Genomic DNA, 57,671 nt, shown 5'->3' on the forward strand with positions numbered 1-57,671 from the left:
CATGATGCCGGTCAGCGCGCCGAGCGTCACCGGCGAAGGCACGCCGGCCAACCAGTAAGCGATGCCCAGCACCAGCCCTTCGCCGATGGCGATAACGGTCATGCCGGTCACCGTCGAGGAGATCGTCGCCGGCACCACGCGTGAGATCCGTTCCCATCTGGCCGGCAGGATGCGTTCGCCGAGGCGATCGACCTGTCCGGCGAAATGCTCGCCGTCACGATAGGCGAAGAACAGCGCGATCATCATGAACAGCAGCGTCAGCAAAAGGCCGAAGGCGCTGCCGCCCGCGGCAAGCACGCCGCGGTAGATGCTGCCGATATTGGCGCCGCTGATCAGCTGGATCAGTTCGCCGATACCGCCAGGGTGGCCAACGTTGACCGTCCATTGTTCATTGAGCCATTCGCCCACCACCGGCATGGTGGCAATCCAGTGCGGCGTCGGCGCACCGTAGCGGTTGGTCTCGATCGACCAGTTGACCCATTCGCGCACCTCATTGATGGCGTAGGTGCCGGCAAGCGCGATCGGCACCACCAGGAAGGTCAGGATGAACAAGATCGCAAGCGTCGCCGCGATGGTGCGGTTGCCGCCGACGCCGGCGAGCAGCCGTCGGTAGAGCGGCCAGCTGGCGAAGGCGATCACCAGGGCGGCAAGGACCGGAAACAGGAAGCCGTGGAAGAAGTAAACGCCAGCGGCAACGATCAGCACCAGGAGCCAGCGCGCCGCCGACAGCGGCGGAATGACAGCGGCCCTGAGCGGCGTCGACAGGCCAAACAGGCGCTGCTGCCGCTCCGGCTTCTGTATCCTGACTTCCTTCAAGCGCCCAATTCTCCCTGGCCCATAGCGTCGCTTATGCACTGATATAGTGCAGCAATCGTGACGACATTCCAAATGTTTGGGTAGAGCTGCTAATCTCCCCGCTTGAGGAGGAGATGGCCGGCAGGCCAGGGGGGTCGCCGAGCGTGAGACGCCAGCCTCCTCTGTCTGCGATACGTGAGGCGCCAGTCCCCTCCGTCTGCGATAAGGGTCGTGTCTGGACGTTCCGACCCCCTCTGTCGCCTTCGGCGACATCTCCCCCTCAAGGGGGGAGATACCGCTTCACCCGAACTTCCCCGTGCGCGGGAACCCCTTCGGCACCATGCGGCCGGCCGAGGCGCGGGCGCCAATCCATTCGGCAAGCTCGTCACGCGATTTGGTAAAGGTGCGGTCTGCCGAATCCTGCCAGGACAGGCCGCTTGCGAGCGTGAAGGTCTTGAGGTCGAGGACGCCGCCGTCCTTGTACTTCTGCAGGCGCACGCCCTTGCCGCGCCCCATCTCCGGGATCTCGGCCAGCGGGAACACCAGCATCTTGCGGTTCTCGCCGACGATGGCGAGATGGTCGCCCGCGACGCTCACGCAGCGCTGGGCTTCGTCTGGCGCCTTGACGTTCATCACCTGCTTGCCCTTGCGGGTGTTGGCGACGACTTCTTCTTCCGGCACGATGAAACCGTTGCCGTCATGCGACACCAGCAGCAGCTTGCGCTTGGGATCATGGACGAAGGCGGTGACGATATCCTGGTCGTTGTCCATGTCGACGATGATGCGGATCGGCTCACCATGGCCACGCCCGCCGGGCAGCCGGTCGGCGCCGATCGTGTAGAACTTGCCGCCGGTGGTGAAGACCAGCACCTTGTCGGTGGTCTGGGCATGGAAGGCGAGCTTGAGGCTGTCGCCTTCCTTGAAGGTCAGGGCCGAATGGTCGGTCAGATGACCTTTCATGGCCCTCAGCCAGCCCTTTTCCGAAACGACCACAGTGACCGGCTCGCGCTCGATCATGGCATGGGCGATATCGGTCAGGTCATGCTCGGGTGCGTCGGCGAACTCGGTGCGGCGTTTGCCGATGTCGGTCTCGGGCCCGTATTTCTGGCGAACATTGGCGACTTCCCACTTGATCGTCGCCCACTGCTTGGCGTCGGACGCAAGCAGTGCCTCGATCTGCTTCTTCTCGCCGGTCAGACCATTGAATTCCTCGCGGATTTCGAATTCCTCGAGCTTGCGCAGCGCCCTCAGACGCATGTTGAGGATGGCTTCAGCCTGGGTGTCGGTGAGTGACCAGCGGGCCATCATCACTTGCTTGGGCTCGTCCTCCTCGCGGATGATCCTGATCACCTCGTCGATGTTGAGGTAGGCAATCAAATAGCCGGCGAGGATCTCCAGCCGCCTCTCGATCTCGCCGAGGCGGTGCTTGGAGCGGCGGATCAAGACGTCGCGGCGGTGCTCCAGCCATTCCTTGAGCACACCTTTCAGCGACAGCACGTTCGGCACCTTGCCGCGCGACAACACGTTCATGTTGAGCGGAAAGCGGCTTTCGAGCTCGGTCAGCTTGAACAGCGATTCCATCATGATGCCGGGATCGACCGAGCGGCTCTTCGGCACCAGCACGACGCGGATGTCCTCGGCGCTCTCGTCGCGGATATCCTCGAGCAGCGGCAGCTTGCGTGCCATCAAGAGCTCGGCGATCTTTTCGATCAGCCTGGCCTTCTGGACGCCATAGGGAATTTCGGTGACGACAATGTTCCAGGTGCCCCTGCCCTGATCCTCCTGGCTCCATTTCGCCCTGACGCGAAAGCCACCGCGACCCGTTTCGTAGGCTTCGAGGATCGAGGCTCGACTGTCGACGATGATGCCGCCGGTCGGGAAATCCGGCCCCTGGACGAAGTCCATCAGCTTGGTGACGGGCGCATCCGGATGATCGATCAGGTGAAGCGCGGCGTCGCAAAGCTCGGCCGCATTGTGCGGCGGAATCGAGGTCGCCATACCGACGGCAATGCCGGACGAGCCGTTGGCAAGCAGATTCGGGAAGGCGCCGGGCAGCACCGCCGGCTCCTCGTCTTCCTCGTTGTAGGTCGGGCGGAAATCGACCGCATCCTCGGTGATGCCTTCCAAAAGCAGCGTCGACACTTCGGTCATGCGCGCTTCGGTGTAGCGCATGGCGGCGGCGTTATCGCCGTCGATATTGCCAAAATTACCCTGCCCGTCGACCAGCGGGTAGCGCATCGAAAAATCCTGCGCCAACCGCACCAACGCGTCGTAGATCGACTGGTCGCCATGCGGATGGAATTTGCCCATCACCTCGCCGACGATGCGGGCGCATTTGGCAAAACCCTGGTCGGGGTTGAGCCGCAACAAGCGCATAGCATGCATGATGCGACGATGCACCGGCTTCAATCCGTCGCGCACGTCCGGCAGCGCCCGATGCATGATGGTCGACAGCGCGTAGGCGAGATAGCGCTCTTCCAGCGCCTTCTTCAGATCGACCGGCTCGATATTGTCGCCGCCGCCACTCTCGGGCGGCAAAAGCCTTTTTCCCATGGGCTGGCACTAGCCGAGCGGGTGATTCGCGGCAAGAGGCACCAGTATGCCTCCTCCTAAAGCGCGTCGCGTTCGACCGGCCTCATGCGACGCTTTAGGTCCTTGTTTTGATGCATGTCGTCATCGCAAAACCGCTGCACACTTTGCGCGACATCCATTATGCAACGGGAATTGGGAGCGTCGCGACGCCGGCCAACATCAACCCGTTACATCCTGCTTCTATCGCAAGCCTGATGGATCGGGTTTGCCTTTAGCCGCGATTTTCGATCATTGTGCCGAGGCCCGCCTTTTTCCGGTCCAGTTCGTCGCCGAATGGTGACGACGCGACGATTTGAAAAGAATTTCAGGACACTCTCAGGGGAGCTCTCGATGACGATCAGGCACTCGACACTTATTAAAAGACTGGCTTTTTCGACCTTTTTGCTGACGCTGCCGCTGAATGCGGCATTCGCGCAGGATACCGCGGTCGCCGACCGGCTGAAGGCTGCCCTCGCCGCCCAGGGTGTCGACCTCTCCTGGACCGGAGTAACCGGCGACACCTCCAGCATGGTTCTGCAAGGCGTGGCGGTCAAACCGGCGGCCGAAAAGGAGGCGCTCAAGATCGGCGACGTCAAGCTCGAAGGGGTGACCGAAGCCAATGGTGGCTATCAAATCGCGACCGTGTCGACGTCGCCGTTCGAACATAGCGAGGATGGCGTCACGCTCAATCTCAGCCCCTTCGTCATCCACGACATGACGGTTCCGGCCGAAGGCGCAAGCGGCCCGCTGGGCTCGCTGATGATTTACAAATCGGCCGAGCTCGACAACATGACCGTCAAGGTGGCCGACAAGACCGCTTTCTCGATGGACGGGCTTGCCATCGCAATCACGCCGCCGGCCGACGGCAAGGCCTTGGCGTTTTCCGGCACCACGGAAAAATTCACTGCCGACCTGACACTGGTCGAAGATCCGAAGTCCAAGGAAGTCATCAACGCGCTCGGCTACCAGAACATATCGGGCAATCTTGAGATGGAAGGCACCTGGCAGCCTACCGACGGCAGGATGGACTTGTCGAAATACGAAATATCGGTCGACAATGCCGGCACGCTCGGCATGACCTTCGATCTCGGCGGCTACACGCTGGACGTCATCAAATCACTGCAGGAGATGCAGAAGAAGATGGCGGCGCAGCCCGAAGGCGCCGACAATTCGGCGCAAGGCATGGCCATGCTCGGGCTGCTGCAGCAGCTTTCGTTCAACAGCGCCTCGATCCGCTTCGATGATGATTCGCTGACCAAAAAGGTGCTCGATTATGCCGGCAAGCAGCAAGGCATGTCCGGCAAGGACATTGCCAACCAGGCCAAGGCGATCGTGCCCTTCGGCATGGCGCAGCTCAACAATCCGGAACTGACGGCGCAGGTTTCGGCCGCGGTCAACAAATTCCTCGACGATCCGCAAAGCATCGAGGTCTCGGCCGAGCCGCCGGCGGCGGTGCCGTTCGCGCTGATCATGGCGGGCGCCATGTCCAACCCGCTCGACCTGCCGAAAACGCTTGGCGTGACGGTTACGGCAAACGAAGACTGACCGAGATCCCAAAGCAAAAGCCCGGCAGCGATGCCGGGCTTTTTTATGAATCAACAGCACCGGTTCGGAGCGTTTCCTAAACCTCTTTCTTCGTCGCCACGACGCGCAGCGACAATTCGCGAAGCTGCTGCGGGCTGGCCTCCGACGGCGCGTTCATCAACAGGTCATAGGCCTGCTGGTTCATCGGGAACATCGTCACTTCGCGCAGGTTCCTCGCGCCGACCAGAAGCATGACGACGCGGTCGATGCCTGCCGCCATGCCGCCATGCGGCGGCGCGCCATACTGGAAGGCGCGGTAGAGGCCACCGAAGCGCTCCTCGACCGTCTCGCGGTCAAGCCCGACCGTCTCGAACGCCTTGACCATGGTTTCGGGCAGATGGTTGCGGATGCCGCCTGAGGCGATCTCGAAACCATTACAGACCATGTCGTACTGGAACGCCTTGATTCCGAGCAGATCCTCGCCGTTCAGCGCATCGATGCCACCTTGCGGCATCGAGAACGGATTGTGCGCGAAGTCGATCTTCTTCTCCTCCTCGTTCCATTCGAAGAACGGGAAGTCGACGATCCAGCACAATTCGAAGCGATCACGGTCGACAAGATTGAGCTCCTCGCCGGCGCGGCTGCGCGCCGCTCCCGCGAAGGAGACGAACTTCTTCGGATCGCCGGCGACGAAGAAGGCGGCATCGCCATCGGCAAGGCCGAGTTGTTGTCGAATCGCCTCGGTGCGCTCCTCGCCGATATTCTTGGCCAGCGGCCCGGCGCCTTCGAGCTTCTCGCCCTCCTTGCGCCAGAAGATGTAGCCGAGGCCGGGCTGGCCCTCGCCTTGCGCCCATGAGTTCATGCGGTCGCAAAAGGCGCGAGACCCGCCGGTCTTGGCCGGAATGGCCCAGACCTCGGCCTTCGGATCGTTGGCAAGGATGTTGGCAAATACCTTGAAGCCGGAATCGCGAAAATGATCCGAGACGGCCTGCATCTCGATCGGGTTGCGCAGGTCCGGCTTGTCGGTGCCGTATTTGCGCATGGCGACATCATAGGCGATGCGCGGAAACTTCTCCGTCACCGGCTTGCCGGCGGCAAAGGTCTCGAACACCCCCCGCATTACCGGCTCCATGGTGGTAAACACATCCTCCTGCTCGACGAAGCTCATCTCCACGTCGAGCTGGTAGAATTCACCCGGCAGACGGTCGGCGCGCGGGTCCTCGTCACGGAAGCACGGCGCAATCTGGAAGTAGCGGTCGAAGCCGGACACCATGATCAGCTGCTTGTACTGCTGCGGCGCCTGCGGCAGCGCATAGAAAGTGCCGGGGTGGATGCGCGACGGCACCAGGAAGTCGCGCGCGCCTTCCGGCGATGAGGCGGTCAGGATCGGCGTCGAGAATTCGGTGAAGCCGACCTCGCCCATCAGCTTGCGCATCTCGGCGATGATTTTCGTCCGCGCCACGATGTTCTTGTGCAGCGTGTCGCGGCGCAGGTCGAGGAAGCGGTATTTGAGGCGGATGTCCTCCGGATAGTCCGGCTCGCCGAAGACCGGCAGCGGCAATTCCCTGGCGGCCGACAGCACTTCGATCTCGCGCGCGAAAATCTCGATCTCGCCGGTCGGCAAATTGGGGTTCACGGTGTCGGCGAGGCGCGCCTTGACCTCGCCGTCGACGCGGACGACCCATTCGCCACGCAAGGTCTCCGCGATCTTGAAGGCAGGCGAATCCGGATCGGCGACGATCTGGGTCAGACCGTAATGGTCGCGCAAATCGATGAACAGCAGGCCGCCATGGTCGCGCACGCGATGCACCCAACCCGACAGGCGAACGGTCGAGCCGACGTCGGCCTTCCTCAATTGGGCACAGGTATGGCTGCGGTAACGATGCATTGTCATTCTTAAGGTCCGGATGTTGGGTTGCGGCCAAGGCATGATGGCCCAGCCTGAAAATTTGCGCGAAAAGCACATGAGAGGGTGCATTTGTCAAGGCAAGCGGCGGCTGGGTCGAGTTCGCGTTCTTCCCGCCCCTATCCCACCGGCATCAATTTATGCCAGAGGCGTCAATCTGAGTTCGCTGCTCTGTGCCGGCAGTTCAACTATGCACTCATCCCTTCACCCCGCCCGCCGTGAGGCCGGAGACGATCTTGCGCTGGAAGATGAGAACGAGGACGACAAGCGGCACGGTGACGATCACCGATGCGGCCATGATGTTGCCCCACGGGATCTCGAACTGCGAGCTGCCGGAGAGCAGCGCTATCGCGACCGGCACGGTTCGCTGCTCGTTGCTGGAGGTAAACGTCAGGGCGAACAGGAACTCGTTCCAAGCGCCGATGAAGGCGAGAAGCCCGGTGGTCGCCAGCGCCGGCCACATCAGCGGCAGGAAGACGCGGCCGATGATGATCCAGGGCGTGGCGCCATCGAGGATCGCCGCTTCCTCCAGTTCGATCGGCAGGTCGCGAACGAAGGCGGTGAGCACCCAGACGGTGAACGGCAAGGTGAAGATCATGTAGGACAAGATCAGCGCGAACGGCGAATTGTAGAGGCCGAAGATGCGGATTAGCTCGAAAAGCCCGGCAAGCACCGCCAATTGCGGGAACATCGAGACGGACAGGATGATGAGGAGCAGTGCCGAACGGCCTCTGAAGCGGATGCGCGCCAGCGCATAGGCAGCGGTGATGCCGAGGAACAGCGAAATGAAGACGACGGCGCTCGAGATGAACAGCGAGTTCACGAGATTGCGCAAAAAGGTCCCCTCGGTGAACACGGTCCTGTAGTTGCTAAAGGTAATCGCCGTCGGCCAATAGTCGATCTGGAAGAGCGCCGTCCCCGATTTCAGGCTGGTGATGATGGCGTAGTAGAACGGGAACACCGCGACAACAACGATAACGGCGACGAGGAGGTAGAAAGCCGTGCGCTTGACGATCCACATGGTCAGTGCTCCCACATGATCAATAGTCCTTGTCCAGTCTTATCCGGCCGAGCCAAAGAACGAGCATGGTCAGTAGGGCGAGGATAAGGAAGAGCAACGTCGAGGCGGCGGAACCGGAAGCGAATTTGTCGAACTCAAACAGGCTCTCGCGGGCAAACACCGACATCGACTTGGTGTGTATGTTGTTTGGCGTAAGCACGTAGATCAGATCGAAGATGCGCAGGGCATCGAGACCGCGAAAGATCATGGCCACCATCAACGCCGGTCGGACGAGCGGCAAGGTGATCTTCCAGAAAACTCTCCACGCGCCGACGCCGTCGAGCTTGGCGACCTCGTAGATTTCTTGTGGAAGCATCTGCAGGCCGGCGAGAATGAGAAGCGCCATGAACGGGGTCGCTTTCCAGATATCGACAACGAGGACGGCGACCATCGCCGTGTCGGCGCTGGCGGTCCAGGCGATTTTTGTACTGATCAGGCCGAGCTTGAGCAGGACGTCGTTGATGATGCCGAACTGGTCGTTGAGCATCCACTGCCACATTTTCGCCGAGACGATCGTCGGGATGGCCCAAGGGATTAGAATCGCGGCGCGCACGATGCCGCGGCCGCGAAACCTCGTGTTGAGCACCAGCGCGACGATCATGCCGAGCACCGTCTCGCAGGTCACCGAAATCACCGCGAAGCGCACGGTGTTCCAGACGGCGCGCCACCAGACCGGATCGGCGAGCAGCCCGTCGTAGATGACGCGGCCGCTCGGCATTTGCACGACGGAGAAATAGTTGGCGAAACCAACCCAGCGGCGGGCTTCGAGGTCGGCGAGCGAGGCATCGGTGAAGCCGAAATAGATCGTGCGCATCAACGGCCAGCCGGCAACGGCGGCGAGCACGATGAGCGTCGGGGCAAGCAGCAGCCATGCCGAGCGCGCACGCTGACGCGCCAGCATCGAGCCTGAGCGCGGCGAGGTCACCAGGCGGTGCCTTTGAGCCTGGTCAAGGAGAACTCCACATCGGCAAGGTTGTCGGCGGCCGTGCCCTCGCCGGAAATGGTGTTGTGGACGGCGGTCCAGAACTCGCTCGATGCCTCATTGTACCTGCTCTTGGCTTGGGCCGAGGGACGCGGCACCGCGTTGAGGACGACTTCCTTCCAGCGCGGAATCACCGGCTGGGCGCTGGCGATGTCGGCATCGTCATAGAGTGCCTGGATGGTCGGCAGATATGCCCCCTTCAAGGCGCGGTACTTCTGCATCTGCGGCGAGGCGATCCATCTGACCAGATCGATCGCTGCATCCGGGTTCTTCGAATATCTGGAAACCGCGAGATTCCAGCCGCCAAGCGTTGCTGCCGGGCGGGCGCCCTCGCCCGACCCCGGCGGCAGCGTGGTCACCTCGAACTTGCCTTTGATGGGGGAGCTTTCGCTGTTGCCAAGCGCGTAGGCATAGGGCCAGTTGCGCATGAAGACGGCGTTGCCGGTCTGCCAGACTCCGCGCGACTCTTCTTCCTGATAGGCCAGAACGCCGGGCGGCGAGATGGTTCCCACCCAGCTCCTCGCCATTTCCAGCGCCGCAACTGCTTGCGGATTGTTGATGGAGATCGTGCCGTCCGGCTCGATAATCTGGCCGCCGCCGTTCGACTTCACCCATTCGAGTGCATCGCAGGTCAGCCCCTCATAGGCGTTGCCCTGGAAAACGAAACCCCACATGTCCTTGTTGCCGGCCGCGCGCTCCTTGTCCATGACAAGCTTGGCGGTATCGGCAAGTTCAGCCCAGTTGGCCGGGACCCTGGCGCCGTATTTGTCGAGGAGATCCTTGCGGTAGTAGAGCGCCGGAGCGTCGGTGAATATCGGCAAGGCGACCAGCTTGCCGTCCACGGTCTGCGATTTGATGATCGATGGGAAATGGGTGCCAACGACATCCTTGGTCGCTTCGGTCAGGTCGATGAACTGCCTTGCAAGCTGGGGGGCCCAGATGATGTCCGTTTGATAGACGTCGACGTCGCTGCTTCCGGCGGCGAGCCAGAGCCGGTATTGGCCAAACTGGTCCGTCGCCGAGGGAGGCAGCGGAACGACGCTAACCTTATTGCCGGTCTTCTTCTCGTATTGATCGAGGATCTCGCGAAGGATTCTCTGGCCGTTGCCGGTATCGCCGGATACCATGGCGAGGTCGACAGCCCGCGCCGGCCCGGCCGCCAGAACTGCGGCCATGGCAAATGCCGCAAATGCGGGATGAAATTTCATGACGGCGGACCTCCCTTTGGAGCTTCAGGCCGGGCAGCAGAAACCACATCGATGCCCAACACCGTCTCCGCACACCGCCAGCTCACAAGACGCGTATTCGCCCCACCAGCACTGAACTACAAAGATACGCCTTGGTTCCAACACGGAGGGTCCGGCGCCACGCGGCAGCCCCCCGCTGGCCCCAACGCCGCCGGGAATTGCCGCTGGTATTGGCGAAGGCGATGGTTCAAGAAGGGATCAACGACAGGCTTTCCTTCATGTCTTCCATCCGCCCGCTGATCCCCCTCCTGATCGCCGCCGGCATCCTGCTCGGCGGCAACGGCCTGCAGAGCACGTTGATTGCGCTGCGTGGTGCGCAGGAGGGTTTTCCCGCTTCGTCGATCGGCTTGATGGGCACGTTCTATTTCGCCGGCTTTTTGCTCGGCTGCCTTGCCGTGACGCCCATCATGAAGTCCGTCGGCCATGTGCGCGCCTTTTCGGCACTGGCGGCGATCGCCTCGGCGGGGACGCTGCTTCTGGTGCTTGTCATCGATCCGGTGATGTGGTGCGCCGTGCGCTTTGCCGGCGGGTTCTGCTTCGCCGGCTTGTTCACAATAATGGAAGCCTGGCTGAATTCCGGCGTCACCAACACCGACCGGGCGCGGGTGCTTGCCGTCTACCGGATGGTCGACATCGGCTCGGTGACGGGCGCCCAGTTCCTGATCCCGATCTTCGGCGCCGGCGGCTTTGCCATCTTCGCCATCATGTCGATGATGATCACCGTTTCGCTGGTGCCGGTGTCGCTCGGCGACCGCTCCAATCCGACGCCGCCGGACGACGTCAAGCTCGATTTGGCGCGCGTCTGGCGGATCTCGCCGCTCGGCTGCTTCGGCTGTATCGCCGTCGGCGTCACAAACAGCGCCTTCCGCACCCTGTCGCCGGTCTATGCCGAGCAGATCGGCATGTCGGTCGCCGACGTCGTCACCTTCGTCAGCGTCGGCATTTTCGGCGGCGCTATAATCCAATACCCGCTCGGCTATCTCTCCGACCGCTGGGACCGGCGCTCGGTGCTGCTGATGACGACGTGCTGTGCGATGGTGGCGGCACTGGCCCTGGCATTCGTGGCAGGCGGCAGCCCGTTCCTCAACTTCCTGCTCGTCTTCATCTTCGGCTGCTTCGCCATGCCGCTCTATTCGCTGTCGGCGGCGCATTCCAACGACCGCGCCGACAAGGGCGAGTTCGTGCTGATCAACGCTGCCTTGATGCTGTTTTATTCCTTCGGCGCCATCGGCGGGCCGTTTGCAGCCTCGACGGTGATGCAATTTTTCGGGCCGAGCGCGCTGTTCGTGTTCAGCGCCACCGTCTATGCGATCTTCGTGGCCGTCATCCTTTACCGGATGCAGGCGCGCTCCGCCGTGCCGGCCACCCATCGCAGCCGTTTTACGGCGCTGTTGCGCACGTCTACGGTTTTTGCCCGGTTGGCGAAGCGGAATGCCGATCCCGATGAACCCGCAAAGCCTGGATAGAGGTGCTTGCGCTTGACGAAAGCGCGCGCGGCTGAAATTGAAAGAGACCCTATCCCTTGCCAAAAGCGATTTGATGCACGTCATCACCACTCAGAAAGAACTCGAGACCGTTATTGCCGCTTTCGAAAAGGCGGAATTCGTCACCGTCGATACCGAATTCATTCGCGAAACGACCTTCTGGCCGATCCTGTGCCTGATCCAGATGGCAGCGCCCGGGGTGACGGCGCTGATTGATCCGCTGTCGCCCGACATCGACCTGAAACCGTTCTTCAGGCTGATGGCCAACGAGGCGATCGTCAAAGTCTTCCACGCGGCGCGGCAGGACATCGAAATCATCGTGCATCTCGGCGATCTTGTGCCGCATCCGGTGTTCGACACCCAGGTCGCGGCAATGGTCTGCGGCTTCGGCGACAGCGTTTCCTACGACCAGCTGGTGCAGCGCATCACCGGCGCGCGGCTCGACAAGTCCTCGCGCTTCACCGATTGGCGCCACCGTCCGCTGTCCGAAAAGCAGCTCGACTACGCGCTCGCCGACGTCACCCACCTGATCGAGGTCTACAAGCATCTCAGCGCCGAGCTGGTGCGGGAAAACCGCGCCCACTGGCTGAACGAGGAGATGGACGTGCTAACCTCGCGCGAGACCTACGATCCGCATCCCGAGGATGCCTGGAAGCGGCTCAAGATGCGGCTGCGCAAGCCGCAGGAACTGGCGATCGTGCAGGCGGTGGCCGCCTGGCGCGAACGCGAAGCGCGCGAGCGCGACGTGCCGCGCGGCCGGGTGCTCAAGGACGATGCGATTTATGAAGTGGCGCAGCAGGCGCCGCGCGACGCTGCGGCGCTGAGCAAGCTGCGTACCACGCCGAAGGGCTGGGAGCGCTCGTCGACGGCGACGGCACTGCTAGGCGCGGTAAACGCTGCCCTTGCCCTGCCCAGGGAAGAGATGCCGAAGCTGCCGAAGAGCTTCCAGCCGCCGGAGGGGTCGAGCGCCGCTGCGGAGTTGCTGAAGGTGCTGCTGCGGATCGTCGCCGAAAAGGAGGGCGTCGCATCCAAGGTACTCGCCTCCAGTGACGACATCGACCGCATCGCTGCCGAGGGCGAGGAAGCCGACGTGCCGGCATTGCAAGGCTGGCGGCGTGCCGTCTTCGGCGAGGCCGCGCTCAAGCTGGTGCGCGGCGAACTCGCCATCAGGTTCGACAAGCGCAAGATCGCGGTGTTCGATTTGTAGCCTTGAGCTTGCTCAGACTAAGCCGAGCAGATGCAGCGCCAGCCATATCCAGCCAAGTGCGAGAACGACCGCGCCCAGGTAGAATGCCCTGCTGCGCAGGATTAGCCGATTGCTGGTCAAGTGGACCGATGCGTGAAGATAGCGGGAGACGACAAAGATCCACATCAGTGCCAAAGTCAGATAATTGACGCCATTGGTCACGTGCAGCGTCAAGCATAAGACGTAGAAAAGCACCGGCAGTTCGAACTGGTTGCTCAGATTGTTGGCGACGGTGATACTGGACCCAGGCTCCGTCGAGCGCGTCTTGAACTGGCGGGTCTTGGCTTCGCCCGATCTGACCGCGCCATGGCGGCGCCGGCCCATTACGACATAGACGATATAGACCAGCAGCACCTGCGCCAGCATCGGCCAGAAGATCGCGGTCTGGTTCAAGACGCCCCCTGTCGTTGTCACCCAGCCTTCAAGGCCGTTTCTGAGCCATCAGAATGAAAGCCGCAATGACGGTCACTGGTATCGCCAGCAGGGCGAATTTGGTGACGATCAGCGCCGAGGCGAAGGATAGCGAATCCGGATTGGCCGACAGAAAATCGGACAAAAGACGAGCCACGGCGATGTTCTGGGCATAGTCGGCAAGCGTGTACGGCAGCACCAGCACAGCTGCAAATGCCGCCTGCGTTTGCGCAGGCAGTGCATGGAAATTCTTCAGCCGCCGGCCCGTGGCCAGGATCAGGCTGACCATCGTCAGCGACAGCAGCGCCGGAAACAGCAGGTCGAAGGTCAGGTAATGCCAGACGAGGATAATCTCGCTGCCGCGCCGGCCGAGAGCCGTTAGCCAGGCCATGCCCTCATCCGGGGTGAAACCGGCATAGCGCATGTCGAGCGACGGCAGACCGCCGCTCAATCGGCGAAAATAGAGGAACTCCATCGCCGTCATGATGATGAAAACCGCCACTGTGGCGACACTGAGTGCGGCCGCGTGGCGCGACAGCCGCAGGATCATTGCCGCCAGATTGCGCCAAGACGCATGGCGATCAGGCTCCGCCAGGATAATTCGGGCTTTCGCGGGTAATCGTGACGTCATGGGCGTGGCTTTCACGAAGTCCGGCATTGGATATCCGCACAAAAGTGGCGCGCTCGCGGAAATCGGCAAGGTCGCGGCCACCGACATAACCCATAGCGGCTTTCAGGCCGCCTGCAAGCTGGTGCAGCACGCCAGACACAGGTCCTTTGTACGGCACCTGCCCTTCGATGCCTTCGGGGACCAGTTTCAGCGTGTCGCGCACCTCGGCCTGGAAATACCGATCGGCGGAGCCGCGCGCCATCGCGCCGACCGAACCCATGCCGCGATAGGCTTTGAAGGAGCGGCCCTGATGCAGATAGACCTCGCCGGGGCTCTCGTCGGTGCCGGCCAGCAGCGAGCCAATCATCGCCGCGCTGGCCCCGGCGGCCAGCGCCTTGGCGAGATCGCCCGAATATTTGATGCCGCCATCGGCAATGACCGAAACGCCCGATTTCTGCGCCGTCTCGACTGCCGACATGATTGCCGAGAGCTGCGGCACGCCGACGCCGGCGACGATGCGGGTGGTGCAGATGGAGCCTGGTCCGATGCCGACCTTGACCGCGTCGGCGCCGGCATCGATCAGCGCCAAGGTGCCTTCCGCGGTGGCGACGTTGCCGGCCAGGATGCGAACCGAGTTGGACAGCTTCTTGGCCCGCGTCACGGCATCCAGAACGCGCTGCGAATGACCGTGCGCGGTGTCGATCACCAGAAGGTCGACGCCGGCGTCGATGAGGCGCTCGGCCCGCTCGAAACCGTCATCGCCGACACTGGTGGCGGCGGCGGCGCGCAAGCGCCCCTGCGCATCCTTGGTGGCGTGCGGGTTGAGCTGCGACTTCTCGATGTCCTTGACCGTGATCAGCCCGACGCAATTGCCGTCCCGATCGACCACAACCAGCTTCTCGATGCGGTGCTGATGGAGCAGCCGCTTGGCCTCGTCCTGATCGACGTTCTCCTTGACCGTGATCAGGTTCTCGCGGGTCATCAGCTCATAGACCTTTTGCGCCGGATCGGACGCGAAGCGGACGTCGCGGTTGGTCAGGATGCCGACGAGCCGGTCGACCGTGTGGCCGCCGGTGCCGCCGTTCTCGACCACCGGAATGCCCGAAATGCTGTAGGTGCGCATCAGACCCAGCGCATCGGCAAGCGTCGCCTCGGGACCGATGGTGACAGGGTTGACCACCATGCCGGATTCGAATTTCTTCACCTGCCGCACCTGCTCGGCCTGTTCGGCCGGCGAGAAATTGCGGTGGATGACGCCTATGCCGCCGGCCTGGGCCATGGCGATGGCGAGTCGCGCCTCGGTGACCGTGTCCATGGCGGCCGACAGGATCGGCACGTTGAGGTCGATGTCGCCGGCGATGCGGGTGCGGATGTCGGTCTCGCCGGGCATGATCTCGGAATGACCCGGCTGCAGCAGCACGTCGTCAAAGGTCAGCGCCAATGCGCCGGTGGACGTCTCGATGATTTTTGCCATGGCCAGCCCTCGGAATGCAGGAAAGGCGCTCGCCCTGATGGACAGCGCCGACTCGTCTTCTTCCCTTTCAGGATTGGCGCTGGCTCGTAACACGTCCCGTGGCCGTTGAAAAGCCGATGGTTGTGTAGTGGCGAAGCTGCATTTTGCCTCAGGGGCTGCGGGACTTGCGGTCGCACAAACGTGACAGCAAATTAATGCGACATCCGGGCCAAGCCATGATAACCGCCCTACCTGTCGGTTTGGCCCCCAGGGCCAGCAAGCAATCGCGACGCACATTTCAAGGCCGGATCCATCGTGAACCGCACCATTCCGCTTATCCTGGCGGTCGCTCTATTCATGGAAAACATGGATTCGACCGTCATTGCGACATCGTTGCCGGCGATCGCCATCGACATCCACACCAGCCCGATCGCACTCAAGCTGGCGCTGACCGCCTATCTTGTATCGCTGGCGATTTTCATTCCGATCAGCGGCTGGATGGCCGACCGCTTCGGCGCCAAGAATGTCTTCCGTGCCGCGATCGCCGTGTTCATCGTCGGTTCGGTCGCGTGCGCCATTTCCAATTCGCTGCCGGCTTTCGTGGTGTCACGTTTCCTGCAAGGCATTGGCGGCGCCATGATGACGCCGGTCGGACGCCTGGTGCTGGTACGCGCGACGCCGAAAAGCGAGCTCGTCGCCGCCATGTCGTGGCTGACTGTCCCGGCTCTGGTCGGCCCGCTGGTCGGCCCGCCGGTCGGCGGCTTCATCACGACCTATTTCTCCTGGCACTGGATTTTTCTGATCAATGTGCCGATCGGGCTGATCGGCATCTGGTTGGCCACGCGTTTCCTGCCGAAGACCGACGCCGCGCAGACGCCGCCGCTCGATCTCATCGGTTTCGTGCTGAGCGGGCTGGCGGCATCGGGCATTGTGTTCGGCCTGTCGGTGGTCAGCCTGCCGGCTCTGCCGCCCGTTGCCGGCTTTATCACCGTTGCCGTCGGGCTGACATCGGCGGTGCTTTACCTGCTGCACGCGCGCCGCGCCAAGAATCCGCTGCTGGCGCTCGAGCTGTTTCGCAATCGGGTGTTCCGCTCGTCGGTGCTCGGCGGCGGACTGTTCCGCATCGGCATTGGTGCCGTACCTTTCCTGTTGCCGCTGATGTTCCAGATCGGTTTCGGGCTGACGCCGTTCCAGTCCGGCATGATCACCTTCGTCTCGGCGATCGGCGCGATAGGCATGAAATTCGTCACTGCCCTGATCTTCAGGGTCGCCGGCTTCCGCCGGGTGCTGATTTCAGGCTCGCTCATCGCAGCCGCGTCCATCGCCATCAACGGCCTGTTCACACCCGACACGCCCTATGGGCTGATCCTCGCCATGCTGCTCGCCGGGGGCTTCATCCGGTCGATGTTCTTCACCGGCATCAATGCGCTTGCCTACGCCGAGATTTCGGCCGCCGACACCAGCAAGGCCACGCCGATCACGGCGGTGTTCCAGCAGTTGGCGATCGCACTCGGCGTGGCGCTGGCCGGCGGCATCCTGGAAGTGTCGACCAATATCCATGGCGGCCCGCTGACGCTGAGCGACTTCCACACCGCCTTCTTCATCGTAGCGGCGGTGTCGGCGGCAGCCTCGCTGTCGTTCATGCGGCTGGCGCCGGACGCCGGCAATGCCGTGTCTGGACATGGCCGGTTGACGCCGCCGAAGACGCTGGAGCCGGTGAGCCCGCCGGGGAGTTGAGGAGTGGCGCCCTCCACCGCCGGCGGGACGGCACCCCCCTCTGGCCTGCCGGCCATCTCCCCCTCAAGGAGGGAGATTGGCAGCTTCGGCACTGCACTCACTCTTCACGGTCGAAGGTTTGCGAAGGCCGCGATGACATCCGATCTCCCCCCTTGAGGGGGAGATGTCCGGCAGGACAGAGGGGGGTGCGAAGGATCGCTACAGAGCGACTTTTACGCTGTGCCGTTTCCGCCCTTAAAATCCTTCGCCAGCAAATACAGCTCCACCGATTCGTCGCGTGAGGCCGGCGGCTTGACGTGATGGACCGAGCGGAAATTCCGCTTGAGTCTCGCCAGCAATTCGTTCTCGGCGCCGCCCTGAAACGTCTTGGCGAGGAAATGTCCGCCAGGCTTCAATACCGACAGCGCGAAATCGGCCGCCACCTCGCAAAGATGCATGGTGCGGATGTGGTCGGTCCGTTTGTGGCCGGTGGTCGGTGCGGCCATGTCGGAGAGCACGATGTCGGGCTGGCCGCCCAACGTCTGGGCCAGCTTCTCCGGCGCCTGCGGATCGAGGAAATCCATCAGCAGCACCGGCGCGCCCGGCACCGCGTCCATCTCCAGGTAATCGATGCCGACGACGTTCGGGTGTTCCGCGGTAGATTTGGTACGTGCGGCGGCGACCTGGCACCAGCCGCCGGGTGCCGCACCAAGGTCGATCACCTTCATGCCGGGCTTGAGCAAATGGTGCTTGTCGTCGATCTCGATCAGCTTGTAGGCGGCGCGCGAGCGATAGCCGTCGGCCTTCGAGCGCTGGACATAGGGATCGTTGATGTGGCGCTGCAACCAACGGCGCGACGATTCCTTCAAGCCGCTTTTCTTCTTGATCTTCGTCTTCAGCACGCGAATGCCGGCGGAGCTCGGTCTTTCCGGTTTTTTGGTCATTGCTTGATTACTTGTTTGAGCATGATCTTGTCCGAAAACCGGCAGCCACTTTTCGGGATCATGCTCTGCCTCGCCCGCTGTTGCGCCAGACGCCGTCATCGGCCATCAACTCGCTCAGTATGCCCTCGCGCAGGCCGCGGTCGGCGACACGCAGCCGTTCGGACGGCCAGACGGCGCGGATCGCCTCCAATATGGCGCAGCCGGCCAGAACCAGGTCGGCGCGGTCGGCGCCGATGCAAGGGTTGGCGACGCGCTGCTGGAAATCCCAGCCGACCAGCTTTTCGACCATGCGGTCGACGCTGTCGCGATCCATCCACAACCCGTCGACGCGGCGGCGGTCGTAACGTTCGAGATCGAGGTGGACGCCGGCCAGCGTCGTCACTGTGCCCGAGGTGCCGAGCAGATGGAATTTCGGGCTGGACAGGAGGTGGCTCAGCCGGTCGCGCCCGTCGAAGGCGCGCAGCCGCATTGCGACATCGTCGACCATGGCGCCAAAGATCTCGCGCGTCACCGTGCGGCCGCCAAAACGCTCGGCCAGCGAGACGACGCCGACCGGCAGCGACGTCCACGAGACGATATGGTTGGCGAGCCTTGGCGAGCGCTGGCCGGTAAGGTCGATCAGCGCGATTTCGGACGAGCCGCCGCCGATGTCGAACAGCACGACGCCTTGCGTGTCGCGCTCGACCAGCGAGCCGCAGCCCGACACCGCCAGCCGCGCCTCGGTCTGGCGGTCGATGATCTCGAGCTTCAGGCCGGCCTCGCGCTCGACGCGTTCGAGGAACTCGACGCCGTTGGCGGCGGTGCGGCAGGCCTCGGTAGCGATCAGCCTGGCCTTCCTGACCTTGCGATTGCGCAATTTGTCGCCGCAGATCTTCAGCGCTTCGACCGCGCGATCCATTGCAGCCTCGCCGAGCCGGCCATTGGCGGTGAGCCCCTCACCCAGCCTGACGATGCGCGAGAAAGCGTCGATGACGCGGAACTGGCCATGACGCGTCGGCACCGCGACCAGCAGGCGGCAATTGTTGGTGCCGAGGTCGAGCGCGGCAAACACCGGCAATTCCTGCAGCGGTGGCGGCGTGCGGGCACCTTGCCCCGGCCTTGGCAAGGCTGGAGGCAATTGCGCGATTGAAGCCGATTGCGCGATCGAGGACTGGGGCGCGATCGAAGCCGCTGGCTGGGGCTGGCGAGCGGCCGGGGCCCCGCCGGCGGCGGGCACCGAAGTGCCTGTTATCACCGGACGAGCCTCGTCGCGTGCGAAAACCTTGCGCCCGCGCCGCCGCTTGCGCCGCTTCTTGGGTTTGCCGTTCTGATGCGGGCCGTTCTGACCCTTGTGATCGTGGGACGTGTCGCCAGCCTGTCCATTGCCGGACCGGGGCTGCATCTGACGGCCGTAGCGTCCGGCGGCTGGGTTTGCCTGGCCGGATGGCGGCGGCGAACCCCTGGACACGCCCACTTCCGGCGCACCAGCGCCGGCTTCGTGGTCTTCCACTGTCGTTCCTTCCGGCGCCGCGCGAACCGGAGACCGGACGCAGCAGGCGCTTTTACATGTTCAAGTTGCGGCCAGACTATCAGCGCCGGGCCGGATCACCAAGAGTGCAAGGGCCGAATTTTGCCGACGGCGTTGTCTCGCCCTGCCCTCGGCCCGATGATGACGAGCGTTCCCGGTTGAATAGCCGGCTTCAATGAGGCATTTCTGAAATGAACCATTCGGGACCGCCGGCGGTTTTCCTGCTGCGAACCGGAAAACGGGTACGGGCTGCAACGCATGATCGTCAGGTAATGAACTGGAGCCGCTATTTCTGGCCCGTCATCGGGATCGCCGCGGTGGTGTTCTCGCTGTGGCTGTTGCTGCACGAATTGCGCGGCATCTCGCTCGACGATGTCTGGGACGGCATCGTCGCCATCCCGGCGCGCGGCTGGGTGCTCGCGGCGCTGAGCTCGGTCGTCGCCTATGCCTCGCTCGCCGGCTACGACCACATCGCGCTTCTGCACATCGGCAAAAAAGTGTCGTGGCTCTTCGTCACCTTCTGCTCGTTCACCACCTACGCGCTGTCGCACAATATCGGCGGATCGGTGTTTTCCGGCGCGGTGATCCGTTACCGCGCCTACGGCACCAAGGGCCTGACCGGCCAGGATGTCGGCGTTCTGGTGGCGATCTGCTGGATCACCTTCGTGCTGTCGACACTGTTCGTCTCAAGCATCGTCCTGCTGCTCGAGCCTGAGGTGATCGACCGGTTTTCCGGCACGCCGCATCACCGGCTGGCGCAGGCGGCCGGCCTTGCCATGCTGCTGGTGGTGGCGGCCTATGTCTTCGGCAGCTGGCTGCATCTGAGACCACTCAGGATCGGCAGCTTCCAGTTGCACTACCCGGCGCTGCCGATTGTGGCGCGGCAATTGCTGGTCGGCCCGATCGAGCTGCTGGCGGCGGCGGCGATCATCTTCTTCGCCCTGCCCGCCACCGGCAATCCCGGCTATTTCGTCGTGCTCGGCGTCTTCCTGGTGTCGTTCTCGATCGCGCAGATCTCGCATGCGCCGGGCGGGCTCGGCGTGTTCGAGGTGGTGTTCCTTGCGGGCTTGTCACATATGGACCAGGTCGGCGTACTGGCGGCGCTCCTGGTGTTCCGGCTGTTCTACCTGATCATCCCGCTGCTGATCGCGCTCGGCGTGGTGCTGTATTTCGAGCACTCGCAATACAGCCGCAGCGAGAATTGAAGGCGCGGGAAGACGACGATTGAACCCAGACACAGGGTTGACTCTTTTCCGGCGGCGGCTACAAGGGCCGCGCGGCGACATCGTCGCCCTGCCGCGCGGTTTTCAACAGCCGCGCCTGCTGGGGAATAGGTTAACGGTAGACCCACGGACTCTGACTCCGTTAGTCCTGGTTCGAATCCAGGTTCCCCAGCCAGTCTTCTTTTATTAAATAAAAATAGCTGCTTAGCAGAAGTTCGGAAATCGCAACCGGACCAGTTTTCCGGCGCATAACCGGATCATTAGCTACTCTTCCCTCGCGCGATGCTGGATGCATGGTTTTGATGCACGCCTGCATTGCACCTTAGCGCTGCTTGAACCAAATTAGCGAAGGCAGGGAGGCGACTACAATGAATGCCGGAAGACTAGATGAAATTTGGAACCAGCAGGCAATTCCAGTCATCTTGCGTAGGGATGGCTGGCACGAAAAACTGAGGGTAAGGTTGCCAAAGGCCGGTGACAACCGGAAGTCGATCAACAGCCTTGGGAAGTCTTACGCCGTGTGGATGCACGGCGGATCGTATTGGGAATTGCCAAAGTCATGGTTCAACAACTTCGTTAATCAAGCACTCGTGCGCTACAAAAGCCTCTACGCGATCCAGCCCTACCGCGAACAAGAAAAATGCGCGCCGGCCTGCATGAATGCTACCGGCCATGAGTGCGAATGCTCATGCATGGGGGTCAACCATGGCGCGGGCAACGATGGAAGTTGGTTCGAAGTGTCGGACACGTTCGCCACGCGGTGGCATGAGCGCGAGCTTGCTTGTCGGTTGATGACAGCCAAATAGACAAGGGAAGAGGGCGAGATGCGTGTTTTGATAATCTGGGTCATGGGCATCGTTTCACTATCGATCATTGGTTCGCTCATCGGATTCGCGCTCACCAAGGAGCATGCGGGCAGTAACGCTGGCGCGATTGCGGGGGCCTGCGCATTCACATGTTTGCGCTTGTGGTTTAGCCCGCCTTCTCAAAAATCCAACTGAGACACTACCGGATCGGGGTGCCTCAGTTTGAATTTCAGCCCACGACCTATTGCGGACAGAAGGCGGCACTCCTACCACGTGCGCGATAGGTCGAATTTGGCAACTCATAGGGGATGAAGGTGCGATGATCTTTGGAGGGGGCCATGCACCAAGGAGCGAGAATACCTTTTTGTCGACGGTGGTTGCCTGCGAGCAAGCGTCAGGAAGATTTGTCAGGATTTATTTGGGGATGCGATCGCCTATCAACCGTATGTCCCAGCGATGGCAAGTGGGGCATACGACAAGATCTTCTTTTACGATGCTGTTCCGGGCAAGGCGCATGGAGAAGCCCAGGGCGCGTATGAAGCTCGTGTGCAGCCAGACTACGATCGCCTTGCGAAAATTCAGGCGCTGGATCGTGTCCACCTTGCACTTGGGCAAATCGTAGGGGCTGATAAGCGACAAAAAGGCGTCGATGTTAGACTAGCAGTTGATATGATGACCCACGCTTTCCGAGGCAACATATCGAAGGCAACACTGTTTGCGGCCGATTCCGATTTTGTTCCTCTCATCAAGTCCCTGGTCAGCGAGGGATTACATGTAACTCTCTGGCATCCCCCGCAGGCGAACGCTGAATTGAAGGGCGCGGCAGATAGCACGCGCCTATTCGATTTCAAGGCTAGCCACGATTGCATGACCGTTGATGGTCAGCAGTCGGCATTCCGATTTGGGGCATCTGGCGGTGGTTCGATGGTGCCTGCGAACGATGCATTGGATAACATTGTGACCGTGGGTGAACATGCGTACGCCGGTCGTTGGCAAGGTGGCACTCTGAGAGTTTGGCGCAGCGGTCCCGGAATAGGTTGGTCCTACGTGGATTTTTTGGCACCTGGCGCCAGCTTGGCGAGAGCGCTAACCGCGTTCGATTTGATATATCCTTGGGGTATTGCGGCCACAGGTGAGGACTGGATCGAAGTCTAGCCGCCTGTCTCCTTACCTACCACAGCCAAAAGTTGCTGGTGCACCTTGCCCGCGTTCCCGGTCTGTCGCATCCCCCGGCACCGTACGGGCGAGCCAAAGTGTTTTCACGTCCGAGGTGTTCCACAAGAACTGCTCATCGAGCATTGCCGCGTCGCCGATGTCGCGGTTTTCGATGCACCCGTGGGCCGAGAGCATCGCCGAGCAAATCGGCAAAGCCGTGAGAGACCGGAAAACGAGGCACGCGGCGAAAAGAAATTAGTGCACCGCCACCGTAATTCCTAAAACCTCTCCGCCAACCCTTCTACTCCCCGACAATGGACGTCGGCGGGCGTGCCGAGGTTATCGGATCGGCATGACGAAGGACGATCCTCCACGCGCCTTCCTCGCGCCGGAATATGGTGGTGACTCGAAGCGCAATCGGCACCAGTTTGTTGCCACCACCGACCTTGGATTGGAACCGCTCGACCTCGATGATGTATCCCAAGTCGGCAGTCGCATACTCCGAGATGCGCTCAAAGCCGATGGCCTTGCCGTGCCGGTAATTGGTGGCGGCCCGTTCCATGGTCTCAGCGGCCTTTCTCCATCCCTTCGCCGGCGGGCCAAAGGGATTGGCAATAGTGACGTCGTCCTGTCGCGAGTAGAGATTTTTCAAGGGCTCAGGATCGCCCTTTACGAAGGCATCCAGAGCCAGATGATCCTGCTCGATAAATTTCGTCAGGTCGGAGGCTAACATCTTAACATCGCCACATGACTGAAAAGAGAACTCTATCACGCGCTTCATCCGCCCTTCGCCTTGCCGTAGGCGTTCGCGCTGGTATCCGGAGTATAGATCAGAATTACGGTGAGTGCACTTTTTACCATGCCGCCGCCGCCGCATGGTGCACCTTGCCGGCGTTTCCGGTCTGCCGCACCCCCAGCACCGTACCGGCGAACCAAAGTGTTTTCACGTCCGAAGACTATGTGTTCCACAAGAACTGCTCATCGAATATTGCCGCGTCGCCGATGTCGCGGTTTTCGATGCACCCGTGGGCCGAGAGCATCGCCGGGCAAATCGGCAAAGCCGTGAGAACCCGGAACGAGGCGCGCGGCGAAAAGAAAATAGCGGACTGTCACCGTAATTCCTAAAACCTCTCCGGCAACCCTTCTACTCCCCGACAATGGACGTCGGCGGGCGTGCCGAGGTTATCGGATCGGCATGACGAAGGACGATCCTCCACGCGCCTTCCTCGCGCCGGAATATGGTGGTGACTCGAAGCGCAATCGGCACCAGTTTGTTGCCACCACCGACCTTGGATTGGAACCGCTCGACCTCGATGATGTATCCTAAGTCGGCTGTCGCATACTCCGAGATGCGCTCAAATCCGATGGCCTTGCCGTGCCGGTAATTGGTGGCGGCCCGTTCCATGGTCTCAGCGGCCTTTCTCCATCCCTTCGCCGGCGGGCCAAAGGGATTGGCAATAATGACGTCGTCCTGTCGCGAGTAGAGGTTTTTCAAGGGCTCAGGATCGCCCTTTACGAAGGCATCCAGAGCCAGATGATCCTGCTCGATGAATTTCGTTAGGTCGGAGGCTAACATCTTAACATCGCCACATGACTAAAAAGAGAACTCTATCAAGCGCTTCATCCGCCTTGCCGTAGGCGTTCGGGCTGGTGTCCGGAGTATAGATCAGAATTACGGTGAGTGCACTTTTTACCATGTCGCCTCCGCCGCATGGTGCACCTTGCCCGCGTTCCCGGTCCGCCGCATCCCCCAGCACCGTCCGGGCGAGCCAAAGTGTTTTCACGTCCGAAGACTATGTGTTCCACAAGAACTGCTCATCGAGTATTGCCGCGTCGCCGATGTCGCCGTTTTCGATGCACCCGTGGGCCGAGCATCGCCGGGCAAATCGGCAAAGCCGTGAAACCGGGAAAACGAGGCAGGCAGCGGAAAGAAAATAGTGCACTGTCACCGGAATGCGGATGAAGGGGATTGCAACGGAGGGTTCAGAGCCATCCGAAAAAGGCAGTGCTTGGCTAGGCTTACTGCAATAGCACCGCTCACTAAATTTTTACTGAGACATCAACGTTATTGGAGCACATGGTTTTTCATCTGCAACATGACCTCTACCGCTGACATAAGTGTAGCTTGTACAAATATTCTCTGAACTAATTTGACCAACACACCCAAATGTCGCCCAACCACCAGGCGCATAATGATTTGTCGCCTTCGGGCACTTATACAACTGTATCTTTGACAAGCTTGTTGTAAATCCTTCTAGTGACTGAATTCGGATTTCAGTTCTAACTACTGCTTCACCGATTCTCACCGTTTCCTGCATCAGTTTTTCCGACTCACTAAATTTCAGATCGCTGACGCTTGGCAGTGTGATGAAGGGAGTTGAGCCACCAGAGGTCTGTAACGCTATTCGTACACCTTCGTCGCCCGCTTTCTCGCAAGCTATAGCGGTCCCGGCAGTTTCAACATTTATGGGGTTCGACGGAGGGTCACCAGGCTCATAAACTATTCCACCAATATTGCATTTAACTGAATTTTTTGCTCTTCCGACAACCGAAATACCGGTAATTTGCCTATTCAAAGAACCCGTATTTGCTGTCACACGTAGCGTTCCTGCAAAATCTTGTCCATCCTTAGATACAGTGTATTCAATATATAACGCATTTTCAGAAGACTGGCGCACGCATTCGAGCCAAGACTTAACAGCAATGCTCGCTACAACTGACTCATAGTCCCCAGAAAATGCCGATTTTAGATCAGATGCTGTAGACTTGCAGAACGTAGTCTCTGATATGTTCCAACGACCAGTTGACGACTGTTTTGCGTCCGAGGCATCAATTGAAAGTAGCTTGTATCCCAAGCTAAAACCACTATTTCTTGCTGTAGACTGCGCCTCTCCCACATTGCTGTATTCTCTGCTACACAAATCATCTCTTGTAGAAAACGCAAGCGTGGAATTTATGTTTGACGAAATTTTATCGTAGGCTTTTTCTGTCAAGGCCACGCTGCAATATGACGGGTTTTGCGCGTGAGCATAAGGCGTAACCATAAGGAAAACACTACTCAGAAACGTTGCGCGATTTAACATGCTGATGCTCCTTTTGAGGAACTCAAGAATACCCTGCTCATGAAGCTGCCTGCCACAGGCTTCTTTTGTGATCGATAAACGGCACCTGCCTCCCACGCCGAACCAGCAACGAACGCCCAATCCCCAAGATCTTCCGCACACTCGCGAGTGCCGCCTCGTTCACATCGATATACGCGACGATGTACCACTCGCCGTTTTCTTCCCTGGCCATGCCCAACGGCTCGGCCCGCCATTTGAGCGCGCCATGGTGTGGCATGAAGTAGGTTTCCTGGATGCCGCCGACGGCGCCGAGGCCCTCGTCGAGAGCGTATTCCATCACCGCGCAGCACAGTTGTGTGAGCGTGCCGCGCAGCCCTGCGATGCGCTTGTCGGGAACGACGAATGTGCGCGTCCATTCGGCCCAATCGGGACGCCTCGGGACGCCCGATTTTTCGCACATGTGAGAAAAAACCTCCGAGACCATATGCGGCTCGCTCGTTGGGATCAATCGAGCCGAAGTCACCACGCGACCATCTGCGATACCCAGCAGGTAAGTCGCCGCGTCGGTATCGAATTGGTCTAGCTCGCGACCGTCCGGGCTCGGAGGGCGCCAATGTTTCTGGTGCACGAAGAAATCGTGCCGGCGGCGCAGAAACTCGTCGAATTCGTTTTCATAGAGATGCTTGTTATGCGCATTGACTACGTGGGCCGTTATCATGGCGCGATCCCCCGATCGTTCTCAAAGGGATACTCGCAGTCGCGCTAATATACGTCACCTGTCCGATGGGACAGTTGACGCGCTTAGGGATGGATCAGGCGCCGGCGCACCGCTTCGACGACCGCCTGCGTGGTCGTTGCGACGCCAAAAGCCTCGCGAGCCCGTGTCGAGTGCCATTTGACCGTGCGCTCGGTCAGGCCAAGGATCTGCGAGGTTTCCGACGAGGTCTTGCCGGCCGCGGCCCACAAGAGCACTTCTTTTTCGCGGTCGGTCAGCACGCCCTCATGGTCGTCATCGTCATTGGCCAAGGCCTGGATCGACATGCCCGCGTAGACCGCCATCGTCACCAGTTGCACTTGATGGCGCGGCGACAGGGTGCAGGCCTTCGCGGAAGAGGCAAACGACAGCACGGATTGCCAATGGTGAACGCTGAGCATCGGTACGGCGAAGCCGCTACAGATGCCGAACTCCGTCGCCTCGCCGGCGACGCGTCGCGAGCCCTCCGTATCCGACCACTTTGCCGGGACTTCGGACCACAGGAACGGCTTCAAAGTCTTTGCCGAGTAGATGCAAACACCATCAACCGCCGCATGCTCGGCCTCGACATAGCGCTCGAACCAGCCGGCCGGCCAGCCATTCAGTTCAACCATCGGTGCAAGCTTCTGGCCACCGAGCGGCACACCGCTCAGGATCAGGTGCTCGAAGCCGAGATTTCGCACGGTTTCGAGCAGGTCGCCTAGCAGCGGCCCGGTAGCTGTGTGCTTCCTGCAGCGTTCGACAAAGTCGAACACGTCTGAATCGATCATGACAGAGACCCCCGTCTCCACGCCCAAACACAAAGTTTAACTCAAATTAGCGACTTCGAATACTCCCAATAAGTGTGTCCGCCACGCAGGACGCGTGGACCAAAATCAGCTAAATCAGCCGGATTGTAGTCAGCAACACAGGACCCCCAAGCATGACGCCATCACTGCCAAAACGAAACGAGCCGTTCCGGGCCGGCGAAACCGCGCTGCTGCTGGTCGACATGCAGCGCGTCTGGCTGGAACCCGGGGCCGATCCGGCGCATCCGGAGCGCGGTCCCGACCACTATTTCTACCGGCAGACGGCGTCGCAAACGATCCCCAACCAGGAGCGCCTGCTGGCGGCGGCGCGGACCAACGGCGTCGAGGTGGTCCACACCATCATCCAAAGCCTGACCGAGGACGGCCGCTTGATTCCAGCGGCAGCATTCCGGTGCAATCGGAGGACACGGACATCCCCGGCAATGTCGGCCTCGATCCGGAGGAACGAAGCCGGCGTGCCGAAATCATGTTCGCGCCGTTTCATGACCGCGTGGCCGCCCATCTCGACAACCGGGCAAAGCAGGGCAGAGCGACGCGGATCGCGACGATTCATTCCTTCACCCGGGTCTTCCTCGGTGTTGGCAGGCCCTGGCACGCCGGCGTCCTTTACGACCAGGCAATCGAGTTCGGCCAGGCAGTGCTTGCCGGCCTGAACATCGACGGTGCGCTCAATGTCGCGGCAAACGACCCCTACGTGATCAGCCGCGACGGCGACTACGCCATACCGGTCCATGGCGACGATCGCGGCATTCCCGCCGTCCTGATCGAGATCAGGCAGGACCTGCTGGCGGGCCGCTCCGGCATCGAGGAATGGGCGAAGCGGCTGGCCACAGCGTTACCGGCGCAGACAAGGCTTTGTGAACAAGCTCGGCTGCTCGAGCGCAACGCGAGAGCCGAGCCGTCGGTGAAAAGCCGGAGCGAACGATCGCTACGAGAAGATTTGCGACAGTTCTTCGACGCTGGTGCCTTCCTTGACCTGACGCAGCTCGACATAGCTGACCGCCGTGGCCACCGACAGCACCATCGACAGTACGGTCGACACCAAGGCTGCCAACACATCTGCAATGATCCCGCCAAACATGACGATGACTGCCAGCATTACCCACTGGATGACCATCGCGATGACCATCAGGATCAAGAACAGGCCAAATAGCGGCCAGCGGTTGCCCTTGGTCAGCACACGGCTGCGCGACATCGAACCGAACACGCCAAGCCGCTCCTGAATCAGAACCGGCACTGCCACGCACCATCCGAGCCACAAGATGATGCCGGGAACCAGCAAGGCTATCGACGCCAGGCCCGCACCCAGGCCGACGAGCAGGCCAATACCAAGGGTCGGCAGTAAATTGCGGATGGCTATCTGAATGCAGTCGCCAAACGTCGGCCGCTTGCCGTTCAAGTCCTCGATCGTCGCCCGCACCAGCGCCGACTGGAGCAGCAGCGCGAAAACGAACGATAGCAATCCCGTAATAACCGTAATCCATGAATTCTGAAACACCATAGAGGGATCGGCCGCGGCGCCGGGGTCGCCATGCAGAACCGCATCTATTTGCGGTTGGCTCCACAGCCGAAGAATAATCGCCGGCAAGCCTGAAAACAGGAGCGCGAGCCCAACGCACAAGCCGATGTTGCGGCCGATCACGGCGAAGCTGTTATTGAACACCCTGCCGATCTCGAATTTCTCAGGCCGTTCCAGTGTCGTTGAAGCCATGATTTCCCCCCGTGTTTCGCCGTAACAGTATCACGGCGCCCTAACAGTAATTCTGCCAAGATTGACGGTCGCCGTCCAGCCCACTTGCAATTCTTGTGCTGCATTGTCAGTGTCGGCTGGGAACCACAGGTTGCAGGGGAGCGGGTGGCGTTGGCACAGCCAGGCACAGCGGAAGCCGAACGGCTGACCAATCTGCACAAGCAGCTGATCGCCGATGAGTCGATCCAGTTCGACCTGCCGGCATATGTGCCGCCGAAGCCGCCCGAGTGGCTGAAACCGCTGCAGGATTTTTTGTCGTGGCTCGGTCCCTACATGATCTATCTGTTCTGGGGGGCGGTGATATCGAGCGTCGCAATCATCCTGCTTTTGGTCTTCCTCGAGGTGAAAGGCATCGCCTGGCGGCTGCCGTGGCAGCGCGCGCGGCCCGAAGTCGAAGACGAAGAAGCCTGGCGCCCAGACGCGGGCGCCGCGCAGATCCTGTTGTTGCAAGCGGATGCGTTGGCCGCACGCGGCGACTATGACGAGGCGGTTCACCTTTTGCTTCGGCGCAGCGTCGCCGATATTGCCGGCCGGCTGCCGGACTTCCTGCGCCCGTCGCTCACCGCGCGCGACATCGCCAATGCCCCTTCCCTGCCGGGAAGGGCACGCCATGCGTTTACCGAGATCGCCCGCATCGTCGAGGCGGCGCTGTTCGCGCGCCGGCCGGTTGGCGCGGAAGGCTGGCGGCAAGCACGCGGCGCTTATGAACGTTTCGCGTTCCGGGATGCCTGGACGTGAGCGCACCGGCGGTCGAGGCGCAGGAGCCGTTCAATCGAAAGACACTGTTTTGGGGGATTTTCGCCAGCCTGCTTGCGGCGGCCGGTTTCTTCCTGCTGTCCACCTATGCTCCCGATTTCCGGCAACCCCGCAATGGCGGCGCCACGCCGCTGTCGAAGAGCGGCGTCGGCTACGCCGGTCTGGTGGAATGGCTGCGGCTCACCGGTGAAGCGCCCTTGATGGCGCGGACCGAAGATGATCTTGCCAGAGATATACTGCTGATCGTCACCATCTCGCCCGACAGCGACCAGGAGGCGCTCGACCGCATCCTCAATCTTCGCCAGGACCAGAACACGCTCTTCGTGCTGCCCAAATGGCAGATCCTGCCGCTGCAGGGGCATGAAGGCTGGAACATGAAATTCGGGCGATTGCCCGGTTCGGTGGTGAACGAATGGCTTGGCCGCATCGCCGATGCGAAGATCGGTGCCGGCCAGAGCACGGCAAAGCAACTCGACATCGAAGGCAACATGGTTGCCGCACCCGAAGAATTGCAGTGGGTGGCCGACAAGTACCCTCTCATCGCAGCCGGCAATGACAAGGCCGTGCTTACCGAACTAGACGACAAGCCGTTCTATATCCTGACTGACCCCGACCTAATCAACAACGCCGCCCTCAAGGATCCCGAAAAGGCAGCAGCCGCGCTCGGGCTGATTGCCTTGCTCCAGCCCGACGACGGTCCGGTGATGTTCGATCTGACGCTGCACGGCGCGGGGCGGAAGTATGATCTGGCCAAGCTTCTGGTCGAGCCGCCGTTCCTGGCCCTGACACTGACGATCCTGATCGCGGCGGCCCTGGCGTTCCTGCATGGCCTTGGCCGGTTCGGCCCGGCGCGCGCCGACCAGCGTGCGATTGCCTTCGGCAAGCGTGCGCTGGTCGATACCACGGCGATGCTCATGCGGCGTGCCGGCCGGCTGGACGAGCTGGGAGGCCGCTATGCGGCCTTGATGCGGGTGCGCGCCGGCGCGCTGCTCGGGGCACCGCACGGACTGCAAGGCAAAGCGCTCGACCGCTGGCTCGACTCTCGCGATAAGGGGCAAGCTGGCGGCTTTGCGACGCGTTCGCAAGCCGCCGGCGAGGCGAAGAACCTGACGCAGATGCAACAGGCAGCAGAGCGGCTGCACGACTGGACGGCAAGGAGGCTCGGTGAACGTCGATGATGTGAAGGCCCTGGCGACACGGATCAGGGAAGAAGTTGCCAAGGCGATTACCGGGCAGCACGATACAGTCGACCTGATGCTGACCGCCTTGTTTGCGGGCGGGCATATCCTGCTCGAAGGTCCTCCCGGCACGGCCAAGACCATGACCGCACGCTGCTTCGCCCAGGCGCTTGGGATCGCCTACGGGCGGATCCAGTTCACGCCGGACCTGATGCCCGGCGATATCGTCGGGTCGAACATCTACAACTTCCAGACCGGGCAGTTCACGCTGACGCGCGGCCCGATCTTCTGCGATCTCCTGCTTGCCGACGAAATCAACCGCACGCCGCCCAAGACGCAGGCCGCACTGCTCGAGGCGATGCAGGAACATGCGGTCACCTTCGACGGCACCACGCATTCGCTCGGCCGCAACTTCATGGTCGTCGCGACCCAGAATCCAATCGAGCACCAGGGTGTCTATCCGCTGCCGGAGGCGCAGCTCGACCGCTTCCTGTTCAAGCACCGCGTCAGCTATCCCGGCCCCGAAGAAGAACGGGCCATCATCGTCCATCACGGCGGCGGCTCCGCCTCGCACGAGATCGCGCAATACGGCATCAAGGCGCAGACAGACCGCGAGACGCTGCAGGAGGCCCTTGAAGTCGTCGGCTCCGTCACCCTTGTCGACGATGTTGTCGGCTACATAGCGGCGCTGGTTCGGGCTACGCGCGAAAATGCCGATCTGGAAGTCGGAGCCAGCCCGCGCGCCGGCGCCATGCTGGCGCGGGCGGCGCGTGCCCGGGCGGCGCTGGACGGACGCGCCTATGTGATCCCCGACGACGTCAAGGCGCTGGCGGTGCCGGCACTGCGCCATCGCGTCATCCTTTCGCCTGCCGCCCAGATCGACGGCCGCCTGGTCGAGCAGATCGTCTCCGACCTGGTCGACCAGACGGAAGCACCACGTTGATCTATCCCAGCGGCCGAGCGGTGTGGGCAACTGCTGCCGGCGCGGTGCCGGCCTTCCTGGTCGCGCTGGCATTGCCGTCCTTCTGGTATCTGGGATTGCTGTGGAGTTGCCTGCTGCTTGCCTTCCTGGCGGTGGATGCCGCGGCGGGACGCGGACGGGCATCGCTGAATGCCAGCATCGATGCGCCGCAGCAGGTCGGTGTCGGTGGGGAATTCGGCGTGCAAATCACCGCTCGTCACTCGGGGCCGCGCGCCGCCGAGGCTCGCGTCGGCCACGATGCGCGTCTGGCGCCGGTGAGCGGCAGCGGCGGGGCCTTGCAGCCGACCGCCAGAGGCGGGTCGCTCAACCTCCGCTTCCAGGCGCTGCGGCGCGGCGTCGCCAGCTTCGACCGTCTCTGGGTGCGCTGGCGCGGGCCGTTTGGGCTGGTCTGGAACCAGGTCGTCCTGCCGGTGGAAAGCAAGATTGCGGTGCTGCCCGACGTCAGCAGCGCTCGCGGCGAGGCGATCACGCTGCTGCAACATGCGGCGCTTGCCGAAGGCCATGCGCAGCGCCGCGCCGGTCAAGGCCGCGAGTTCGACGCGCTCAAGGATTACCAGCCGGGCATGGGCCGGCGGATGATCGACTGGAAGCGCAGCGCCCGCCACGGCAAGCTGTTGGCGCGCGAGTTCCGCATCGAGGAGAACAACAACATCGTGCTGGCCATCGATAGCGGACGCCTGATGTGCGAGCCGGTCGACGGTATGCCTAAGGTGGACCGGGCTGTGACGGCCGCCTTGCTGTCGGCGTTCATCGCGCTGAAGGGCGGCGATATGGTCAGCCTGTTCGGCTTCGATGCAAGGCCGCGCGTTTCGAGCGGCGCGGTACGCGGCCCCGCCAACTTTGCGATGATCCAGAAACGAGCGGCGGAGATCGACTATTCCAGCGAGGAGACCAATTTCACGCTGGCGCTGACGACGCTCGCGGCGCGGCTCGACCGCCGCTCGCTCGTCATCATCTTCACCGATTTCGTCGATCCGATCAGCGCGGAATTGATGCTGCGCACCGTGGGCCGGCTCACCGAACGGCATCTCGTGCTGTTCATGCTGATGAAGGACACCGAACTGGAGGGCCTGGCCGATATGCCGCCACGCTCCGGCGAGGACGTTGCCCGCGCGGTCGTCGCCGGAGGGCTTTTGCGCGAAAGGCAGGTCGTCATCGGCCGGCTGCGCCTGCTCGGGGCGCATGTGATTGAAGCCGACCACAATCGGCTGGGTCCCGCGCTGGTCGAGCGCTATCTGCAGTTCAAGCAGGAGGACTTGCTGTGACGGCGCCAGTCGTCGACAATGCTGCACGTGGCGACGCGGTACGCCAGTCGCTGGCCAGCTTCCGCCGCGAGCGCGAGGCCGACTGGAAGGCATTCGAGGCGCTGCTGGCGCGTGTCGAGAAGCGTGCGCCGCGGACGCTTTCCGAAGAGGAGCTGCTGTCGCTGCCCCTGCTCTATCGATCGGCGTTGTCTTCCCTGTCAGTGGCGCGCGCAACCTCGCTCGACAATGCGCTGGTCGGCTATCTCGAAGCGCTGTCGCTGCGCGGTTATTTCTATCTCTACGGCGCGCGTCGCGGGCTGCGGCAGCGCCTCGCCGATTTCTTCCTGCACGACTGGCCCGAGGCCATTCGCGACCTGTGGCGCGAGACATTGGCGTCGGTCGCGCTGATGGTGATCGGCATTGGTGCAGGCGCCTGGCTGGTGGCATCCGACAAGAGCTGGTTCGACGCGATCATCCCACCCGGACTGGCAGGAGGCCGCGGCCCCGACACGTCGGCCGAACTGCTGCGCAACATGCTTTATGATGGCGACAATGGCTTTCTCTCAGGCTTTGCCGCCTATCTGTTCACGCACAACGTCCAGGTCTCAATCCTGGCCTTCGCCCTTGGCTTCGCCTTCGCGGTGCCGACAGTGCTGCTGATGCTGTTCAACGGCTGCATGATCGGGGCGTTGTTCCAAGTCTACTGGTCCAAGGGACTTGGCATGGAGCTCGGCGGTTGGCTGGCCATCCACGGCACCACCGAATTGTTCGCGATCGCTTTGGCCGGCGCGGCCGGCATGCGCATCGGCACCAGCATCGCCTTTCCCGGCGAATTGACACGCATGGCGGCAGCGGCTCGTGCCGGACGCATTGCCGCGAACGCCATGGTCGGGGTCTCGGTCATGCTGCTGTTTGCCGGGCTGCTCGAGGGAATTGGCAGGCAGACCATCACCAGCGACGTCACGCGCTACGCCATTGGCGGTGGCATGCTGGCGCTGTGGCTCGGCTATTTCTACCTGTTCCGGGCGGTGCGGCATGGCGCTCGGTAGGCGCGCCGCCTTCGCGGCCGTACGGCCGCTGATCACGCCCGAAGGCGTCGATCTCCGGATTAGGCTCGCCGACGCCGGCACGCGGGCCTCCGCCTTCCTTCTCGACGTCGTGTTCATCGCCGTGGCTGCAATCGTGATCACGATCGTCGCGCTGTTCGGAGTGGGAGGCCTTGGCAGCGAGGGGTTTCAGCCGCTCTTCGTCGTCTGGATCATCCTGATCTTCTTTCTGCGCAACGCCTACTTCATCGCCTTCGAAGCAGGCCGGCGCGCGTCTACGCCCGGCAAGCGGATCGTCGGCATCCGGGTCGCGTCGCGCAGTGGCGACGGCCTGTCGATCGACCAGGTCATTGCCCGCAACCTGATGCGCGAGATCGAGGTGTTCCTGCCGCTGTCGATCATCGCCGGACGCAGCGGGACCGACCTCGCCGACACGCTGACGACGGTGTTCGGACTGGTGTGGACGCTGCTGTTTGCCTTGTTCCCGCTGTTCAATCGAGACCGCATGCGGATTGGCGACCTGTTGGCAGGGACCTGGGTGGTCGAGGCGCCGAAGCGCGCCTTGCTTGAAGACCTGTCGGCACGACAGGATCCGGCGGCCGGCGCGTTCCGGTTCAGCCACACCCAGCTCGATGCCTACGGGATTGCCGAACTCCACAAGCTGGAGGAGGTGCTGCGCCGCGACGACTATTTCGCCCTGCGGACGGTGGCCGAAACGATCGGACGCAAGATCGGCGCGGCACCACAAGCCCATGACGCACGCGCATTCCTGACGGCGTATTATGGGGAGTTGCGGGCGCATCTCGAACGCAAGCTCCTGCTGGGCAACCGCAGGGCCGACAAGCATCAGCGTTAGACCGGAGGAGGGACGAGATGCAGGTCAAAATTAGCGCGATTGAGGAATCCAGGATAGATCGCGCAATTCAGGCGGCGGTCTCTGGGTCCTGGGAAGAATTCAGCAGCCTCACCGACACTCCCTTTCCAAACGACGAATCGATGCGAGAGCAATTCGACGATTCCTCCCCCAGACTTCAGCAAGTGGGCGGAAATTGGAAACGAGAAACGGGCGTTGAGATCCTGGATGACGGAGTGCGTTTAATAATAGTGAGAATAGAAGCGCCGCCCACGGTGGATATCGTTTTTTCACTGCATAGCACGAGCGAATTCAGTGACAGCACAATCGGTTTTCGGACATTTTTGCAGCAGCTGAATTGGGACTCCTAGCTATCGGTTTCGGCATTTCCGACCAGCGCCACCTCCTGCCCTAGCCCACCCACTTCTCGTAATCGGACACCAAGAGGTGCAGCGGTGCTGTGTCCTCGTCGATGTCCGCGAAGCGGCCGATCGGCTCGCGAAAAACGTTGTCGGTGAGATCGTCATTGACGGTCGAGACCTCGCCGATCAGCACGTCCTTGCCCTCGGCCCAGAAGGCGTGCCAGACGCCCGGCAGCAGCGTCACGCTCTGGCCTGGGTCGAGCTTCAGCAATCCACCCGCAGGCAGTCTGTAGATGGTTCCGTCGACAGGCACCGATACTTCGGCCTTCGGATCGATGCCGCCATCGCGGTCATGCATGAACAGCTCCAGCACCAGCTTGCCGCCGCCACGGTTGATGATGTCCTCGGCCTTGATATTGTGGCGGTGCATCGGCGACAGCTGATCCTTGCGCGAGATCATGATCTTTTCGGCATAGAGCATGCCCATGCCCTTCTTCATGTCCTCGTAGCGGCCGTTGCGTACGGTGAACAGGAACAGGCCGAGCTCGTCGAACTTGCCCTGGCCGTAATCGGTGATGTCCCAGCCAAGCCGCGACGAGAAGATGGCCGACGAATCCTGCCGGTGCGCCTTCATCTCTTCCGGCGACCAGTAGGCGAAGGGCGGCATGATGTAGCCGAACGAACGGATGAAGGCGTCGGCGTCGCGGATGATGTCGTTGATGGCGGAGCGTTTCATGATCATGATCCCTTCTTCAGGCGGCACCTACAGCGCATAACCGAACACCGATCCGGTGTCGACGTAAACCGCATTCTGGCCTCATGACATCGGCGACGATCAGGGCCATAAGTCCCGACAAATTCCCAAAGGTGACATTCCATGCGCAGCATAGACGACCTCGATACGCCGGCGATCCTGATCGACGCCCGCCGCGCAGAAGCCAACATCGCCCGGGCGCAGGCCCATGCCGACCGGCACGGGCTGAAGCTCCGGCCGCACATCAAGACCCACAAGCTGCCCTACTGGGCGAAAAAGCAGGTCGCGGCCGGGGCCATCGGCATCACCTGCCAGAAGATCGGCGAGGCCGAAATCATGGCCGATGCCGGACTGACCGACATCTTTCTGCCCTACAATATCCTCGGGCGGGCCAAGCTGGAACGCCTCAAGGCGCTGCACGGCCGCGTAACCCTGTCGGTGACAACGGACAGTATGGACACGCTGATGGGACTTGCCGCCACCTTTACCGATCCCGGCCACCGCCTGCCGGTGCTGGTCGAATGCGACACCGGCATGGGCCGCTGCGGTGTGCAGTCGGCCGGCGAGGCAGTCGCGCTGGCGAGCGAGATCGACAAGGTCCGGGGGCTCGTCTTCAGCGGCCTGATGACCTACCCGGGGGCGGGCCGCGCCGCCGAAACCGAGGCGTGGCTCGCCGATGCGCAGCAAGCACTTGCCGCAGCCGGCCTTGCTTGCGAGCGCATCTCCAGCGGCGGCACACCCGATATGTGGCGTTCCGGCGAGCATAGCGTCGTTACCGAATACCGGCCCGGCACCTACATCTATCTCGACCGCTACCAGGTCGCCAAAGGCGTCGGCAGCCTCGACGATTGCGCACTGACGGTGCTGTCGACGGTGGTCAGCCACCCAACGCCGACACGCGCCATCCTCGACGCCGGCAGCAAGGCGCTCTCCAGCGATACGCTGGGGCTCGCCGATTTCGGCGAGCTGCTGGGCATTTCAGGCGCAAGGGTGACCAGCCTCAGCGAAGAGCACGGCAACGTCACGCTGTCAGGCGGCGCCAAGCTTCGCATCGGCGAGCGCGTGCGCGTCGTACCCGACCATTGCTGCGTCGTCACCAACCTGTTCGACGAGGTGCATCTGATCGAAGGGGACAAGGTGATCAAGACGCTGCCGGTGGCAGCACGCGGGCGTATGGCTTGATACTATCGGTTGGTTACCGTTCAGCCTGCCTCGCGGCAACCCGGCGCATCGAAATGACCCGGCGGCGCCGGATCTCGGTGCGCATCGCCGTCAGGTGCAGCGCGAAGAAAAGCACGGTGAAGCCGAGTGCCATCACCAGCAAGGGCCACAACAGGCTTGGATCTATCGTCGGCCCACCAAGACGGAACACCGACGCCGGCTGATGCAACGTGTTCCACCAGTCGACCGAAAATTTGATGATCGGGATGTTAATGAAGCCTACCAGGGTTATGATGGCCGCTGCCCAGGCGGCGCGCCCGGCATCGTCTAGCGCGCGGGTCAGCGCGATGATGCCGAGATACATCAGGAACAGGATGAAAACCGAGGTCAGCCGCGCGTCCCACACCCACCAGGTGCCCCACATCGGCTTGCCCCAGATCGACCCGGTGATCAGCGCAAGGGCGGTGAAGACGGCGCCGATGGGTGCCGCCGATTTCAGCGCCACGTCGGCCAGCGGATGGCGCCAGACCAGCGTGCCCAGTGCCGAGACCGCCATCAGCGTGTAGCACATCATGGCAAGCCAGGCGAAAGGCACGTGGATATACATGATGCGAACGGTGATGCCCTGCTGGAAGTCCTCAGGCGCCGTGAAGCTCATATAGAGACCGACAGCGAGGACGACGGCGGCGACGCTCGCCAGCCACGGCACAACCTTGTCGGCAAGCCCGACGAACCGCGTCGGGTTGGCAATATCCATCCAGCCGGAGGGGCGTGAAGTCGTGTCGCTCATGCGGCCTTACATAGACCGCCGGCGGAGTTGCGGCAACCACAGCGGCGGTACGTCGTCTCTTCTCCCCTTGCGTGAGAAGGCGGATCGGCACGTAGCGTCGAGCCGGACGAGAGGTGCTGGACGAGTAAGGCGCCAATGATCGCCGTGCGCCGAAGTCTGGATTTTGGATGAGATTTGAGCCAAGCCGGAGCATCCCCTCATCCGACCTCGCTTCGCGAGGCCACCTTCTCCCGCAAGCAAGGGGAGAAGGCAGGCCGCGCTGCTCAGGCGGCTTCGTTCACCGGGCGGCTGAGGCGGCGAACCTCCTCGTCGTTGAGCAGGCCGCCGGCGCGCAGCAGGCTGGCGAAGCGACCGTTGCGCAGCGACAGTTCGGTGAACCCGCCCATCTCGACCACCCGGCCCTTGTCCATGAACACGACCAGATCGGCATCGCGAACGGTGGTCAGGCGGTGAGCGATGATGAAGGTGGTGCGGCCGCGCCGCAACTCGTCGATGGCGTCCTTGACGCGATCTTCCGTCTCGACGTCGAGCGCGCTGGTCGCCTCGTCGAGAACCAGGATGGGCGCGTCCTTCAGCACGGCGCGGGCGATCGCGATGCGCTGGCGCTCGCCACCGGACAGCTGTCCGCCGCGTTCGCCGACGACCGTGTCGTAGCCCTCGCTCTTCGACAGGATGAAATCCTGCGCGGCGGCGGCATTGGCCGCGGCATGGACCTCGTCATAGGTCGCCTCCGCACGGCCGACGCGGATGTTGTCCTCGATCGAGCGGTTGAGCAGGCCGGCATCCTGGAACACGGTGGCGATCGAATGGCGCAGCGACTTGCGGGTCACCGTGCGGGTGTCGATGCCGTCGATCAGGATACGGCCGCTGGACGGGGTAAAGACGCGCTGCAGAAGATTGATGAGCGTTGTCTTGCCGGCGCCCGTGGGGCCGACGATAGCGACAGTCTGGCCGGCCTGGACCTCGAACGACGCGTCGTCGACGCCCTGCCCGGAGTTGCCGAACTCGAAGCAGACATTCTCGAAACGGACGTGCCCCGTGACGTTGACGAGCTCGCGCAGCCCATCGGGTTCGGCGGCGTCGGATGCAGAGTCCTCGAGATGATAGAATTCCTCGAGCTTGGCGCGCGCCTCGGAAATCTGGTTGGCGAACGCCGACATCTGGTCGAGCCGGGCAATCAGCAGCGTGGCAAAGCCGGTAAAGGCGATGACGTCGCCGATCCGCAACTGGCCGTGCGTCACCAGATAGGCGCCAATCAAGAGCACCACCATCATCGAAATCGTCGACGACAGGCGGTGCAGCGCGTTGGCCATCGCCCACCAGTCGAGCACCGGATTCTGTGCGTCGAGCAGGTTCTTGACGTAGCGCTTCAGCGCCTCGGTCTCATGGCCGATGCGGTTGTAGCTCTGCAGGACGGCGACGTTGCTGACCGAGTCCGTCACATGCGCAAACACCTTGTGGTAGTGCCGCTCTACGGCCGCCTGGCCTTCCTTGGTGCGCCGCATCACCAGCCGTCCGATGCCGACATAGAGCGCGCCAAGCGCCAGCAGCACCATCGACATGCGGATATCCATGCTGAGCGCGGTGGGCACCAGCAGAACCAGCGCAACCGCGGTCGACAGATGCTGCCGCATGAATTCGAGCCAGAGGCTGAACAGGGTCTCGACCGCGCGCAGGAGCGTGTGCAGGGAATTGGAGGTGCCGCGCTGATGATGCCAGGCAAGCGGCATGGTGATCACGCGCTCGAACGACTGGCAAAGAACCTCGCTGCGCCGCTGGTGGGCAAAGCGGTCGGCGCCGCGCGCCACCAGCACGAAGGCGATGATATTGAACGCGCCGAGGCCGGCCCACATTGCGAGTGTCGCGAATACCGAGCCGCGGTCCGAAATGGCATCGATCACCCGGCCGAACATAATCGGCTCGAGAATGGCGATAATGGCAAGCGCGACATTCGCCCCGCAGATAAACGCAACGCGTTTCCTGTCGGCAGCGAGATAACCAAGGGCTCGCCAGTAGATTTGCAGAAGTGACACTTCAGCTACTCCGCCAATTATTTATGGTGCAGTGCGTCATTTTTTGACTCGTATCGGTTGACGCGTCGCAAAACAATGCTCGTCTACCTCTTCCGTTCCCATTCCGCGAACAAAAGATGACGACGCTTCGAAATTTGCCGTGATCGTCTAACAGTTTGAGATAAAAGGTGAAATGTCAGCGTTGCGGCAAAATCATGGCAGCTGGAAAGCACTGCCACAATTTTAATCAGCAAGACCCCAGGCACGACGTCTAAAGTCGTGTGCAGGCATTCAGTAAGGTCAAACGCAAATATAACCGGTAGAGGCACTTGGACCGCCCATGCGTGCCCTGGGGAACCCTGAGCGACGCTCCAAGTCCTTGAATCTAGGTCGGTATTCTGACGACCACCTCGGCATTGTCTCCGGCTTTTGGCTCGAAGGACGAAGATTTGGTCTTCGTGCCATTCACTTCAAGTGAGATGGCCCGGGCCTTTTTGTCGCGGACGACGCGTACCTTGATCTCGGCGCCCAGCATCTTCAGAGTTGCCGAATAGCCGTCCCAATGGCTAGGAAGCCTCGGCGTGAACTGGAGGCGCTGTCCGCGGCGCTCTATGCCGAGAATGCTCTCGACCGCGGCGCGATAAAGCCAGCCCGCCGACCCGGTATACCAGGTCCAGCCGCCGCGGCCGCCCTTGTCTTGCCCGGAATAAACATCGGCCGCGACGACATAAGGTTCCACGCGGTAGCGCTCTGCCGCGGCTTCATCGCGCGCATGGTAGACCGGATTGAGCATTGAAAGGCAGCGGTAGGCATCGTCGGTGCGGCCCATTTCGGCGAGCGCAATGACGAACCATGTTGCCGCGTGCGTGTATTGGCCGCCGTTTTCACGGACCCCCGGCGGATAGCTCTTGATGTAGCCCGGGTCCTTTTCCGTCTTCGAGAAGGGCGGGGTGAACAGTTTGACGATGTTGAGGTCGTCGTCGACGAGCGCTTTCATCGCCTGCGCCATTGCCGTGGTCGACCGCGCCGGGTCGCCCTCGCCCGAAAGCACGCTCCAGGACTGGGCGATCGAGTCGATCTTGCACTCGTCCGACTTGCGCGAGCCGAGCGGCGTGCCGTCGTCGAAGCTGCCGCGCCGATACCACTCGCCATCCCAGGCGGTGCTTTCCAGCGCCCGTTTCAGCACCTCGGCGTGCTTCGTCCAGGCCTGCACCCGCTTGGCATCGCGCTCCGCCTTGGCGACAGCGGCAAAGTCGCCCAGCGTCTTCAGCAGGAACCAGCCCAGCCACACGCTCTCGCCCTTGCCGTGCTCGCCGACGCGGTTCATGCCGTCGTTCCAGTCGCCGCCGAGGATCAGCGGCAGCCCGGCTGGGCTGCTGCGCTTGACGGCAAGATCGAGCGCCCGCGCGCAATGGTCATAGAGCGAGGCTGTCTTCTTCGAGATTTCCGGGATGAAGAAAGCATCGTGCTCGCCTTCGCTCAGCGCCTGCCCTTCGATGAACGGCAGTTGCTCCTTCAGGATCGCGGTGTCGCCGGTCACCAGCAGGTAACGGGCCGTGGCGTGGGCCAGCCAGACCACGTCGTCCGAGATCATGGTGCGGACCCCGGCCTCGGTGCGCGGCAGCCACCAATGCTGCACGTCGCCTTCGGGAAATTGCCGCCGCGCCGCGTTGAGGATCTGATCGCGCGCCAGCTTGGGGTCATGCGCCAGCAAGGCCAAGGTATCCTGCAACTGATCGCGGAAGCCGAAGGCACCGCTCGCCTGATAGAACGCCGAGCGGGCACGGATGCGGCAGGCCAGGCTCTGATAGGGCAGCCAGTGATTGACCATGGCGTCGAGGGCCTTGTCCGGCGTCTCGACCTGGATGGTGTCGAGAAAGCCGCGCCATGTGCGCTCGTTGTCGGCCAGCCGCTGATCGAAATCCCTGGAGCGATGGGTCTGCACCAGCGCGCTGGCCGCCTCGGGCGAGGCCGCGTCGCCGAGCAGCCAGAGCAGCGTGACGTCGCCGCCGGCAGCGATGTCGATGTCGCGTGCGATGGCCGCGCAGGGATCGTCGCCGGCCTCGACACGGCCGGACAGGCCGGCGCCGCTCAGCACGGCATGCGGAAACTCGCTCGTGCCTTGCCTGCCGATGAACTCGCCGCGATCGGCGGTGACCGAATGCACAGCACCGTCGGCGGCCAGAAAGGCGATTCGCTCGCCGAAATCGAGCCCATAGGGATTTTGCGCCAGCAATGCGCCGGTTGCGGCATCCCTCGACGGAACGATGCTTGCAGCGGTGCGCGAGCGATGGCCGCCAAGAACCCATTCCGCATAGGCGTAGACGCGCAGCCGCATCGGCACCGAACCCGAATTCTGGATGCGCAGCCGCGATATCTTCACCGGATCGACGGGATCGACGACATGGGTCAGGTCCATCGACAGCGGCCCGCGTTTTGAGCGGAACGTCGAAAAACCCTGCCCGTGCCAGGTTTCGTAGGTCATTGTCGGATCACGCACCACGGCAGCCATTGGCGAGAACGCCCTGCCACTGGCGTGATCGTAGATGTAGATGCCCTCGCCCGGCCGGTTGGTGACCGGATCGTTCGACCATGGCGTCAACTGATAGTCGCGGCTGTTGCGGCTCCAGGTGAAGGCAGCGCCTTCAGCCGAAATGTGGAACCCGAACGATGGGTTGGAGATGACGTTGATCCACGGCTGCGGCGTCGTGCGCCGGCCGGCAAGACGCACGACGTAGTGACGTCCGCCGCCGTCGAAGCCGCCGAACCCGTTCCATTGGTCGAGCCCGCTGCCGTCGACGCGGCCCTCGATCAGTGCCTGAGCGGCCGATGCTTGCGACGTCGGCACCGGCAAGGACGGCTCGCGAAGCGCTGCAAGGTCTGCCGGCTGGAGGGCGGCGTCCCGCGCCTGCAATGCCGCGGCCTCGGCGCGCTCGATCTGGTCGAAGATGGTGCCGTTGCGCGTATGCAGCACCACCCGAGCGACGGCGAGCAAGGTCCGGTAGGTCGTTTCCTCCATCAGATCGCGGCGCACCGCGAAGATGTGCTGGCGGGGTCCGAGTTCCTTGCCGCGCAACCGGCTGTTTTCGCACAGCGTCTCCACCGCGCGCTGCAGGTCCTGCACGTAGGATGACGCCTGCTCGTTGACGACGACAAAATCGATCATCATGCCGCGGGCGCGCATGTATTCCTGGAAGCGAAGCGCCTGGGCGACGATCTCCAGATCGGCGACATCGGCGATCCTGACCAGGAAAATCGGAAAATCGCCGGATATGCTGGTCGGCCACAGGCTGGACTGCCTGCCGAGCCCGGAGACGATGGATTCGCCCGGAAGGCGCAGGAACGGATCGGGATAGATCAGATAGCGCGCCAGCTTCTGCACATTGGCGGCGTCGGACAGGCTGAGGCCAAGGTGCCGGGTCTGTACCTGCGAGCGCGTCCAGGCGAGCATCGCCTGGCGGGCGAAGCTTTCGGGATGGTCGAGCCGTGCGATGGCGGCATCCAATTCGGCGCGATGGGTACCGACGACGGTCCAGAACGTCAGCGAAATCTTCTTGTTGGCCGGCACGCGCACCTGCCGGCGAAGCGATGCGATCGGATCCAGGGTGAAGCCGGAATGGCCGCCAAGCTTGGCGCCGGGATCAAAGGCAGCCGCTTCGGTGATGGTGCGGCCGCGGCCGATGAAGGCGCGCCTGTCGGTTTCCGCCTCGGCGTCTCGCGCCGATCCAGACGGGTCGGTGACGAAATGCACCATGGTGACGTCGGGTTCGTCCTTTTCGCGCTTGCGCCTGGTGGCGAAGATCGCGCCGTTGTTCGGCGCGATTTCGGTTTCCACGAACATCTTCGAAAAAGCCGGATGGGCATTATCCGAGGGCTCGGAGCCCAGCACCAGTTCGGCAAACGAGGTTACTTCGATATGCCGGTCGGCGGGGCCATCATTGTGGAGCGTCACCCGTCGGCCCTCACCATTGCCTTCCGAGATGACGATGCACTCGACTTCCGAACGCAGCGATCCAATCGATTTGACGAAGCTCGCCTTGTCGTCGGAGAACAGCGTCTGCGCACGCTCGCCGGCGGCGCGCTTCGGCTCGGCGGTGGCCGACCACCAGTCGTCGTTGCTGGCGTCGCGCAGGAAAATATAGGAACCAAGGCGGTCCTCGGTCGGATCCGGCTGCCAGCGCGTGACGGCAAGTTCGCCCCAGCGGCTGTACCCGGAGCCGGTGGCGGTCACCATGACCGAATAGCGGCCATTGGACATGACACTGGTCGAGCGCAGCGCCTTGAGCGGATCGAGCACGATGCGGGTGTCCGGGCTTTCCAGCTCGGTCTCGTCCTTCGAGCGCTCGTCGGCCTCGGTCCTGACGGTCGCAGTCGGGATGTCGCGCGGCGCCCTTTCCTGCAGCAGCAATTCGGCCGACTCGATCACCGGATCGCTGTGAAAGCGGTCGCGCAGGCGCCCTTCGAAGATCGCATCGGCAACTGCGGCAATCGACATGCCGGAGTGGTGGGCCATGTAGTTGAGCACGACGGCGTGGTCGGTGCCCTCGGGAACGCGTTGCGGCGTGAAATCCACCGCGTCGTAAAAACCGTGCCGGCCCAGTGCGCCCAGCCGCCTCAGCCTGGCCAGGTTCTGCACGGATTCATGCGGCGTGAACTGCGCTGCCAGCACGGTCGCGTAAGGCGCGATTACCGTATTTTGGCCAAGGCCGCGCTTCAGGCCGAGCCCGGGCACGCCGAAATTGGTGTACTGATAGGTCAGCTCGCGGTCGCGGGCGTTGTAGGCCGCTTCCGAAATCCCCCAGGGAACGTTCTTCGAACGGCCATACTGGATCTGGCGCTTGATGATGAGCTTGCTGGTCTGGTTGAGAATGCTGCCTTGCGGCTCCTTCATCACCAGTGGCGGCATCAGATATTCGAACATCGAGCCGGACCAGGACATCAGTGCGCCCTGGAAGCCGATCTCGACGATCGGGCGGCCGAGCCGGAACCAGTGCTCGGTCGGCAAATCGCCCTTGGCGATGGCGAACAGGCTGGTCAGCCGCGCCTCGGAGGCCAAAAGGTCGTAGCAGCTTTCGTCGAGCTGATGCTCCTCGACCCGGTAACCGATCGACAAGAGCTTGCGTTCGGGCCGCATCAGGAACGAGAAATCCATCTCGAAGGCGAAACGGCGCGTGCGTTCGCGCAAGGTCAGAAGCTTGGCCCGCAATGCCGCGACGGCGTTTTCGTCGCTGTGCGCGTCGTGCACATGCGCCTCGCAGGTGGCTTCGAGCCTGGCCGCCCAATCGGCGATGGTGTCGCTCTGGGTCGACGCGGCCTCGGTGTGGATGGCTGTCGCGAGCTTGCGTATCTCGCCGGCCAGGACGGCCAGGTTGATGGTACGGATCGACGCCATCTCCGGCTGCGCCTTGATCAATTCGACCGCCCGCCGCATGCCGTCGAGACGGTCGGCGAGCCGCTGGCGCAAGGGCCGCAACTGACGCCGGTCGTCGGGCAGTTCCTCAAGGCTTTCGTCGAGGATGGTGACGGTGTCGAGGATGCCTTCGAAGTCGCCCTGCACATGCACCGACGGCGCTTCGGCCCATTCGGCGCAGGCAGCGGCCACGGCCACCAGATGGCCGGCGAGATTGCCGCTGTCGACCGCCGAAATGTACAGCGGGTAGAGCGGCTTCAGGGTCGTCGTGTCATACCAGTTGAAGAGATGGCCGCGGTCGCGCGGCATGCTCTCGATGGTCGACATGGTCGCGTCGATGCGGTTGACGGCGTCGGAGAGGCTGATCCAGCCGAAATCGCGTGCCGAAATCACCGACAGCAGGTAGACGCCGATGTTGGTCGGCGAGGTGCGGGGCGCCACCACGGGGGCCGGGCTTTCCTGGAAATTATCCGGCGGCAGATGGTGATGCTCGGCCGTCACGAAGGTCTCGAAATAGTGCCATGTACGCCGCGCCACGGTGCGCAGCGCGTGGATGTCGGCGGCCGATATGCGCAGGCGGTCCTCGGTTTCGGCCGAACGGCTGATCCAGCAGGCGATGGCGGGCGAGCCGATCCAGAACAAGGCAAAGAAGAAGGCGACGAAGGCGCCGGTGGAATCGGCCAGCACCGGCACGGCGAGGCCGACGACGCCTATGATCACCGCGCCGTACATGATGCTGTAGTAGGAGCCGAGATCGTTGTCGCCGCCCTTGTGTGCCTGCGAGGCGGTGCGCCATTCGAGCAGGTTCTGGCGGCTGACGAACAGGCGGTAGAGCGTGCGGATGATCGCGTCGCCCATCATCCAGGCAAGATGCGCCATCAGCACGATCTTCAGCGCCACCAGGGCGGTGCCGAAGGCAACGTCGCGTGCCAGTGCCGAGAAATGGCCGCGCGGCGTCTGATCGCCGCTCTTCGGCAGGATGGCGTTGACGATGTCGAAAGTGGGCGCCATGAACAGCGTAAGGATCAGCAGCGCCTGCCATTGCGCGGCCTGCGTGAAGGGCAGCAACGTCCAGCCGGCGATCGCGGCCATCACCCAGAAGATCGGCGTCACCGAGCGGCGCAGATTGTCCACCATCTTCCAGCGCGACAGCGCCGGCACGTTTGAGCGTGGGCCAAGGATGAAGCCCAAAAGCTGCCAGTCGCCGCGTGCCCAGCGATGGTGGCGCGACGCATCGACCGAATAGCGGGTCGGATAGTCCTCGACCAGTTCGACGTCGGTGACCAAGGCCGAGCGCGCCAGGGCGCCTTCGAGCAGATCATGGCTGAGGATGGTGTTTTCCTCGATGCGACCCTTCAGCGCCGCCTCGAAGGCGTCGACATGGTAAAGACCCTTGCCGGTGAAGGAACCGTCGCCGAAGATGTCCTGGTAGAGGTCCGACACGGCAAAGACGTACGGGTCGAGCCCGCGATTGGCGGAAAAGACACGCTGAAAGAACGACGCCTCGTCGCCACTGGTCAGCGACGCGGTGATGCGCGGCTGCAGGATGGAATAACCTGCCGTAACCTCGCGCCGTGCGACATCGAAATGCGGACGGTTGAGCGGGTGGCAAAGCTTGCCGGCCAGCGCAGCGACGGCGTCGCGGGTGGTGCGGGTGTCGGCGTCCAGCGTCATCACGTGGACGACGCTCTCCGGCAATGGCACTTCCAACGGCAGGAAGGTGGTGTCGCTGTCTCCGCGCAGCAGAAGGTTCAATTCGTGCAGCTTGCCGCGCTTGCGCTCCCAGCCCATCCAGACGCCTTGCGACGCGTTGTAGAGCCGGCGCCGATGCAGCAGATAAAAGCGCGGCGCCCCTTCCGAGGGATAGCGGGCGTTCAGCCTGGCGATTTCGGCGCGGGCGAATTCGAGGATTTCGACATCCGCCGTATCGATCTCGGTCTTGGAGTCCGGCCAGTCGGAAAGCAGCGCGAAATAGACTTCGCCCGCCGTGTTGGCGAGGTGATGCACCTCGATGTTGCGGATGTTCTCCTCGACATCGTCGCGCGAGCCGATCAGCGACGGCACCACCACCAGCGTGCGCGCCTCGGGCGGCACACCGTGCCTGAAATCATAGCCGATGAGACGCGTCGGCTTCAAAAACAGCGAGACGACGGTGTTGAAGAACGCGAGCGCGCCTTCGCTGGCCGGCACCGCGAACAGGGCCAGCATCAGGACGATCGACGGCACCGACAGCCCGAGATTGGCAAGCGCATTTCCGGAAACGACCAGAAGCAGGACCGTCAGCGCAAACACCGGCACGACAATGCCCAGCCATCCGGTCTTGCGGAAGGTCCGGTTGAGCGTCTTGCCGATGGTCGGCCGATAGCCGATCGACCGCTCGAGCTCCTGCCGGCGCGGGCCGACCAGAAAGAAGCCGACGTCGGTGTGAGCGATCGGACCGGTTTCGGAGCCCGGCGCATCGGCAGCATGGCCGGCGAGCTCGATCGCCCTTTCGGCAACGCGAAATTCGGAGAGATCGGAACGGCGCGCCAGCTCCTCGATCGCAGTCCGGTATTGGTCGCGCGAGAAGAAATCGAGCGCGGCGAAATCGGTGCGTTCGCGCAGCAAGGTGTCGATGCGACTGACACCCTCGAACCATACCGTCCAGTCGATGTCGTTGATCAGGCGCAGGCCGCGGATGATGTTGCCGGTGGTCACGTTGCCGCTGGACAGCGTATGGTGCTCGCTGAGGATGATCTCCTCGGCGTCGGAGCCGGTCCGTTCCAGCTCGCCCTCCAGCCATTCCAGCGCCCTGCCGGCATTTTGCGAGCCGTCACGCAGCCGGTAGAGCAACTGGGTGGCGAAGGTGGTGTCCTGCGCATGGGCGCTGTAGTGGGAAAGTATCGCCTGCCGGTCGGCGCTGTCGTCCGTCGCCAGCACACGGTCGGCGACCTCGTTGGCGATCTGGCGCAGTTCCCGCGTGCGATTGACGCGGACCGCGATCCGGCGAAGGTTCTCGATCAGGACGAAGCGCAGCAGCGACGGCAGCGCCCATAATTCACCGATCTTCAGCGGCTCGACGGACTGGAAGCCTTCGACAATCGCCTTGAACATGGCCGACGAGACGGAACTGTCGGAATGCGCGACATAGGTCCACGCGACCGCCAGTGCGCGCGGCACGCTGGATCCATCCGACAGTTTCAGCGTCGGCAACTGGCGGTAGAAGCGGCGCGGCAGGTCGCGCTTGACCTGAAAAATGGTCTCCTCGACCAGGTAGTTGTTGTCGAGCAGCCACTGCGCCGCGGGCGTGATCGTTTCGCCCCTCGCCTGGGCAGCGTTGGTGGAACGGTAGACATCGAGAATTTTCCTGGCGCTGTCGCGGATGCGCGCCTGAAAATCGAAAGGCGTCAGACCGAACAAATCCTTGGCATCGCCATTGGCAAGGGCTGCGCCCAAAGCGCGCAGCCGATCTTCCGGCAGGAAATTGGAGCGTATCGGCTCGTCGGTGACAGCCGGGAAGCTGGCGCTCGTCTTTTCGATCTGTGCGAGATTGGTCTGGATATTCATCTAAGGTTCCGTGTTGGGGACGCAGTGCGGCGTCACCGCCACGGCAATGTCCCTAAAACCGGTCCAAATGCAATTGGTTGCATCGCAACACTTGGCCGAAAGTTTGTTTCCGCACCACGACAAGATGCCGTCTTTCGACAACTTCCAGGCGAGCACTATGAGCATCGTTTCGGCTTCTGATCGGCGGAAGATTCAGGCTTTTTCGTGATGCAGCGACCAGCTTACGCGATATTTGGCCGGCGTCACGATCATGTTTGGAAACAGACGTTAATCGTTGCCGGCAATGCGGTCGATGCGGATCACGAACAGCATGGCCGGCCGGACCGGATCGAGGCGCAGTTCCGGCACTTGCGCCCCGGGCAACAGCGCGTCGAGCGGGCCAAGTTGCATGGGCGCCGCGCCGACCACGCTGAGTTCGCCGTCGACGCACAGGATGAGTGTTTCATCGGCTTCGGCCTGGATCTCCGTCGGAGCCGAAATCAGCAGCCGCTCGACCGTGTGGGTCGCCCGGGCGCGGCGGGTCATGACGTTGAGGTCGATGATCGGGCCAGCGATCAGCGTGGCTTGCGTCGGCACGTCGGCCGGAAAGGCAAGCGGGCCGGAAGCCTTGGTGATTTCGACCGGCGGCCGGCCGGCGATGTCGAGGACCATGCCCTCGCCTTCCAGCAGGGCCAAGGTCCGATCGACGCCGGCGAAGCCGGAGAACGGCCCGCTGCTCTCGACGCGCGCCATCGAGACGCGCCAGTCGAAATCGTCGAGCCCGGCACCTGGCGGCGAGACGGCAATCTCCGTCGTCACCCCGCCGCCGTTCTTCCACGGCATCGACCGGTATTCGGCTGCCCGAAGGATGCGCAAGGCGCGGCTCAGCCCAAAATGCCGGGCAGGTTGAGCTGGTTCTCCCGGGCGCACTCGATCGCGATGTCATAGCCAGCATCGGCGTGACGCATGACGCCGGTCGCCGGATCGTTCCACAGAACCCGCTCCAGGCGCTTGGCCGCCTCGGGCGTGCCGTCGGCGACGATGACCATGCCGGCATGCTGCGAAAAGCCCATGCCGACGCCGCCGCCATGGTGCAGCGACACCCAGGTGGCGCCGGACGCGGTGTTGAGCAAGGCATTGAGCAACGGCCAGTCGGAGACGGCATCGGAGCCGTCCTTCATCGCCTCCGTCTCGCGGTTCGGCGAGGCGACCGAGCCGGAATCGAGGTGATCGCGGCCGATGACCACCGGCGCTTTCAGTTCGCCCCTGGCGACCATCTCGTTGAAGGCGAGGCCGAGCCGGTGGCGATCGCCAAGCCCAACCCAGCAGATGCGCGCCGGCAGGCCCTGGAAGGCGATGCGCTCACGCGCCATGTCGAGCCAGTTGTGCAGATGGGTGTTGCCGGGGGTCACCTCGCGCACCTTGGCGTCGGTCTTGTAGATATCCTCGGGATCGCCGGAAAGCGCTGCCCAGCGGAAAGGGCCGATGCCGCGGCAAAACAGCGGACGGATGTAAGCCGGCACGAAACCCGGGAAGGCAAAAGCATTCTCGAACCCCTCCTCCTTCGCCACCTGGCGGATGTTGTTGCCGTAGTCGAGCGTCGGCACGCCGGCGTTCCAGAACGCCACCATCGCCTCGACATGCTCGCGCATCGACGCGCGGGCAGCTTTTTCGACGGCCTTCGGGTCGGAGGTGCGTTTCTCGCGCCAATCGGCCAGCGACCAGCCCTTGGGCAGATAGCCATTGAGCGGGTCATGCGCCGAGGTCTGATCGGTGACGATGTCGGGGCGCACGCCGCGCCGCACCAGTTCCGGCAGGATGTCGGCGGTGTTGCCGACCAGGCCAACCGATTTCGCTTCACCGGCTTTGGTCCAGCGCTCGATCTTTTCGAGCGCCTCGTCAAGGGTGTCGGCGCGCTCATCGACATAGCGGGTGCGCAACCGGAAATCGATGCGGTCGGGATCGCATTCGACGGCCAGGCAGCAGGCGCCGGCCATGACCGCGGCGAGCGGCTGGGCACCGCCCATGCCGCCGAGGCCGCCGGTCAGGATCCATTTGCCCCTGAGATTGCCGCCATAGTGCTGGCGGCCGGCTTCGACGAAGGTCTCGTAGGTGCCCTGCACGATGCCTTGCGTGCCGATGTAAATCCACGAGCCGGCCGTCATCTGGCCGTACATCATCAGGCCCTTTCTATCGAGCTCGTTGAATTTCTCCCATGTCGCCCAGTGCGGCACCAGGTTGGAATTGGCGATCAGCACGCGCGGGGCGTCAGGATGAGTGCGGAACACGCCGACCGGCTTGCCCGATTGCACCAACAGCGTCTCGTCGTCGCCAAGCGTCTTCAGCGAGGCAACGATGCGGTCGAAATCGTTCCAGGTGCGCGCCGCCCGGCCGATGCCGCCATAGACGACCAACTCGTTGGGGTTTTCGGCGACGTCTGGGTCGAGATTGTTCATCAGCATGCGCAACGGCGCTTCCGTCAGCCAGGTGCGGGCATTGAGCTCGCTGCCGCGCGGGCTGCGCACTTCACGGATGTTGTGGCGAGGATCGGTCATGATTGTCCCTTTCGAATGAAGCGCGCCGCGCGTCAGCGCTCGGCCCAGGCGATCGCGGTTTCCAGGATCTTTCTCAGCGTGACGCGGATTGGCGCCGCGAATTCGGCATCGTAAGGCACCGGCCAATTGCCGGGCATGCCCTTGCCTTCGGGCTCGCGCAGATAGCCGCGGTTGGACAGCTCCATCTGCAGCGCGTGGACGCCGTTTTGCGGCTGGCCGAAATGGCGCGTGATCCAGCCGCCCTTGAAGCGGCCATTGACGACGAAGCTCTCGCCGGTTTCGCCCAGAATCTGCCTGACTTTCTCCTGCAGCGTCGGATCGGCGCTCTTGCCGTCGTTGGTGCCGAGATTGAAGACCGGTAATTTGCCTTCGAATAGGCGCGGCAGCACCGAACGGATCGAATGGCAGTCATAGACGACGATCTTCCCATGCAAAGCGTGCAGCCTGTCGATCTCGGCCTGCAGCGCGGCATGATAGGGCAGGAAGAATTTTTCGCGGCGTCCGTCGATCTCCGACGGTCCCGGCTCTTCACCTTTGCGGTAGAGTGGATCGCCGTCAAATGTCTCGGTCGGACAGAGCCCAGTCGTCGTCTGGCCGGGATAGAGCGAGGCGCCGGACGGATCGCGGTTGACGTCGATGACGGTGCGCGAAATCGCCGTATGCACAACGGTCACGCCGAGGTCTTCTGCGAAGTCATAAAGCTTGTCGATCCACCAGTCGGCGTCACGGCGGCCGAGCCAGGGCGAGATTAGCCGGCTGTCGAGGCCGGCGAGATCGATGCCGGTATGCGGGATCGACACCAGCAAGGGTGCCGTGCCTTGGGTGACGGTGAGCCAGGAGGGCGAGGTCATCGGAAGTCTCCCCGTGACAGAACGCAACTCTGCGACCGTCTTTGAACACCGATCTCGCTTTTTGCTGGTTGCGACGTATTTTGTTCTTGCTTTGTGCCGGCAGCTATGCTAATAATTTGGCTATGGTGCTGATTCAGCCCGACGACCCGCCCTCGAGGCGGGTTTTTTGTTTCTGGCCTTGAAAGTTTCGGTGTTGCCGGGCTGAGGTTGGCGGGACAGCGCCCCCCTCTGTCCTGCCGGACATCTCCCCCTCCAGGGGGGAGATTGGCTATCATCTCTACTTTCGCCAATCTCGTAGGATGCAGAAAGGGCGCAGTCCCCGAAGCTGCCAATCTCCCCCCTGGAGGGGGAGATGTCCGGCAGGACAGAGGGGGGCGCGACGGAACACGACCCATCGCGGCGTAACGCAGCGATAACAGTGTCATGACGTAATCCCCGGCAGCTTCACCGCGCTTGCCGCTTCCACCGCCGCGCCGCTGCGTACCATGGCGATGGCCTTCTCCATGTCCGGGTGGAAGTGCCGGTCGTTGTCGAGATGCGGCACCTCTGCCCTGACCAGCCGGCGCACCGCCTCCAGTGCCGCGCTCGAGGCCAGAGGCGCATGGAAATCGCAGCCCTGTGCGGCGGCCAGCAATTCGATGCCGATGACGGCCGTCGCATTCTCGACCATGCCGATGAGCCGGCGCGCCCCATGCGCCGCCATCGAGACATGGTCTTCCTGGTTGGCCGAGGTCGGGATCGAATCGACGCTGGCCGGATAGGCTTTTTGCTTGTTTTCAGAAACCAGTGCCGCGGCCGTGACCTGAGGGATCATGAAACCGGAATTCAAACCCGGCTTGGGCGTGAGAAAGGCCGGCATGCCCGACAGCGCCGGGTCGACCAGCATGGCGATGCGCCGCTCCGACAGCGAGCCGATTTCGCAGACGGCGAGCGCGATCATGTCGGCGGCGAAGGCCACCGGCTCGGCGTGGAAATTGCCACCCGAAAGTGCGGAGTCGTCCTCGGCAAAGATCAGCGGATTGTCGGTGACGCCGTTGGCCTCGGTGGCGAGCGTGTCCGCGGCCTTGCGGAGCACGTCAAGCGCTGCGCCCATCACCTGCGGCTGGCAGCGCAGGCAGTACGGATCCTGCACGCGCTCGTCGCCGACGCGGTGCGATTCACGGATGGCGCTGCCGGCCATCAAGTTGCGCAACGCCTCGGCCGTCTCGATCTGGCCGCGATGTTTCCGGAGCAGATGGATGCGTGGATCGAACGGAGCGTCGGAGCCTTTGGCGGCATCGGTCGACAGCGCGCCGGCGACCAGTGCCGACTGGTAGAGCACCTCCGCTTCGAACAAAGCGGCAAGCGCATACGCGGTCGAGAACTGGGTGCCGTTGAGCAGCGCCAGGCCTTCCTTGGCGCCCAGTATCACCGGCTCCAGGCCGTGAGAAACGAAGGCGACCTTGGCGGGAAAGCGGCCATGCGGGGTAAAGCACTCGCCGACACCGATCATCACCGCGGTCATGTGCGACAGCGGCGCAAGGTCGCCGGAAGCGCCAACCGAGCCTTGCGCCGGCACCACGGGGATCACGTCGTTGGCCAGCATCGCCTCGAGCAGTTCGATGGTCCGCGGCCGCACGCCGGAGGCGCCCTGTGCCAGGCTGGCCAGCTTCAGCGCCATCATCAGCCGGCAAATTGCGACGGGTATCGGCTCGCCGACGCCGGCGGCATGCGACAATACGATGTTTCGCTGCAGCGTTTCCAGGTCGGCGGCGGGGATGCGAACACTGGCCAGCTTGCCGAAGCCGGTGTTGATGCCATAGACCGGCTCGCCTTTGGCAACGATCCTGGCGACAGCCTCGGCGCTGGCCTTGATCTTCGGCCGGCAGGCATCGTCGAGCCTCAGTGCGGCGCCGCGATAGATGGCGCGCCAATCGGCCAGCGTGGCATTGCCTGGTCTTAGCTTGAGTTCGGTCATTGTCCCCTCCAGATGCGGGCATGCAGCGGGTTGAAGCCCAAGCGGTAGACGAGTTCGGCCGGGCGTTCGACGTCCCAGATCGCCAGATCGGCGGATTTTCCGGCCTCCAGCGTACCGGTCTGTCCAAGCAGCCCGAGCGCGCGGGCAGCCTCGCGCGTGACGCCGGCAAGGCATTCATCGACGGTCAGGCCGAACAACGTCGCCGCCATGTTCATGGTCAGCAGCAGCGAGGTCAGCGGCGACGTGCCGGGATTGTTATCGGTGGCAACGGCCATCCTGACGCCATGCTGGCGAAACAGGGCGATCGGCGGCTTCTTGGTCTCGCGGATGAAGTAGTAGGCGCCGGGCAGGATGCTGGCCACGGATCCTGCCTTAGCCATCGCCGCCGCACCGGCCTCGTCGGTATATTCGAGGTGGTCGGCCGACAGCGCACCATAGCGCGCCGCAAGTTCCGCGCCGTGCAGATTGGACAGCTGGTCCGCATGGAGCTTGACCGGCAGGCCCGCCGCCTTCGCGGCATCGAACACGCGGGCGATCTGCTCCGGCCAAAATGCAATGCCTTCGCAAAAGCCGTCGACGGCATCGGCCAGGCCCTCGGCAGCGATGGCCGGCAAAATCTCGTTGGCGACAAGATCGATAAAGGCATCCTTGTCACCTTTTGCTTCGGGCGGCAGCGCATGGGCGCCGAGGAAAGTGGTCCTGACCGTCACCGGCCGCTCACCGCCCAGCCGTCGCGCGGCGCGCAACGACTTCTTCTCGTTTTCGAGGTCGAGACCGTAGCCGGATTTGATCTCGACTGTGGTGACGCCTTCGGCGATCAGCGCATCGAGGCGCGGCAGCGACTGGGCGACCAGCTCGTCCTCGCTGGCGGCGCGCAGTGCCTTGACCGAGGAAACGATGCCGCCGCCGGCCTTGGCAACCTCTTCATAGGTGGCGCCGGCCAGCCGCATCTCGAATTCATTGGCACGGTTGCCGGCATGGACCAGATGAGTGTGGCAGTCGATCAGGCCGGGCGTAATCCAGCGGCCTTCGCAGTCGGTCGCCTCGGCGTCTTTGCCAAGTGCTCTGGGGCGGAGCGCTGCCGGCATGTCGGCTTCCGGCCCGGCATAGACAATCCGGCCATTGCGCACGGCGATTGCACCGTGCTCGACGATGCCAAGTCCGGCGCTGTTTTCGACCATGGTCGCGAGGCGCGCATTGCGCCACAGGCGAACCTCCCCTGCCCGGCTTTTGCTCTCTGCAGCCATCATCTTTTCCGTTTCAATCGGTGACGATTATGTATATACATATCAAAAGGCACTGCAAGCACTATCATCGCATGGCAGACCGGGATTTGGAGAAAAACGTGACGGCAATCTTCGCGGAACAGGCACTTCTGCCCGACGGCTGGCACAGCAATGTGCGGATCGTCATCTCCGACGGCAGGATCGCCACGGTCGAGGCGAATACCTCGCTCCTGCCTGGCGACGAGCGCCATGCCATCCTTTTATCCGGCATGCCGAACCTGCACAGCCACGCCTTCCAGCGCGGCATGGCCGGGCTTGCCGAATTGCGCGGGCCTTCCGCCGATAGTTTCTGGAGCTGGCGCGAGGTGATGTACCGTTTCGCGCTGTCGATGACGCCGGACCAGGTCGAGGCGGTCGCGGCCCAGCTCTATGTCGAGATGCTGGAGGCCGGGTTCTCGCGTGTCGGCGAGTTTCACTATTTACACCACGACCGCGACGGCCGGCCCTATGCCAACATCGCCGAGATGGCGGAGCGCATCATTGCCGCAGCGTCCGAGACCGGCATCGGGCTGACGCTGTTGCCGGTGTTCTACGCGCATTCCTCTTTCGGCGGCGCTGCGCCAAATGAAGGCCAGCGGCGGTTCATCAACAATGTGAACCAGTTCTCGCGGCTTGTTGAGAAATGCCGCGAATCCGTTCGCAGCTTGAATCAAGGCGTTGTCGGCGTCGCCCCGCACAGCCTGCGTGCCGTGACACCGGAGGAACTGGAAAACATCACGGTGATGGCGCCGGAGGGGCCCATCCACATCCACGTCGCCGAGCAGATGAAGGAGGTCGAGGACTGCCTTGCCTGGTCCGGGGCGCGGCCGGTCGAGTGGCTGCTTGCCAATGCCAAGGTCGACCGGCGCTGGTGTCTCATCCACGCCACCCACATGACCGACACAGAGACGGTGCAAATGGCGAAAAGCGGCGCCGTTGCCGGCCTTTGTCCGATCACCGAGACCAATCTCGGCGACGGCACCTTTGCCGCGTCCTTGTTCATGCAGCATGGCGGCCGCTTTGGCATCGGCTCGGATTCAAACGTCCTGATCGGCCTGCCGGACGAGTTGCGGCAGCTCGAATATTCGCAGCGCCTCGCCCACCGCGCCCGCAACGTGCTGGCGGTGGCCGGTGGCTCGACCGGCCGTGCTTTGTTCGATGCAGCGCTCGATGGTGGCAGTGCCGCGTTGGGCGCCGGCCCCTCGCAGATCGCAGCAGGTGCCCCGGCCGATTTCGTCTCGCTCGACGGCAAGCATCCATCGCTGGCCGGCAAGACGGGCGATACAATCCTTGACGCCTGGATTTTTGCCAACGGCACCAAGATCGATTGCGTCTGGGTGCATGGCAAGAAACTGGTCAGCGGCGGCATGCATGCCAGGCGCGATGCTATCGCCGAGCGGTTCCGCAAGGTGATGACGGCGCTTTCGGCATGAGTATGATCGCGACAATAAGCGCGGATTCTGGAAGCGCGGACGGCGGCGAGGTTCTTTCGCTGCACCAGCGCATCCTGTCGGACATCAGCGAACGGATCCTGTCGGGTGCCTGGGCGCCCGGCCACCGCATTCCGTTCGAGCATGAACTGACGGCCGAATACAATTGTTCGCGCATGACAGTGAACAAGGCGCTGTCGCAACTGGCCAAGGCCGGGCTGATCGAGCGCCGGCGTCGTTCGGGCAGCTTTGTCCGCCGGCCGCAATCGCAGGCGGCCGTTCTCGAAATCCACGACATCCGGATCGAGGTCGAGGCACTTGGCTTGCCCTACCGCTATGAGCGCATGGCGCGAAGCGGAAGGCGCAGCAGCGCCGACGACCGAGCCCTGCTGGAACTCGACGTCGCCGGGCCGGTGCTGGCGCTGGAATGCCTGCATTTCGCCGGCAAGCGGCCGTTTGCCCACGAGCAGCGGCTGATCAACCTGGCTGCCGTGCCGGAAGCCGCCGAAGAGGCGTTTTTCGAGA

Annotated in this window: 43 protein-coding genes, 1 tRNA gene and 2 pseudogenes (2 of these 46 cut by a window edge); 20 read left to right on the top strand and 26 right to left on the bottom strand. The window is 62.8% G+C overall.

Going from position 1 to position 57,671, the window contains the following annotated elements; genetic code table 11:
* Window positions 1-816, bottom strand: partial view of an AI-2E family transporter gene (locus NKJ84_RS11435; RefSeq protein WP_352506529.1) — the 5' portion only. Its footprint begins 405 nt before the window's first position; only the first 816 of its 1,221 coding nucleotides appear in the window; its start codon is at window positions 814-816; its stop codon lies off the left edge, out of view.
* Window positions 817-1,095: 279 nt separating this feature from the next.
* The gene (gene parC / locus NKJ84_RS11440; protein WP_352506530.1) at window positions 1,096-3,348 is read right to left on the bottom strand and encodes a DNA topoisomerase IV subunit A; all 2,253 of its coding nucleotides are present in this window, start codon (window positions 3,346-3,348) and stop codon (window positions 1,096-1,098) included.
* A 369-nt stretch (window positions 3,349-3,717) separates the two neighbouring features.
* Here parC and NKJ84_RS11445 point away from each other — a divergent pair, with 369 nt between their 5' ends.
* A complete protein-coding gene (locus NKJ84_RS11445) occupies window positions 3,718-4,911 on the top strand; it encodes an aq_1923 C-terminal domain (protein ID WP_352477136.1) in 1,194 nt (397 codons plus the stop codon).
* A 76-nt stretch (window positions 4,912-4,987) separates the two neighbouring features.
* Here NKJ84_RS11445 and aspS read toward each other — a convergent pair whose 3' ends face one another.
* From aspS to NKJ84_RS11465, 4 genes are all read right to left on the bottom strand, one after another.
* On the bottom strand, window positions 4,988-6,778 hold the full coding sequence (aspS, locus tag NKJ84_RS11450) for an aspartate--tRNA ligase (protein ID WP_352506570.1): 1,791 nt from the start codon (window positions 6,776-6,778) through the stop codon (window positions 4,988-4,990).
* Window positions 6,779-6,992: 214 nt separating this feature from the next.
* Complete coding sequence (locus NKJ84_RS11455) at window positions 6,993-7,817, bottom strand: carbohydrate ABC transporter permease (RefSeq protein ID WP_352506531.1); 825 nt, start codon at window positions 7,815-7,817, stop codon at window positions 6,993-6,995.
* Between the two features lie 19 nt (window positions 7,818-7,836).
* A complete protein-coding gene (locus NKJ84_RS11460; protein WP_352506571.1) occupies window positions 7,837-8,757 on the bottom strand; it encodes a carbohydrate ABC transporter permease in 921 nt (306 codons plus the stop codon).
* Between the two features lie 20 nt (window positions 8,758-8,777).
* A complete protein-coding gene (locus NKJ84_RS11465; RefSeq protein ID WP_352506532.1) occupies window positions 8,778-10,046 on the bottom strand; it encodes an ABC transporter substrate-binding protein in 1,269 nt (422 codons plus the stop codon).
* A gap of 257 nt (window positions 10,047-10,303) precedes the next feature.
* On the opposite strand from NKJ84_RS11465, the gene NKJ84_RS11470 reads away from it, so the two are divergent.
* A complete protein-coding gene (locus NKJ84_RS11470) occupies window positions 10,304-11,551 on the top strand; it encodes an MFS transporter (RefSeq protein WP_352506533.1) in 1,248 nt (415 codons plus the stop codon).
* A gap of 73 nt (window positions 11,552-11,624) precedes the next feature.
* Entirely contained in the window at window positions 11,625-12,776 is a 1,152-nt protein-coding gene (gene rnd, locus NKJ84_RS11475; RefSeq protein ID WP_352506534.1) for a ribonuclease D, read from the top strand.
* Window positions 12,777-12,788: 12 nt separating this feature from the next.
* On the opposite strand, the gene NKJ84_RS11480 is transcribed toward rnd, so the two are convergent.
* The 3 genes from NKJ84_RS11480 to guaB are packed head-to-tail and all read right to left on the bottom strand — an operon-like array spanning window position 12,789 to window position 15,310.
* Window positions 12,789-13,208: an MAPEG family protein gene (locus tag NKJ84_RS11480; RefSeq protein WP_352506535.1), complete on the bottom strand. Its 420-nt coding sequence runs from the start codon at window positions 13,206-13,208 to the stop codon at window positions 12,789-12,791.
* A 28-nt stretch (window positions 13,209-13,236) separates the two neighbouring features.
* Entirely contained in the window at window positions 13,237-13,776 is a 540-nt protein-coding gene (locus NKJ84_RS11485; RefSeq protein ID WP_352506536.1) for a hypothetical protein, read from the bottom strand.
* Window positions 13,777-13,807: 31 nt separating this feature from the next.
* Window positions 13,808-15,310 (bottom strand): IMP dehydrogenase, encoded by a 1,503-nt coding sequence (gene guaB / locus NKJ84_RS11490; RefSeq protein WP_352506537.1) that lies wholly within the window; start codon window positions 15,308-15,310, stop codon window positions 13,808-13,810.
* 294 nt (window positions 15,311-15,604) lie between these two features.
* Between guaB and NKJ84_RS11495 the strand changes: the two genes are divergently transcribed.
* Window positions 15,605-17,026 carry an MFS transporter gene (locus NKJ84_RS11495; protein WP_352506538.1) on the top strand — a complete coding sequence of 474 codons (1,422 nt, stop codon included), beginning with the start codon at window positions 15,605-15,607 and terminating at the stop codon, window positions 17,024-17,026.
* Between the two features lie 212 nt (window positions 17,027-17,238).
* Here NKJ84_RS11495 and NKJ84_RS11500 read toward each other — a convergent pair whose 3' ends face one another.
* Window positions 17,239-17,949 carry an RlmE family RNA methyltransferase gene (locus NKJ84_RS11500; protein ID WP_352506539.1) on the bottom strand — a complete coding sequence of 237 codons (711 nt, stop codon included), beginning with the start codon at window positions 17,947-17,949 and terminating at the stop codon, window positions 17,239-17,241.
* 58 nt (window positions 17,950-18,007) lie between these two features.
* Window positions 18,008-19,438, bottom strand: coding sequence for a Ppx/GppA phosphatase family protein (locus NKJ84_RS11505; protein WP_352506540.1), 1,431 nt, complete (start codon window positions 19,436-19,438; stop codon window positions 18,008-18,010).
* Window positions 19,439-19,728: 290 nt separating this feature from the next.
* Here NKJ84_RS11505 and NKJ84_RS11510 point away from each other — a divergent pair, with 290 nt between their 5' ends.
* From NKJ84_RS11510 to NKJ84_RS11525, 4 genes are all read left to right on the top strand, one after another.
* Window positions 19,729-20,661: a lysylphosphatidylglycerol synthase domain-containing protein gene (locus tag NKJ84_RS11510; protein WP_352506572.1), complete on the top strand. Its 933-nt coding sequence runs from the start codon at window positions 19,729-19,731 to the stop codon at window positions 20,659-20,661.
* Window positions 20,662-20,780: 119 nt separating this feature from the next.
* A tRNA-Gln gene (locus NKJ84_RS11515) sits at window positions 20,781-20,854 on the top strand.
* 193 nt (window positions 20,855-21,047) lie between these two features.
* A complete protein-coding gene (locus NKJ84_RS11520) occupies window positions 21,048-21,485 on the top strand; it encodes a hypothetical protein (RefSeq protein WP_352506541.1) in 438 nt (145 codons plus the stop codon).
* A 456-nt stretch (window positions 21,486-21,941) separates the two neighbouring features.
* Entirely contained in the window at window positions 21,942-22,640 is a 699-nt protein-coding gene (locus NKJ84_RS11525; RefSeq protein ID WP_352506542.1) for an NYN domain-containing protein, read from the top strand.
* A gap of 301 nt (window positions 22,641-22,941) precedes the next feature.
* Here the strand turns inward: NKJ84_RS11525 and NKJ84_RS11530 are convergent, their stop codons facing one another.
* From NKJ84_RS11530 to NKJ84_RS11550, 5 genes are all read right to left on the bottom strand, one after another.
* The gene (locus NKJ84_RS11530) at window positions 22,942-23,421 is read right to left on the bottom strand and encodes a YybH family protein (protein ID WP_352506543.1); all 480 of its coding nucleotides are present in this window, start codon (window positions 23,419-23,421) and stop codon (window positions 22,942-22,944) included.
* Window positions 23,422-23,784: 363 nt separating this feature from the next.
* The gene (locus tag NKJ84_RS11535) at window positions 23,785-24,216 is read right to left on the bottom strand and encodes a YybH family protein (RefSeq protein ID WP_023674442.1); all 432 of its coding nucleotides are present in this window, start codon (window positions 24,214-24,216) and stop codon (window positions 23,785-23,787) included.
* A 472-nt stretch (window positions 24,217-24,688) separates the two neighbouring features.
* Window positions 24,689-25,723, bottom strand: a complete 1,035-nt coding sequence (locus NKJ84_RS11540; RefSeq protein ID WP_352506544.1) for a hypothetical protein — start codon at window positions 25,721-25,723, stop codon at window positions 24,689-24,691.
* Between the two features lie 37 nt (window positions 25,724-25,760).
* Window positions 25,761-26,420: an acyl-homoserine-lactone synthase gene (locus NKJ84_RS11545; RefSeq protein ID WP_352506545.1), complete on the bottom strand. Its 660-nt coding sequence runs from the start codon at window positions 26,418-26,420 to the stop codon at window positions 25,761-25,763.
* Between the two features lie 83 nt (window positions 26,421-26,503).
* Window positions 26,504-27,226 (bottom strand): LuxR family transcriptional regulator, encoded by a 723-nt coding sequence (locus tag NKJ84_RS11550; RefSeq protein ID WP_352506546.1) that lies wholly within the window; start codon window positions 27,224-27,226, stop codon window positions 26,504-26,506.
* A 152-nt stretch (window positions 27,227-27,378) separates the two neighbouring features.
* Between NKJ84_RS11550 and NKJ84_RS11555 the strand changes: the two are divergent.
* A pseudogene (locus NKJ84_RS11555) lies at window positions 27,379-27,633 on the top strand (isochorismatase family protein); the annotation flags it as partial.
* 23 nt (window positions 27,634-27,656) lie between these two features.
* Window positions 27,657-27,992: pseudogene (locus tag NKJ84_RS11560) on the top strand (N-formylglutamate amidohydrolase); the annotation flags it as partial.
* A 201-nt stretch (window positions 27,993-28,193) separates the two neighbouring features.
* Here NKJ84_RS11560 and NKJ84_RS11565 read toward each other — a convergent pair.
* Complete coding sequence (locus tag NKJ84_RS11565; protein ID WP_352506547.1) at window positions 28,194-28,928, bottom strand: hypothetical protein; 735 nt, start codon at window positions 28,926-28,928, stop codon at window positions 28,194-28,196.
* A 192-nt stretch (window positions 28,929-29,120) separates the two neighbouring features.
* Between NKJ84_RS11565 and NKJ84_RS11570 the strand changes: the two genes are divergently transcribed.
* From NKJ84_RS11570 to NKJ84_RS11600, 7 genes are read left to right on the top strand one after another with little or no spacing between them, the layout of a single operon-like run.
* The gene (locus NKJ84_RS11570; RefSeq protein ID WP_352506548.1) at window positions 29,121-29,753 is read left to right on the top strand and encodes a DUF4129 domain-containing protein; all 633 of its coding nucleotides are present in this window, start codon (window positions 29,121-29,123) and stop codon (window positions 29,751-29,753) included.
* A complete protein-coding gene (locus NKJ84_RS11575) occupies window positions 29,750-30,949 on the top strand; it encodes a DUF4350 domain-containing protein (RefSeq protein WP_352506549.1) in 1,200 nt (399 codons plus the stop codon). Before NKJ84_RS11570 ends, NKJ84_RS11575 begins: the two co-directional genes overlap by 4 nt.
* Window positions 30,936-31,892 carry an AAA family ATPase gene (locus NKJ84_RS11580; RefSeq protein ID WP_352506550.1) on the top strand — a complete coding sequence of 319 codons (957 nt, stop codon included), beginning with the start codon at window positions 30,936-30,938 and terminating at the stop codon, window positions 31,890-31,892. Before NKJ84_RS11575 ends, NKJ84_RS11580 begins: the two co-directional genes overlap by 14 nt.
* Window positions 31,889-33,196, top strand: a complete 1,308-nt coding sequence (locus tag NKJ84_RS11585; RefSeq protein ID WP_352506551.1) for a DUF58 domain-containing protein — start codon at window positions 31,889-31,891, stop codon at window positions 33,194-33,196. The genes NKJ84_RS11580 and NKJ84_RS11585 overlap by 4 nt, the downstream gene beginning before the upstream one ends.
* A complete protein-coding gene (locus tag NKJ84_RS11590; RefSeq protein ID WP_352506552.1) occupies window positions 33,193-34,224 on the top strand; it encodes a stage II sporulation protein M in 1,032 nt (343 codons plus the stop codon). Before NKJ84_RS11585 ends, NKJ84_RS11590 begins: the two co-directional genes overlap by 4 nt.
* Window positions 34,211-35,077 (top strand): RDD family protein, encoded by an 867-nt coding sequence (locus NKJ84_RS11595; RefSeq protein WP_352506553.1) that lies wholly within the window; start codon window positions 34,211-34,213, stop codon window positions 35,075-35,077. Before NKJ84_RS11590 ends, NKJ84_RS11595 begins: the two co-directional genes overlap by 14 nt.
* Before the next feature lie 17 nt (window positions 35,078-35,094).
* Entirely contained in the window at window positions 35,095-35,445 is a 351-nt protein-coding gene (locus NKJ84_RS11600) for a hypothetical protein (RefSeq protein ID WP_352506554.1), read from the top strand.
* A gap of 40 nt (window positions 35,446-35,485) precedes the next feature.
* On the opposite strand, the gene NKJ84_RS11605 is transcribed toward NKJ84_RS11600, so the two are convergent.
* Complete coding sequence (locus tag NKJ84_RS11605) at window positions 35,486-36,172, bottom strand: D-lyxose/D-mannose family sugar isomerase (protein ID WP_352506555.1); 687 nt, start codon at window positions 36,170-36,172, stop codon at window positions 35,486-35,488.
* A gap of 141 nt (window positions 36,173-36,313) precedes the next feature.
* On the opposite strand from NKJ84_RS11605, the gene NKJ84_RS11610 reads away from it, so the two are divergent.
* Window positions 36,314-37,372 (top strand): D-TA family PLP-dependent enzyme, encoded by a 1,059-nt coding sequence (locus NKJ84_RS11610; RefSeq protein ID WP_352506556.1) that lies wholly within the window; start codon window positions 36,314-36,316, stop codon window positions 37,370-37,372.
* A 13-nt stretch (window positions 37,373-37,385) separates the two neighbouring features.
* On the opposite strand, the gene NKJ84_RS11615 is transcribed toward NKJ84_RS11610, so the two are convergent.
* From NKJ84_RS11615 to hutI, 8 genes are all read right to left on the bottom strand, one after another.
* The gene (locus NKJ84_RS11615; RefSeq protein ID WP_254817503.1) at window positions 37,386-38,141 is read right to left on the bottom strand and encodes a heme ABC transporter permease; all 756 of its coding nucleotides are present in this window, start codon (window positions 38,139-38,141) and stop codon (window positions 37,386-37,388) included.
* 263 nt (window positions 38,142-38,404) lie between these two features.
* Window positions 38,405-40,174 (bottom strand): glucan ABC transporter ATP-binding protein/ permease, encoded by a 1,770-nt coding sequence (locus NKJ84_RS11620; RefSeq protein ID WP_254817502.1) that lies wholly within the window; start codon window positions 40,172-40,174, stop codon window positions 38,405-38,407.
* A 364-nt stretch (window positions 40,175-40,538) separates the two neighbouring features.
* Entirely contained in the window at window positions 40,539-49,109 is an 8,571-nt protein-coding gene (locus NKJ84_RS11625) for a glycoside hydrolase family 94 protein (RefSeq protein WP_352506557.1), read from the bottom strand.
* 267 nt (window positions 49,110-49,376) lie between these two features.
* The gene (locus tag NKJ84_RS11630) at window positions 49,377-49,964 is read right to left on the bottom strand and encodes a HutD/Ves family protein (protein WP_352506558.1); all 588 of its coding nucleotides are present in this window, start codon (window positions 49,962-49,964) and stop codon (window positions 49,377-49,379) included.
* Window positions 49,965-49,972: 8 nt separating this feature from the next.
* Window positions 49,973-51,643 (bottom strand): urocanate hydratase, encoded by a 1,671-nt coding sequence (gene hutU, locus NKJ84_RS11635; RefSeq protein ID WP_352506559.1) that lies wholly within the window; start codon window positions 51,641-51,643, stop codon window positions 49,973-49,975.
* Between the two features lie 32 nt (window positions 51,644-51,675).
* Window positions 51,676-52,494, bottom strand: coding sequence for an N-formylglutamate deformylase (hutG, locus tag NKJ84_RS11640; RefSeq protein WP_352506560.1), 819 nt, complete (start codon window positions 52,492-52,494; stop codon window positions 51,676-51,678).
* 421 nt (window positions 52,495-52,915) lie between these two features.
* On the bottom strand, window positions 52,916-54,451 hold the full coding sequence (gene hutH, locus NKJ84_RS11645) for a histidine ammonia-lyase (protein WP_352506561.1): 1,536 nt from the start codon (window positions 54,449-54,451) through the stop codon (window positions 52,916-52,918).
* Window positions 54,448-55,698, bottom strand: a complete 1,251-nt coding sequence (gene hutI, locus NKJ84_RS11650) for an imidazolonepropionase (RefSeq protein WP_352506562.1) — start codon at window positions 55,696-55,698, stop codon at window positions 54,448-54,450. The genes hutH and hutI overlap by 4 nt, the downstream gene beginning before the upstream one ends.
* 98 nt (window positions 55,699-55,796) lie before the next feature.
* Between hutI and NKJ84_RS11655 the strand changes: the two genes are divergently transcribed.
* Window positions 55,797-57,149: a formimidoylglutamate deiminase gene (locus tag NKJ84_RS11655; protein WP_352506563.1), complete on the top strand. Its 1,353-nt coding sequence runs from the start codon at window positions 55,797-55,799 to the stop codon at window positions 57,147-57,149.
* Window positions 57,146-57,671: the 5' portion of a histidine utilization transcriptional repressor HutC gene (gene hutC, locus NKJ84_RS11660; protein WP_352506564.1), read on the top strand. 236 nt of this gene lie beyond the right edge of the window; 526 of the gene's 762 nt are visible here — the first part of the coding sequence; it begins with the start codon at window positions 57,146-57,148; its stop codon lies off the right edge, out of view. The genes NKJ84_RS11655 and hutC overlap by 4 nt, the downstream gene beginning before the upstream one ends.

This window comes from Mesorhizobium sp. M0048, assembly GCF_040323405.1.
Classification (GTDB): domain Bacteria; phylum Pseudomonadota; class Alphaproteobacteria; order Rhizobiales; family Rhizobiaceae; genus Mesorhizobium.

Coding starts and splice junctions, on each gene's coding strand:
- NKJ84_RS11530 (WP_352506543.1), bottom strand. CDS start 23,421: ATGAAGCGCGTGATAGAGTTCTCTTTTCAGTCATGTGGCGATGTTAAG.
- NKJ84_RS11470 (WP_352506533.1), top strand. CDS start 10,304: ATGTCTTCCATCCGCCCGCTGATCCCCCTCCTGATCGCCGCCGGCATC.
- NKJ84_RS11455 (WP_352506531.1), bottom strand. CDS start 7,817: ATGTGGATCGTCAAGCGCACGGCTTTCTACCTCCTCGTCGCCGTTATC.
- NKJ84_RS11510 (WP_352506572.1), top strand. CDS start 19,729: ATGAACTGGAGCCGCTATTTCTGGCCCGTCATCGGGATCGCCGCGGTG.
- NKJ84_RS11485 (WP_352506536.1), bottom strand. CDS start 13,776: ATGATCCTGCGGCTGTCGCGCCACGCGGCCGCACTCAGTGTCGCCACA.
- NKJ84_RS11535 (WP_023674442.1), bottom strand. CDS start 24,216: ATGTTAGCCTCCGACCTAACGAAATTCATCGAGCAGGATCATCTGGCT.
- guaB (WP_352506537.1), bottom strand. CDS start 15,310: ATGGCAAAAATCATCGAGACGTCCACCGGCGCATTGGCGCTGACCTTT.
- NKJ84_RS11465 (WP_352506532.1), bottom strand. CDS start 10,046: ATGAAATTTCATCCCGCATTTGCGGCATTTGCCATGGCCGCAGTTCTG.
- parC (WP_352506530.1), bottom strand. CDS start 3,348: ATGGGAAAAAGGCTTTTGCCGCCCGAGAGTGGCGGCGGCGACAATATC.
- NKJ84_RS11445 (WP_352477136.1), top strand. CDS start 3,718: ATGACGATCAGGCACTCGACACTTATTAAAAGACTGGCTTTTTCGACC.
- NKJ84_RS11625 (WP_352506557.1), bottom strand. CDS start 49,109: ATGAATATCCAGACCAATCTCGCACAGATCGAAAAGACGAGCGCCAGC.
- hutI (WP_352506562.1), bottom strand. CDS start 55,698: ATGGCTGCAGAGAGCAAAAGCCGGGCAGGGGAGGTTCGCCTGTGGCGC.
- NKJ84_RS11460 (WP_352506571.1), bottom strand. CDS start 8,757: ATGCTGGCGCGTCAGCGTGCGCGCTCGGCATGGCTGCTGCTTGCCCCG.
- NKJ84_RS11520 (WP_352506541.1), top strand. CDS start 21,048: ATGAATGCCGGAAGACTAGATGAAATTTGGAACCAGCAGGCAATTCCA.
- NKJ84_RS11550 (WP_352506546.1), bottom strand. CDS start 27,226: ATGATCGATTCAGACGTGTTCGACTTTGTCGAACGCTGCAGGAAGCAC.
- hutG (WP_352506560.1), bottom strand. CDS start 52,494: ATGACCTCGCCCTCCTGGCTCACCGTCACCCAAGGCACGGCACCCTTG.
- NKJ84_RS11615 (WP_254817503.1), bottom strand. CDS start 38,141: ATGAGCGACACGACTTCACGCCCCTCCGGCTGGATGGATATTGCCAAC.
- NKJ84_RS11545 (WP_352506545.1), bottom strand. CDS start 26,420: ATGATAACGGCCCACGTAGTCAATGCGCATAACAAGCATCTCTATGAA.
- rnd (WP_352506534.1), top strand. CDS start 11,625: ATGCACGTCATCACCACTCAGAAAGAACTCGAGACCGTTATTGCCGCT.
- NKJ84_RS11525 (WP_352506542.1), top strand. CDS start 21,942: ATGGCAAGTGGGGCATACGACAAGATCTTCTTTTACGATGCTGTTCCG.
- NKJ84_RS11595 (WP_352506553.1), top strand. CDS start 34,211: ATGGCGCTCGGTAGGCGCGCCGCCTTCGCGGCCGTACGGCCGCTGATC.
- NKJ84_RS11600 (WP_352506554.1), top strand. CDS start 35,095: ATGCAGGTCAAAATTAGCGCGATTGAGGAATCCAGGATAGATCGCGCA.
- NKJ84_RS11540 (WP_352506544.1), bottom strand. CDS start 25,723: ATGTTAAATCGCGCAACGTTTCTGAGTAGTGTTTTCCTTATGGTTACG.
- NKJ84_RS11605 (WP_352506555.1), bottom strand. CDS start 36,172: ATGAAACGCTCCGCCATCAACGACATCATCCGCGACGCCGACGCCTTC.
- aspS (WP_352506570.1), bottom strand. CDS start 6,778: ATGCATCGTTACCGCAGCCATACCTGTGCCCAATTGAGGAAGGCCGAC.
- hutU (WP_352506559.1), bottom strand. CDS start 51,643: ATGACCGATCCTCGCCACAACATCCGTGAAGTGCGCAGCCCGCGCGGC.
- NKJ84_RS11610 (WP_352506556.1), top strand. CDS start 36,314: ATGCGCAGCATAGACGACCTCGATACGCCGGCGATCCTGATCGACGCC.
- hutH (WP_352506561.1), bottom strand. CDS start 54,451: ATGACCGAACTCAAGCTAAGACCAGGCAATGCCACGCTGGCCGATTGG.
- NKJ84_RS11500 (WP_352506539.1), bottom strand. CDS start 17,949: ATGACCAAAAAACCGGAAAGACCGAGCTCCGCCGGCATTCGCGTGCTG.